At 70.3% G+C, this 57453-nt stretch carries 47 protein-coding genes and 4 pseudogenes (2 of these 51 only partly in view); 31 read left to right on the top strand and 20 right to left on the bottom strand.

Annotated elements, in window-relative coordinates:
- The 3 genes from hemH to G4Q83_RS16565 form a co-directional block, all read left to right on the top strand.
- Positions 1-333, top strand: partial view of a ferrochelatase gene (hemH, locus tag G4Q83_RS16575; protein ID WP_128421130.1) — the final stretch only. It extends 627 nt beyond the left edge of the window; only the last 333 of its 960 coding nucleotides appear in the window; the start codon falls outside the window, past its left edge; it ends in the stop codon at positions 331-333.
- Complete coding sequence (locus G4Q83_RS16570) at positions 330-1172, top strand: alpha/beta fold hydrolase (protein ID WP_128421131.1); 843 nt, start codon at positions 330-332, stop codon at positions 1170-1172. Before hemH ends, G4Q83_RS16570 begins: the two co-directional genes overlap by 4 nt.
- A gap of 279 nt (positions 1173-1451) precedes the next feature.
- Positions 1452-3632 (top strand): methyl-accepting chemotaxis protein, encoded by a 2181-nt coding sequence (locus G4Q83_RS16565; RefSeq protein ID WP_128421132.1) that lies wholly within the window; start codon positions 1452-1454, stop codon positions 3630-3632.
- Between the two features lie 470 nt (positions 3633-4102).
- On the opposite strand, the gene G4Q83_RS16560 is transcribed toward G4Q83_RS16565, so the two are convergent.
- The gene (locus tag G4Q83_RS16560) at positions 4103-4882 is read right to left on the bottom strand and encodes a YgjP family zinc-dependent metalloprotease (protein WP_128421133.1); all 780 of its coding nucleotides are present in this window, start codon (positions 4880-4882) and stop codon (positions 4103-4105) included.
- Between the two features lie 321 nt (positions 4883-5203).
- The gene (locus tag G4Q83_RS16555) at positions 5204-6112 is read right to left on the bottom strand and encodes a recombination-associated protein RdgC (protein WP_128421134.1); all 909 of its coding nucleotides are present in this window, start codon (positions 6110-6112) and stop codon (positions 5204-5206) included.
- Here G4Q83_RS16555 and G4Q83_RS16550 point away from each other — a divergent pair.
- Both G4Q83_RS16550 and G4Q83_RS23590 read left to right on the top strand, forming a co-directional pair.
- Positions 6099-6449, top strand: coding sequence for a hypothetical protein (locus tag G4Q83_RS16550; protein WP_185817239.1), 351 nt, complete (start codon positions 6099-6101; stop codon positions 6447-6449). The genes G4Q83_RS16555 and G4Q83_RS16550 overlap by 14 nt on opposite strands.
- A 196-nt stretch (positions 6450-6645) precedes the next feature.
- Positions 6646-7461, top strand: coding sequence for a VOC family protein (locus tag G4Q83_RS23590; protein WP_246432132.1), 816 nt, complete (start codon positions 6646-6648; stop codon positions 7459-7461).
- 49 nt (positions 7462-7510) lie between these two features.
- Here the strand turns inward: G4Q83_RS23590 and G4Q83_RS24765 are convergent.
- A pseudogene (locus G4Q83_RS24765) lies at positions 7511-8251 on the bottom strand (SDR family oxidoreductase).
- Between the two features lie 100 nt (positions 8252-8351).
- On the opposite strand from G4Q83_RS24765, the pseudogene G4Q83_RS16535 reads away from it, so the two are divergent.
- A pseudogene (locus tag G4Q83_RS16535) lies at positions 8352-9251 on the top strand (AraC family transcriptional regulator).
- Here G4Q83_RS16535 and G4Q83_RS24760 read toward each other — a convergent pair.
- Entirely contained in the window at positions 9178-9732 is a 555-nt protein-coding gene (locus tag G4Q83_RS24760; protein ID WP_386272980.1) for an MFS transporter, read from the bottom strand. The pseudogene G4Q83_RS16535 and the gene G4Q83_RS24760 sit on opposite strands and share 74 nt — an antisense overlap.
- Before the next feature lie 142 nt (positions 9733-9874).
- On the opposite strand from G4Q83_RS24760, the gene G4Q83_RS16525 reads away from it, so the two are divergent.
- The 3 genes from G4Q83_RS16525 to pyrF all read left to right on the top strand — a co-directional run bounded on the left by G4Q83_RS16525 (position 9875) and on the right by pyrF (position 12217).
- Positions 9875-10438, top strand: coding sequence for a gluconokinase (locus tag G4Q83_RS16525; RefSeq protein WP_185817238.1), 564 nt, complete (start codon positions 9875-9877; stop codon positions 10436-10438).
- Positions 10439-10577: 139 nt separating this feature from the next.
- A complete protein-coding gene (locus G4Q83_RS16520) occupies positions 10578-11477 on the top strand; it encodes a 5'-nucleotidase, lipoprotein e(P4) family (protein WP_128421135.1) in 900 nt (299 codons plus the stop codon).
- Positions 11474-12217, top strand: a complete 744-nt coding sequence (gene pyrF, locus G4Q83_RS16515) for an orotidine-5'-phosphate decarboxylase (RefSeq protein WP_128421136.1) — start codon at positions 11474-11476, stop codon at positions 12215-12217. Before G4Q83_RS16520 ends, pyrF begins: the two co-directional genes overlap by 4 nt.
- A 190-nt stretch (positions 12218-12407) precedes the next feature.
- On the opposite strand, the gene G4Q83_RS16510 is transcribed toward pyrF, so the two are convergent.
- The 6 genes and pseudogenes from G4Q83_RS16510 to G4Q83_RS24105 form a co-directional block, all read right to left on the bottom strand.
- Positions 12408-13925, bottom strand: coding sequence for a tryptophan halogenase family protein (locus G4Q83_RS16510; RefSeq protein WP_128421137.1), 1518 nt, complete (start codon positions 13923-13925; stop codon positions 12408-12410).
- Positions 13926-14040: 115 nt separating this feature from the next.
- Complete coding sequence (locus tag G4Q83_RS16505; RefSeq protein ID WP_128421916.1) at positions 14041-17082, bottom strand: TonB-dependent receptor; 3042 nt, start codon at positions 17080-17082, stop codon at positions 14041-14043.
- An 87-nt stretch (positions 17083-17169) separates the two neighbouring features.
- Positions 17170-18164 (bottom strand): annotated as a pseudogene (locus G4Q83_RS16500) (LacI family DNA-binding transcriptional regulator).
- 8 nt (positions 18165-18172) lie between these two features.
- Positions 18173-21238 (bottom strand): galactose-binding domain-containing protein, encoded by a 3066-nt coding sequence (locus tag G4Q83_RS16495; RefSeq protein ID WP_128419688.1) that lies wholly within the window; start codon positions 21236-21238, stop codon positions 18173-18175.
- Positions 21239-21800: 562 nt separating this feature from the next.
- Positions 21801-22970, bottom strand: a complete 1170-nt coding sequence (locus G4Q83_RS16490; protein ID WP_185817237.1) for a hypothetical protein — start codon at positions 22968-22970, stop codon at positions 21801-21803.
- Between the two features lie 508 nt (positions 22971-23478).
- Positions 23479-23604: a hypothetical protein gene (locus G4Q83_RS24105; RefSeq protein ID WP_281401976.1), complete on the bottom strand. Its 126-nt coding sequence runs from the start codon at positions 23602-23604 to the stop codon at positions 23479-23481.
- Between the two features lie 111 nt (positions 23605-23715).
- Between G4Q83_RS24105 and G4Q83_RS16485 the strand changes: the two genes are divergently transcribed.
- Genes G4Q83_RS16485 through G4Q83_RS16475 form a run of 3 tightly spaced genes read left to right on the top strand, consistent with a single transcriptional unit; the run spans position 23716 to position 27525 of the window.
- Positions 23716-24666: a hypothetical protein gene (locus G4Q83_RS16485; protein ID WP_128419685.1), complete on the top strand. Its 951-nt coding sequence runs from the start codon at positions 23716-23718 to the stop codon at positions 24664-24666.
- Positions 24666-27323 (top strand): glycerol-3-phosphate 1-O-acyltransferase PlsB, encoded by a 2658-nt coding sequence (gene plsB / locus G4Q83_RS16480; RefSeq protein WP_128419684.1) that lies wholly within the window; start codon positions 24666-24668, stop codon positions 27321-27323. Before G4Q83_RS16485 ends, plsB begins: the two co-directional genes overlap by 1 nt.
- A gap of 49 nt (positions 27324-27372) precedes the next feature.
- Positions 27373-27525 (top strand): hypothetical protein, encoded by a 153-nt coding sequence (locus tag G4Q83_RS16475; protein ID WP_158254990.1) that lies wholly within the window; start codon positions 27373-27375, stop codon positions 27523-27525.
- Between the two features lie 125 nt (positions 27526-27650).
- Here G4Q83_RS16475 and G4Q83_RS16470 read toward each other — a convergent pair whose 3' ends face one another.
- The 3 genes from G4Q83_RS16470 to G4Q83_RS16460 are packed head-to-tail and all read right to left on the bottom strand — an operon-like array spanning position 27651 to position 28811.
- A complete protein-coding gene (locus G4Q83_RS16470; RefSeq protein ID WP_128419683.1) occupies positions 27651-28229 on the bottom strand; it encodes a DUF488 domain-containing protein in 579 nt (192 codons plus the stop codon).
- The gene (locus tag G4Q83_RS16465; protein ID WP_128419682.1) at positions 28226-28420 is read right to left on the bottom strand and encodes a YdcH family protein; all 195 of its coding nucleotides are present in this window, start codon (positions 28418-28420) and stop codon (positions 28226-28228) included. The genes G4Q83_RS16470 and G4Q83_RS16465 overlap by 4 nt, the downstream gene beginning before the upstream one ends.
- A 43-nt stretch (positions 28421-28463) precedes the next feature.
- On the bottom strand, positions 28464-28811 hold the full coding sequence (locus G4Q83_RS16460) for a glycoside hydrolase family protein (protein WP_246432131.1): 348 nt from the start codon (positions 28809-28811) through the stop codon (positions 28464-28466).
- Here G4Q83_RS16460 and G4Q83_RS16455 point away from each other — a divergent pair.
- Complete coding sequence (locus G4Q83_RS16455) at positions 28801-29262, top strand: SMP-30/gluconolactonase/LRE family protein (protein WP_128419681.1); 462 nt, start codon at positions 28801-28803, stop codon at positions 29260-29262. The two genes, G4Q83_RS16460 and G4Q83_RS16455, sit on opposite strands and share 11 nt — an antisense overlap.
- A gap of 146 nt (positions 29263-29408) precedes the next feature.
- Here G4Q83_RS16455 and G4Q83_RS16450 read toward each other — a convergent pair whose 3' ends face one another.
- Positions 29409-31835, bottom strand: a complete 2427-nt coding sequence (locus tag G4Q83_RS16450) for an AAA family ATPase (RefSeq protein ID WP_128419680.1) — start codon at positions 31833-31835, stop codon at positions 29409-29411.
- A 185-nt stretch (positions 31836-32020) separates the two neighbouring features.
- Here G4Q83_RS16450 and G4Q83_RS16445 point away from each other — a divergent pair, with 185 nt between their 5' ends.
- Entirely contained in the window at positions 32021-35464 is a 3444-nt protein-coding gene (locus G4Q83_RS16445; protein ID WP_128419679.1) for a hybrid sensor histidine kinase/response regulator, read from the top strand.
- On the opposite strand, the gene G4Q83_RS23585 is transcribed toward G4Q83_RS16445, so the two are convergent.
- The 4 genes from G4Q83_RS23585 to acs all read right to left on the bottom strand — a co-directional run bounded on the left by G4Q83_RS23585 (position 35461) and on the right by acs (position 40217).
- Positions 35461-36258 carry a hypothetical protein gene (locus tag G4Q83_RS23585; protein ID WP_246432130.1) on the bottom strand — a complete coding sequence of 266 codons (798 nt, stop codon included), beginning with the start codon at positions 36256-36258 and terminating at the stop codon, positions 35461-35463. The genes G4Q83_RS16445 and G4Q83_RS23585 overlap by 4 nt on opposite strands.
- 124 nt (positions 36259-36382) lie before the next feature.
- Complete coding sequence (locus G4Q83_RS16430) at positions 36383-36949, bottom strand: manganese efflux pump MntP (RefSeq protein ID WP_128419677.1); 567 nt, start codon at positions 36947-36949, stop codon at positions 36383-36385.
- A gap of 530 nt (positions 36950-37479) precedes the next feature.
- Entirely contained in the window at positions 37480-38145 is a 666-nt protein-coding gene (locus G4Q83_RS16425) for a response regulator transcription factor (protein ID WP_128419676.1), read from the bottom strand.
- Between the two features lie 128 nt (positions 38146-38273).
- Entirely contained in the window at positions 38274-40217 is a 1944-nt protein-coding gene (acs, locus tag G4Q83_RS16420; RefSeq protein ID WP_128419675.1) for an acetate--CoA ligase, read from the bottom strand.
- A gap of 216 nt (positions 40218-40433) precedes the next feature.
- On the opposite strand from acs, the gene G4Q83_RS16415 reads away from it, so the two are divergent.
- The 9 genes from G4Q83_RS16415 to G4Q83_RS16375 all read left to right on the top strand — a co-directional run bounded on the left by G4Q83_RS16415 (position 40434) and on the right by G4Q83_RS16375 (position 50901).
- A complete protein-coding gene (locus G4Q83_RS16415) occupies positions 40434-41840 on the top strand; it encodes a DcaP family trimeric outer membrane transporter (protein ID WP_128419674.1) in 1407 nt (468 codons plus the stop codon).
- Between the two features lie 125 nt (positions 41841-41965).
- On the top strand, positions 41966-43624 hold the full coding sequence (locus tag G4Q83_RS16410) for an MFS transporter (RefSeq protein WP_128419673.1): 1659 nt from the start codon (positions 41966-41968) through the stop codon (positions 43622-43624).
- 282 nt (positions 43625-43906) lie between these two features.
- Positions 43907-44200 carry an HAD family hydrolase gene (locus tag G4Q83_RS23580; protein WP_246432129.1) on the top strand — a complete coding sequence of 98 codons (294 nt, stop codon included), beginning with the start codon at positions 43907-43909 and terminating at the stop codon, positions 44198-44200.
- 165 nt (positions 44201-44365) lie between these two features.
- A complete protein-coding gene (locus G4Q83_RS16400) occupies positions 44366-45802 on the top strand; it encodes a coniferyl aldehyde dehydrogenase (protein ID WP_128419672.1) in 1437 nt (478 codons plus the stop codon).
- A gap of 1022 nt (positions 45803-46824) precedes the next feature.
- Positions 46825-47838: a glycerophosphodiester phosphodiesterase family protein gene (locus G4Q83_RS16395; RefSeq protein WP_185817445.1), complete on the top strand. Its 1014-nt coding sequence runs from the start codon at positions 46825-46827 to the stop codon at positions 47836-47838.
- Between the two features lie 96 nt (positions 47839-47934).
- A complete protein-coding gene (locus G4Q83_RS16390) occupies positions 47935-48813 on the top strand; it encodes a peptidylprolyl isomerase (protein WP_128419670.1) in 879 nt (292 codons plus the stop codon).
- A gap of 16 nt (positions 48814-48829) precedes the next feature.
- Positions 48830-49696 (top strand): hypothetical protein, encoded by an 867-nt coding sequence (locus tag G4Q83_RS16385; RefSeq protein WP_128419669.1) that lies wholly within the window; start codon positions 48830-48832, stop codon positions 49694-49696.
- An 87-nt stretch (positions 49697-49783) separates the two neighbouring features.
- On the top strand, positions 49784-50563 hold the full coding sequence (gene xth / locus G4Q83_RS16380) for an exodeoxyribonuclease III (protein WP_128419668.1): 780 nt from the start codon (positions 49784-49786) through the stop codon (positions 50561-50563).
- The gene (locus G4Q83_RS16375) at positions 50560-50901 is read left to right on the top strand and encodes a GFA family protein (RefSeq protein ID WP_128419667.1); all 342 of its coding nucleotides are present in this window, start codon (positions 50560-50562) and stop codon (positions 50899-50901) included. Before xth ends, G4Q83_RS16375 begins: the two co-directional genes overlap by 4 nt.
- Positions 50902-50967: 66 nt before the next feature.
- Here G4Q83_RS16375 and G4Q83_RS16370 read toward each other — a convergent pair whose 3' ends face one another.
- Complete coding sequence (locus tag G4Q83_RS16370) at positions 50968-51219, bottom strand: GlsB/YeaQ/YmgE family stress response membrane protein (RefSeq protein ID WP_017908994.1); 252 nt, start codon at positions 51217-51219, stop codon at positions 50968-50970.
- 159 nt (positions 51220-51378) lie between these two features.
- Between G4Q83_RS16370 and G4Q83_RS16365 the strand changes: the two genes are divergently transcribed.
- The 8 genes from G4Q83_RS16365 to G4Q83_RS16330 all read left to right on the top strand — a co-directional run bounded on the left by G4Q83_RS16365 (position 51379) and on the right by G4Q83_RS16330 (position 57229).
- Complete coding sequence (locus tag G4Q83_RS16365; protein WP_128419687.1) at positions 51379-51972, top strand: 4'-phosphopantetheinyl transferase family protein; 594 nt, start codon at positions 51379-51381, stop codon at positions 51970-51972.
- A gap of 179 nt (positions 51973-52151) precedes the next feature.
- On the top strand, positions 52152-52793 hold the full coding sequence (rsmG, locus tag G4Q83_RS16360) for a 16S rRNA (guanine(527)-N(7))-methyltransferase RsmG (RefSeq protein ID WP_128419666.1): 642 nt from the start codon (positions 52152-52154) through the stop codon (positions 52791-52793).
- 100 nt (positions 52794-52893) lie between these two features.
- Positions 52894-53694: a ParA family protein gene (locus G4Q83_RS16355; protein ID WP_128419665.1), complete on the top strand. Its 801-nt coding sequence runs from the start codon at positions 52894-52896 to the stop codon at positions 53692-53694.
- Entirely contained in the window at positions 53691-54614 is a 924-nt protein-coding gene (locus tag G4Q83_RS16350) for a ParB/RepB/Spo0J family partition protein (protein WP_128419664.1), read from the top strand. The genes G4Q83_RS16355 and G4Q83_RS16350 overlap by 4 nt, the downstream gene beginning before the upstream one ends.
- 119 nt (positions 54615-54733) lie before the next feature.
- Positions 54734-55093: a hypothetical protein gene (locus tag G4Q83_RS16345; protein ID WP_128419663.1), complete on the top strand. Its 360-nt coding sequence runs from the start codon at positions 54734-54736 to the stop codon at positions 55091-55093.
- Positions 55090-56055 (top strand): NAD-dependent epimerase/dehydratase family protein, encoded by a 966-nt coding sequence (locus G4Q83_RS16340; protein WP_128419662.1) that lies wholly within the window; start codon positions 55090-55092, stop codon positions 56053-56055. Before G4Q83_RS16345 ends, G4Q83_RS16340 begins: the two co-directional genes overlap by 4 nt.
- 108 nt (positions 56056-56163) lie before the next feature.
- Positions 56164-56886 carry a glycosyltransferase gene (locus G4Q83_RS16335; protein ID WP_128419661.1) on the top strand — a complete coding sequence of 241 codons (723 nt, stop codon included), beginning with the start codon at positions 56164-56166 and terminating at the stop codon, positions 56884-56886.
- 1 nt (position 56887) lies between these two features.
- Positions 56888-57229: a lipid-A-disaccharide synthase N-terminal domain-containing protein gene (locus tag G4Q83_RS16330; protein ID WP_128419660.1), complete on the top strand. Its 342-nt coding sequence runs from the start codon at positions 56888-56890 to the stop codon at positions 57227-57229.
- Between the two features lie 30 nt (positions 57230-57259).
- Here G4Q83_RS16330 and G4Q83_RS16325 read toward each other — a convergent pair.
- Positions 57260-57453: pseudogene (locus G4Q83_RS16325) on the bottom strand (IS630 family transposase); it runs 899 nt beyond the window's last position.

Raw genomic sequence — 57453 nt, 5'->3', positions numbered from 1 at the left:
CGCTGCGAAGCCAGCGCGCGGGCGATCGCCGCCGCGCTGGGCCTGGATGCCGGCGCGTGGCAGCTCGGCTACCAGTCGCGCTTCGGCGCCGAGCGCTGGCTGCAGCCTTACGCCGAACCGCGCCTGTGGGAACTGGCGGCGCAGGGCACGCGGCGGGTGGACGTGATCTGCCCCGGCTTCGCCACCGACTGCCTGGAAACGTTGGAAGAGGTGGCGATGGGTTTCGTCGAGACCTGTGCCGCGCGCGGCATGCAGGTGCGCTACATCCCCTGCCTCAACGCCGCCCCGGCGCACGCGCGCGCGCTGGCGCAGCTGGCCGCACGCGCCGCATGACACTGCGCGCATTCGCCTGCCCGTCGCGGGCCGGCACGCTGGCCGGGTTGCGCAGCGGCGATCCGCATGGCCCCAAGGTGCTGGCGCTGCACGGCTGGCTGGACAACGCCGCCAGCTTCGTGCCGCTGAGCGTGCAGCTGCCGCAGCTGGACCTGGTCATGCTCGACCTGCCCGGGCATGGCCACAGCGACCCGTTGCCGGCCGGCGCCGACTACCTGCTGACCAGTGCGCTGCATCCGCTGCTGGACGCGGCCGATGCGCTGGGCTGGGAGCGCTTCGCGGTGATGGGGCACTCGATGGGCGCGGCGATCGCCAGCACCCTGGCCGCCGCGGCGCCGCAGCAGGTCGAGAAGCTGGTCGCCATCGAGATGCTCGGCGGCCTGGCCGAGACCATCGAGGGCACCCTGGACCGGCTGCGCGACAGCGTCGCTGCGACCCGGCGCCCGAACCCCACGCCGTTGCGCGTGTTCCCCGACCTGGCCGCGCCGGTGCGCGCGCGGATGCAGGCCAGCCTGCTCAGCGAGCGGTCGGCGCGGCTGCTGGTGGAGCGCGGGGTCAGGCCGGTGGAGGGCGGCTACGCGTGGCGCAGCGACCGGCGCCTGACCCTGCCCACCGCGGTGCGGCTGGGCGAAGCGCAGGTGCAGGCGCTGCTGGCCGGCATCGATTGCCCGGCGCGGATCATCTACGCCGATCCGGCGCAGCCGTATTTCCCCGAGCCGTTGCGAAGCCAGCGCGCGGCGCTGCTGCGCCACGGCCGCCTGCACGTGCTGCCGGGCGGCCACCACCTGCACATGGAGCAGCCGACGGCGGTGGCGACGTTGCTGCGTGGATTCTTCTGAGTGCTGCGCGACACGCGCCTGGGCCGCCTGCGCCGCGCCTGGCCAACGCCGCGGCACGGCCAATCCCTGCAGTGAACGCCAGCGCGTGCGCGAAGGCCACGATCGCTTGCTCAAGTTCCCAGCGCCGCCGCCGATACCCCGCCTGGACGCGCAGCACGCCGCGATGGCGGGCGTCCGGGCGTCACGGTGCCGAATCCTGTCGTGGGCCGGTCGCGCTTCAGTAAAACTTGAGAGCCACGGTAGACGTGGGCAATGGCGCCCCCCATCTCCCTGGCCCAGATGATCCGTCTCCTTCGTCGTTATCCCGTCGGTCCCCGACTGACCTTCGCCTTTTCGGCGTTGCTGCTGATCTGCGGCGCGCTGATCGTCGCCAGCCTGGCATCCATGGCCCTGGCGCGCCGCCAGCTCGACGACATCAGTCTGGACAAAAGGGAGAAGATCCGCCTGTCCAATGCGATGGTGGCCGCGCAGGCGCGCCTGGAAATCGGCCTGCTCAACGACGTCATCCTGACCAATCCCGACGAGAAGCTGGCGATCGTGCGCGCGATCGGCCAGGCCGGGCGCGACTACGCGCAGGTGTGCCGCAAGCTGTTCGCGATGCGCCTGGACCCAGCCGACCGCACCGGCGCGCAGCGCCGCGCCGCGATCGACCAGGCCTACGCCCAGGTGCCGCCGTTCCAGACCCAGGTGCTGGCGCTGGCCGCCGACAACAAGAACGTGGATGCGCAGACCCTGCACCTGTACACGCTGCAGCCGCTGTTGGCGAACTGGCAGCAGGCGATCCAGCGCAACGCCACCCACCTGCGCGCGCTCAGCGACCAGGCGTATGCCGACGCGGTGACAACGATGGCCCGCGCGCGCTGGATGCTGCTGATCGGCGGCGGCCTGCTGCTAGCGGTCAGCACCTGGCTGGGCTGGTGCATCACCCAGAGCCTGGTGCGGCCGCTGCGCGAAGGGACGCCGATCGCCGCGGCGATCGCCGCCGGCCGTCTCGACCAACCGCTGCCGGTGCACGGCAACGACGAGGCCGCCGATCTGCTGCGCAGCATGCACACCATGCAAGCGCAACTGCGCGCGGTGCTCGCCGAGCAGCGGCAGATGGCGCAGCGCCACGCCGCCGGAGCGGTCGCGCACCGCAGCGACGCGGCGGCGTTCCCGGGCCAATACGGGCAACTGCTGCACGATGCCAATGCGCTGGTCGATCTGCACGTGGGCACGGTGCAGTCCACGGTCGCGTTGATGCAGCGCTACGCGATCGGCGACCTCGGCGAGGACATGCCGCGCCTGCCCGGCGAGCAGGTGGCGATCTCCGAGACCATGGACGCGATCAAGGCCAACCTCGGCACGCTCAACCGCGACATCTGGCACCTGGCGGCGGCCGCGGCGGCCGGCGACGTCAGCGCGCGCGGCGACGTCAGCCGCCACCAGCACGACTTCCGCACCATGCTCGAAAGCCTGAATCAACTGATGGCGACCGTGGACGGCAACCTCGGTGCGCTGTCGACGCTGCTGCGCGCCGTCGCCTGCGGCGACCTGAGCGTGCGCATGCACGGCCGATTCCATGGCGTGTTCGCGCGCATGCGCGACGACGCCAACGCCAGCGCCGATCGACTGGCGAGGATCGTGGCCGGCATCCAGCAGGCGGCCACGGCGATCGACGCCGAAGCCGGCGCCATCGCCGACGGGCGCCAGGACCTGTCGCGACGCAGCGCCGAACAGGCCAGGGCGCTGGAGCACACCGCGGCCTCGGCGGGGCAACTGACCGACACCGTCAAACAGAATGCGGTGCATGCGCACCAGGCCAAGCAACTGGCCAATGCCGCCGCGTCGGTCGCGCGCCAGGGCGGCGCGGCCATCGACGAAGCGGTGGCGGCGATGCAGGGCGTGCAGGACTCGTCGCGCAAGATCGGCGAGATCATCGCGGTGATCGACAGTCTCGCGTTCCAGACCAACATCCTGGCCTTGAACGCGGCCGTGGAGGCGGCGCGCGCCGGCGAGCAGGGCCGCGGCTTCGCCGTCGTCGCCAGCGAGGTACGTGCGCTGGCGCAGCGCTCGGCCGGGGCGGCGAAGGAGATCAAAACACTGATCGAGGCGTCGTTGTCCCAGGTCGCCGTGGCCTCGGCGCAGGTCCATGGCGCCGGCCGGACCATGGGGCGGGTGCTGGCGTCGGTGGGCGAGGTGAACGGCGTCGTGGCCGCGATCGTCGTGGCCTCGCAGGCGCAGTCGGCCGGCATTGAACAAGTCGGCCAGGCGATGGCGCAGATGGACCGGACCACGCAGCAGAATCTGGCGCTGGTGGAACAGGCCGCGGCGGCCTCGCATGCGCTGGAGCAGCAGGCCGGCACGCTGGCCGCGGCGGTGGCGGTATTCCGGCTGCAGGCGCGCGCCGCGGCGCCGGAACGCCCGTCCACGGCGGCCGCGGCGCCAGCGACCAAGCTCGACCTCGCCATCGGCGGCTAGAGCACGTCGATCCAAACGATGCCACTTGTGGGAGCGATTTCAGTCGCGACGATCTTTACAGGTAGAGCCATTGGCGACTGAAGTCGCTCCCACGACACTGCGCTGGCTGCAAATACCTGAATCGAAAATGCGCCAGCCGGGCGTCCAGGGCTGGCGCGGCAGCGCCGATGGCTGGCGGCTGAATGCACCGTGCAGACCAGGTCCGTGAAGCCTGGGGTAGACAAGATTTCGCTACAGTTGCCGCCACGCCCGCCGACAACAAGCATAGACGCACGACGTCCTGCGTTCGCGGCCCGATCCCGGCGTCCTGACATGCCGGCGTAGCGCCATTCGGGACGCGTGGCTCGCTGGCGCCGGAGACGCGCCGGGTTGCAGGCGGGCAGGGAGAGGGCGCCCGCCGGCGCTGCGCATGGAATTCTTCTAGCGCAGCGCTAAGGCGAAATCCGCCACGCCGTCCGATCCGCCGCGCCTCAACTCAGCAGCCGCCGCAATTGCGCCTTCAGGCGCCGCCCCTGCGCGTGGAAATAGTCGCGCTCGGCACGCCAGGCCGGGAACCGCGCTTCCACTTCGCGCCAGAACGCCGGCGAGTGGTTGGCCTGGAGCAGATGGCACAGCTCGTGGACCAGCACGTACTCGAACGCCGACGGCCGCCCCAGCACCAGCGCCAGGTCCAGTGCCATCGATCCGTCCGGCGCCAGCGAGCCCCATTGCGAGGACATCACCTTCAGCCGGACCCGCGCCGGCGCGCGCGGCAGCGACGGTAGGTACCTGGGCAGCCAGCGGCCGATGTCGGCGCGCGCTTGCGCCTCGTAGAACTCGCGCAGCGCGCGCGCGACCGCCGCGGCGCCGACGCGTGCCGGCAATTGCAGCTGCGCGCCGTCGGCATCGATCCGCAGGCGCGCGTAGCGGCCCTCGCTCCAGCGTAGCGGCAAGCGTTCGCCGCGCAACGGCAGCCAGCCCGGCGTGCCGCGCTGCAGGCCGGGTTCGTTGTCCTCGTCCCGGTAGCGCGCCAGTTGCGCGTCGAGCCAGTGCCGGTGTTCGAGCAGGAAGCGCTGGCCGGACGCCAGGCTGGCGCGCAGCGGCATGGTCAGGCGCGCGCCGCGTTCGTCGACACTGAGCTTGATCCGCCGCGCGCGCGGGTCGCGCACGCGCAGCACCTCGATCTCGCGCTCGTCCAACCGCAGGCGGACGAGGTCACGTTCGACGGCCACGGTGGGCAGCGCGATCAGGCGACGAAGGAAATCGGGCATGCGCGCAGCATACCGCTCATGCGCCGGCGCACGATGACCGGGCGCACTGATCGCGCTGCATGTCGCGGCTGGACTTCTGGCAACGCCCGCGAGCCGCTGCGCTGCACCGGGGCGAGCGCAGCGCGCGGTGCGGCGGCGGCATCGGGCCGGCGAAGCGGGGGGACGAATGTCGCGCTGTCGGGAGTGAAGCCCCTCCTACAGTGTTTCCGGCGAGTGCGCCGGCCATTGTGCAGGGAGCGGCTTCGGCGGTTGCGGGCCTGAGCCTCCTGCAGGTCGGCCAGCCGCCGTGCCGGCGTGCGGGCGTGAGGGCGCGGCGACGGCTCAGGTGTCCGCCTTGCTCAGCTTCAGCGCGTCTTCCAACAGCAGGAACAGGCGCCGCACCTCGGCGCTCATCAGCGCGAAGCGCGCGTCCAGTTCGGCGCGCACGCCGTCCTGGTCGGCGTTCTCCAACTGGTCCAGCGCACCATCGAGGAACTTCAGCTTGCGGATCACCAGGTCGTCGCCGAGCACGAAAGAGACGTGGTCGTCCAGGATCAGCGCCAGCTTGGTGACCTGCTTGCCGGCTTCCAGGTGCTTGTCGATCTCGTCGCAACGCAGTTCCTGGTGCTGGCACTTGACCACCGCGCCGCCTTCGATCGGATCCTTCATCTCGCACTCCTCGCCCAGGCTCAGGCCATCGGGTAGGGGCTCGCCGGCGATCCAGCCGGTCAGGATCGAGCGCGGCGCCACTTCCGCGTTCAGCGGCAATGCCGGAAAACTGCCCAGCACACTGCGGATCTCGGACATCACGTTCTCGCCGCTCTTGCGGCTGGAGGTGTCCGCCGCGACGTAGCCGTGCTGCAGGTCGAGCATCGCGTCGGTGCGCGAGGACTTGACGAAGGCGCGCGGCAGCAATTCGTGGATCAGGTCGTCCTTGAGCCGCTTGCGCGCCTTGCCGCCGGGCCGGCGTCCCTCCTTCTCCTCGATCTCGGCGACCTTGCGTTCGAGCAGGTCGTTGACCACCGAGCCGGGCAGGATCTTGTCCTCGCCGCCGACGGTCAGCCATAGGAACTCGGCGATGCGGTGCGACAACACCTCGCGCTCGTCGCGGCCGAACGGGGAAATGAAGCCGCGCGAGCTCATTTCCAGCGGGCCGACCGGCTTGAGCTGGACCTCCGGCAGGAGCATGTCGATCTGGGAAAAGTCGAGGGTGGTGGGAAAACGGAACAGGGTCAGGTTGCGAAAGAACATCGAGCATCCAGCAGAAGGGAACAAAACGGCCCGGCGCCATGCGCAGGGTAGGGCGGCGATCATTGTCTCATCGCTGCCGCCCCGATACCGCATCGTGCGGTTCAGCGGCGAATGCGGTCCACCGACTGGCGCCTCACGCGTCGTCCGCGTGCAGCGGCCAGGCGGCGGGCTCGGCATCGGCAACGCCCGCCGCATCTTCCTCGACCTGCTCGCCGACGCACCGGTCTGGGCGATCTGCGCCGTGTCCCTGCACAATCCGCAGGGACGCGATGCGCTGCGTGCGCAGGACGGCCTTACGCCCTCGCCGCCCTCGAAGAACGCCCCGCGCTGCGCGTGATCGGCGCGATCTGCGAGGTGCTGCGCGCGCAAGACCAACGGCCCGCTGCGTTCGCGCGCCTGGCCGACCCGGCGGTGCGCCTGCTTACCCGCGTCGTCGCCGAGAAGGGCGACTGCCCGGCCGGGGCGCATCTGGACTTCGCGCATCCGCACATCGCCCACGCCCACGCCGCTGCCTGGGCCTGGCGCCGGACACCGTGCTCAGCGGCGACAACCCGCCCGACATCGGTGGCAAGCCGCGCCGTGCTGCAGTTGGCGCACACCCTCGCCCCGGTCCTGGCCGCCTGGATCGAAACCGAGGGCGCGTTCCCGCGCTCGATGACCTGTGCCTGCCGGTGGCGGCGGCATGGCTGCAGTGCATGCGGCGGCAGGCGCACAATGGCGGGGCGCTGGTGGATCCGCCGGGCGCGGCGCTGGGCGGGATCGGTCGCGGCGCGACCGGCGATGCCGGCCATGCCGTGGGCGCGTTCCTCGCGCTGGATGCGGTGTTCGCGCCGCTGGCTGCGGATGCGCGGTTGGCCAAGGCGTCGCGAAGCGACTATGCTGCGCTCGGCGATGGAGGTCCGGCAGGTGCCACAAAAAGCCCTCGTGCGAACCTGGCTTCCGCCGCGCGCCTTCCCCCGGCCTCTCCGCCAGCGCAGGGAATCCCCTTGTTCAAGAACCTCATCCCGAAGATCTTCTACGAACGCCTGCAGGACGGACTCGATTTCTTCGTCGATGGCCTGGGCTTTGCCGTCTTGTACCGGGACGCGACCATGGCGGTCGTCGCGCGCGACGGCGCCAAGGCCTATCTGGTCGAGAATCCCGAGTGGGCGGCGAAGGATCGTCCGGAGCTCGGCATCGATACCGACGATGTCGATGCGATCTTCGAGGAACTGTCCACGCGCGCGCCGCAGTTGCTGCACCCCAACGCCAACCGGGTCGCGCTCAAGCCGTGGGGTTCGCGCGAGTTCGCGATGCTGGACAAGTCCACGGTGTGCGTGAACTTTCGCCAGTGGCCGGCCGAACGCTGAACCACGCCCGCCTCCGCCCGGACGAGGTTCCGGGCGCGATGCGCCTGCGTCATCCCAGTTCGGCCGCCCAGCCCTCGGCATCCGCACCGGCTGGGATGCGTATCGGGTTGGCCGGATCGGTGACGGCGCGCCACACGGCCTCGGCCACGTCCTGCGGGCGGGTGATCGGCCCGGCCTTGCCGGCACTGGCGACGAAGCCTTTCACCAGCGCGGCGTAGGCGGCGTGGTCGAGCCCGGTCATGTAGGGCCGGGCGTTGTCGCCGAAGCGGGTATCCGGCGCGCGGCCGGGCAGCGCCAGGTGCATGCGCACGCCGAACTGCGCGACTTCGGCGGCCAGCGATTCGGTGAAGGCGTTCACCGCCGCCTTGCTCGCCCGGTATGCGGCCAGCAGGGGCAGCGGCTTCAGCGTCGCGCTGGAGCTCACGTTGACGACGACCCCGGCCGCGCAATTGGCGGAACTGCGGCAGCACAGCCTGGGTCAGCGCCATCGTGCCCAGCGCATTGGTCTCCAACAGCTGGCGCGCGGTGGCCATGGGCGTGCACTCGAACGGCGCGGCCGCGCCGAAGCCGGCGTTGTTGACTAGCGCGTCGATCGGCCTGGCGGCCTCCAGGGCCTGTTGGATGCTCTGCGCATCGGTGACGTCGAGCGCGAGCACGCGCAGGCGCTCGGCAGGATGCCGTCGCGCGGCGTGCGCAGGGTGGCCACGACGCGCCAATCGCGGTCCAGGAAGTAGCGGGCGATCTCGAGGCCGAAGCCGGACAAGCAGCCGGTGATCAGGACGGTCTTCATGGGGAACTCCTTGCGGGGTGATGGCGGTGTCGCCGCGATGGGCGGCGCCAGCCGTACTCGCTACAAGCCGTGGTGCATATTTCTTTTGCAGGAGTCCGGCATGGTCGATCCGCTCGCTGAGGTGGTCACCCTGCTGCAGCCCGCCGCCCGGTTCTCGAAGGTCGTGCTCGGCGCCGGCGCGTGGGCCGTCCGCCGCTCGGACGCCGGGCAACCGTTCTATTGCGCGATCCTGGTAAGGTGTCTGCCGCCTGGCGATCGACGGGCAGGCGGCGATCGAGCTGCAGCCGGGCGATTTCGTCCTGGTGCCAGCGGCCCATGGCGTGGCCATGTCGAGCCTGCCGCCGCCTGTGACGGACGCCGGCACGCCGCCGCACGCAGTGGGTGCGGGCCAGTTCCGGATCGGCCGCCAGGACGGCCCCGCCGACCTGCGCATGCTGGTGGGCCATTGCAGCTTCGGCTCGCCCGACGCGGCCCTGCTGGTCGCGTTGCTGCCGCAGCTGGTGCACGTGCGCGGCGAGCCGCGGCTGGCCACGCTGGTGCATATGGTGGGCGAAGAGGCGCGCGCGCAGCGGCCCGCGCGCGAGGTGGCGCTGGCGTGGCTGCTGGAAGTGCTGCTGATCGAAGCGCTGCGTTCGAGCGCGGGAACCGGCGCGTCGCCGGGCTTGTTGCGCGGACTGGCCGATCCTCGCCTGGCGTCGGCGATCCGCGCGCTGCACGCGCGCCCGACTCGCCCATGGACCGTCGCCGAACTGGCCAAGGAAGCGGCGCTGTCGCGCTCTGCCTTCTTAGAACGGTTCGATCGCACCGTGGGCGCGGCACCGATGGAATACCTGCGCGCATGGCGATTGCGAAGGAGCTGTTGCGCCGCGACGGGGAGGGCGTCGCCGTGATCGCCGAGCGCGTCGGCTACAACTCCGCCAGTACCTTCAGTGCGGCGTTCTCGCGGCACGTGGGGATGACGCCGACCCAGTACGCGAGGGCGCAACGCGCCGCGGCGTGAGGATCGCCGCGGTGCGGGCGGCGCTCCATCGCACCCCGCCCCGGGCGCGCGGGCAGGCGCAACAGACGTGGCAAAAGCGGCAGTGTCGAAGTGCTGGGGAGCACGGCGGCCACCTCCGGTCACCCCGGCCATTCGTCGCCGCCGCCTCGATCGAGGCCGGCCGCCCTGCCCCGGTCCGGCGGCATGCCGCTGGTCGCCATCGGCAGCGCGGCGAACAGCAGATCGGGCCGGCACTTGCCCCAGTGCGTGCGGGTGCGGTCGGCGATCGCCGCATCAGCGGATCGGTGACCGCATCGACCAGCTTGGTCGGCAGGAGCATCGCGCCCGCCGCCGCCGACAGGCCCATCGTATCGGTGCAGAAGATCGGCAGGAACGCGAAGATGTTGGCCCAGTAGAAATTGAAGCCCATGTCGCCGATGCCGTCGCCGACCTTCTCGGTCCGGCGCAGCGGTGCATCGGCGCGTTGCGGTGGCATGGACATGGGCGATCCCGTGCGGGCGGGCATGCGATGATGGAGCGGCAGCGCGCGTTCCGCCGGTCGTGGCGTGCCGATGCGACACCACGCAGCGCCAACGCCGGCGCGCGCATCATGCCGAACCCACCGCCAGGCCTAGCCGCACGTGATGCACGCAACAGCGCATTCCTCCTCGCCACGCCACAGCCAAGCCATCGTCGTGATGGGCGTTTCCGGCAGCGGCAAGACCAGCGTCGCGCAGGCCCTGGCCGCGCACTACGGCCACGCGTTCCTGGATGCCGACGCTGTCCACAGCGCCGAGGCCAGGGCGCAGATGGCCCGCGGCGTCCCGCTCAGCGACGCGCAACGCGGACCCTGGGTGGCGGCATTGGCATTGCGCCTGCGGCAATCGCTCGACGCCGGCCGCGGCATGGTGCTGGCCTTTTCCGGATTGCGCCGTGCGCACCGGCAGCAACTGCGCGCCAGCGGCGTGCCGATGCGCTTGGTGTTCCTGCACGCCGCCGCGCACGTGATCGCTGCGCGCCTGGCGCGGCGCAGCGGTCACTTCATGCCGCCGCGCCTGTTGCAGAGCCAGATCGACACGCTGGAACTGCCGCTGGACGAACCCGACGTGATCCCGGTGGACGTGGACGCACCGTTAGACGCGGTCGTGGCGGATGCGATCGCACGATTGGACGCCGCGCATGGCGATGCAGGCGCCGGCGCTGCTTAACGAGCACCGCCGCGGCAACCGCGCATGCTATCGGGCCATCTACTTTCCCGGTCGTTTGCGCCGTCGCCCCGGCCGCGCCGCCGCGTGCGCTGCAACCGGCTAAAATCGGCGGATTCACTCGCCTAGGTTTCCCGCGCCGATGACCCCGATCGCCCGCACCGCACTGGCCTGCGCCTTGCTCGCCCTGTCCGCCTGCAAGCCGCAGGCGCCGGCCACCGATGCGGCGCCGCCGCCTGCCGCCACCGCTGCCGCAAACGCCCCGGTGGCCGGCGACGACAACCTCAACGCGGTGCTGTGGATGCAGCGCTCGGCCGAATACCAGGCCGTGGCCGAGCAGACCTATCGCGGCGCCGCCGACCGCCTGGATGCGGCGTTGAAGGCGCCGAACTGGGACGCGCTGGTGCCGGAGGAGCGCGGCAACGCGGCGACCGGGCTGAAGCCGGCGGTGGTGATGGACGTGGACGAGACGGTGCTGGACAACTCGCCGTACCAGGCGCGGCTGATCCGCAACGGCAAGGAGTACGACGAGCTCAGCTGGGACCAGTGGGTGGCCGAGAAGAAGGCCAAGCCGATCCCGGGCGTGGTCGATTTCGCCAAGGCGGCCACCGCCAAGGGCGTCACCGTGCTGTACGTGTCCAACCGCGCCGCGCACCTGACCGACGCGACCCCGGCCAACCTGCGCAGCGCCGGCCTGCCGGTGGCCGACAACAGCGTGCTGCTGGGCCTGGGCACGGTGGTCGAGGGCTGCGAGCAGAACGGCTCGGAGAAGAACTGCCGGCGCAAGCTGGTCGGTCGGCAGTACCGCGTGCTGATGCAGTTCGGCGACCAGCTCGGCGATTTCGTGCAAGTCCTGGCCAACACGCCGGACGGCCGCGCGCAGCTGCTGCAGCAGTACCACGACTGGTTCGGCGAGCGCTGGTGGATGCTGCCCAACCCCAGCTACGGGTCCTGGGAGCCGGTGCTGTTCGACAACGACTTCGCGCAGCCGCGCGCCGCGCGCCGCCAGGCCAAGCGCGACGCGCTGGAGCTGGCGCAGTGAGCCGTGCGCCGCTGCGGCTGCACGCGCGCGAACGGCTGATCTTCGCGCTCGACGTGCCCGACCGCGCCGAGGCGCTGGCGTGGATCGAGCGGCTCGACGACGCGGTGGCGTTCTACAAGATCGGCATGGAACTGCTGGCCTCCGGCGAGTACTTCGACGTGCTGGAGACGCTGGCCGCGCGCGGCAAGCGCGTGTTCGTGGACTTGAAGTTCTTCGACATCCCGGCCACCGTCGGCGGGGTGATCCGGCGCCTGTCGCAGTGGCCGGTGGACTACTGCACGATCCACGGCTGGCACCCGGCGATGATGCAGGCCGCGGCCGCGGCCAACGGCGGCGACATGCGCCTGCTGGCGGTGACCGTGCTGACTTCGATGGGCCGCGCCGACTTGGCGTCGATGGGCATCGATCGCGCACCGGAAGAGGTGGTGGTGGAGCGTGCCTTGGCCGCGCAGGCGGCCGGCATCGATGGGGTGATCGCCTCCGGCCAGGAAGCGGCGCCGATCCGCCGCGCCACCGGCGCCGGCTTCTCGATCGTGTGCCCGGGCATCCGCCCCGGCGGCCCGGTCGGCGACGACCAGCAGCGCACCGTCGGCGTGGCCCGGGCGTTCGCCGCCGGCGCCGATGCGATCGTGGTCGGCCGCCCGATCCGCCAGGCCACAGACCCGTGCGCCGCCGCCGGCGCGATCCAAGACGAGATCGCGGCGACGCTCGCGGCGTTGAAGGACAGTCGATCTATCTAGTAATATCAATGACTTATATTGATTAACTTAAGCCATTGCATTAGCTGCGCAGTGCCGGTAGCATGCGCAGCGTCCGGCGATGCCGGAGATGCGCCACAACCGTTCTCCGGCTTCGGTCGGATTTGAGAAGGCCCCCGCCTGGTGCGGGTGGCCTCTTTTTTTGCCGCGGCCAGCGATCGCGACGGCGCGCTCAGGCCGGCGCCGCCGCGCAGTAGCGGTCGATGAAGGCCTGGTGCGGCGGCATCGCGTCCACGCAATGGCCGATGGTCTGCTCGACGCTGGCGACGAAACGTTCGATGTCCGCGGCCGGCACCTGGTCCACCAGCGGGTGGTAGGCGCGCGGCAGGATGCCCTGCCCGACCATCACCTGCACCCAGCTGATCTCGGCGAACATCTCCTCGCCGTTGCGGTAGAAGCGGCCGCTGTCGCGGAACAGGTCCAGCGTCGCTTGCAGCTCCGGGGTGATCGCCATGTTGCGGCACTGCCGCCAGAAGTCGCTGTCCTCGCGCTCGGTGGCGTTGTAGTGCAGCACCAGGAAATCGCGGATGCGGTCGAACTCGAAGGCGATGCGCTCGTTGTAGCGCTGCACCAGCACCGGGCTGATGCCCTCGCGCGGGAACAGCTCCAGCAGCTTGGAGATGCCGGACTGGATCAGGTGGATGCTGGTGGATTCCAGCGGCTCCATGAAGCCGCTGGCCAGGCCCAGCGCGACCACGTTGCGGTTCCACGCCTGCTTGCGGCGCCCGGTGAGGAAGCGCAGCGGGCGCGGATCGGCCAGCGCCGGGCCGTCCAGGTTGGCCAGCAGCGTGGCTGCGGCTTCGTCGTCGCTGAGGTGCGCGCTGGAATACACATAGCCGTTGCCGGTGCGGTGCTGCAGCGGGATGCGCCATTGCCAGCCGGCCGCGCGCGCGGTGGCGCGGGTGTACGGCGTCGGCGGCCCGACCTTGGCGCACGGCACCGCCAGCGCGCGGTCGCACGGCAGCCAGTGGCTGAAATCGTGGTAGCCGGTGTGCAGCGCCTGCTCGATCAGCAGGCCGCGGAAGCCGGAGCAGTCGATGAACAGGTCGCCGGCGATCACCTCGCCCGAAGCCAGCCGCACCGAGACGACGTCGCCCGATTCCGGATGCAGCTGCGCCTCCTCGACGATGCCCTCGCGCCGTGCCACCCCGCGCTGCTCGGCGAAGCGGCGCAGGAACGCCGCGTACAGCGAGGCGTCGAAATGGTAGGCGTAGGCGATGTTGGCCAGCGGCGAATTGGGCGGCGCATCGCTGGCGGAGGTCATGAACTTGCCGCGCTTGGCCGCAACTGTATTGAGCGTGTAGGCGCCCAGCGGCTTGGCCTTGCCGAGCAGCGCCTGCTTGATCCAGTACTGCTGGAACGGCAGCAGCCCGAGCGGATGCCCGATCTCGGTGCCGAAGCCGTGGACGTAGGACGCGCCCGGGCGATGCCAGTCGACGAACTCGATGCCGAGCTTGAAGCTGCCCTGGGTCTGGCGCACGAACTGCGCCTCGTCGATGCCCAGCAGGTTGTTGAAGGCCTTGATGTGCGGCACCGTGGCCTCGCCGACGCCGACGATGCCGATCTGTTCCGACTCGATCAGGGTGATGCGGTAGGCCGGGCCCAGCACGCGCGCCAGCGCGGCGGCGGCCATCCAGCCGGCGGTGCCGCCGCCGACGATGACCAGGTGGCGGAGAGGGGCGGCGAGCATGCGAGCGCGGTCCTGTGAGAAGAAGGAGCGACCGAGACGCGGACGGGGCCAAGCGGGCCCGTCCGCAATGCCCCACGCGCGCCGGCCCGGACACGCGCGCGGGCATGGCGCTGGATCAAAACTTGGCGCCGATCTCGAACGTCACGGTGCGCGGCACGTAACTGATATCGCCGGTCTTGTTGATGGTGATGTTTGGATCCAGGCGACCGTTGCTCCCAAAGCCGTTGTAGACGTACGAGGCATAGTTCTTGAAGTTGAAGGCGTTGAGCAGGTTGATGCGTGCCGACAGCTTGAAGTCGTTGTACACGGTGAAGTCCTTGCTGGCCTGGAAATCGACCGTGCGATAGCGCCAGATCTTGCCGCCGAGCAGGAACTTGCCGCTGCCCGGCGGCACCACGCCGATCTGCTGGCAGGTGCCGCCATCCGCGTCGACCTTGCCGTAGCAGGCGATGGTGTTGATCGGCTCGGGCGTGGCCAGCACCACCTTGGCGCCGAAGGTGACGCCCCACGGGCCGTCGATCGAGCCGGAGGCGACGAAGCGGTGCGCCGCCACGGCATTGGACTTCACGAACGGATAGTCGTGGATCGTCGCCTTGTCGAGCGCGTACGGTTCGTCGATCTGGCGGTTCTGGCGCGCGCTGGTGTGAGTGTAGGCCAGGGTCAGGCCCCAGCCCGATTCCTTGGTGTACGGCTTCTCCGCCGACAGCAGCACCTGGCTGCTGCGCTGTTCCAGCCCGTTGTCGCCGATGATGGTGTTCTGGTAACCCGGCACCGGCTCGCCCCAGGGGATGCTGCCGTTCTGGAAGTAGGACCCGTCTGGATAGCGGTTGATCAGCGACATGACGAAGCCGTCATAGCTGAGCACACGCTGGAAGGTCATATCGGTGAACCAATCGCCGACCTGGTTGCTGATGCCGATGCTGTATTGATCGCTGTACGGGGTCTTGAGCTTGTTGTTGAACATGAACATCTCGCCGTTGCCGCTGACGCCGGGGATCGAGGTCAGCTGACCCACCCCGTTGAGATAGCGCGGGTCCCACGCGGTGCAGATCCGGTCCGCCTTGTAGCAGGTGCCGGTCGCCGGGTTCTGGAAGTACACCGCCACCGGCGCCAGGGCGCCCTTGCTGGTTTCCAGCGCCAACTGCTCGAACAGGTTGCGGTCGTAGGAACGGCCGGCGCCGCCGTGCAGCACCGCGCGCTCGTCGCCGAAGAGGTCGTAGGAGAAGCCCAGGCGCGGCGCCCAGGCATCCTTGAAGTTCTTGCGGTTGTGGCCGGTGCTGATGTAGTCGGCCACGTCGATGCCGCTGGGCAGCAGGCGGTTGGCCCAGGGCTGCTGGCCGGGAAGGTCGGGGTCGTCGCCATACAGCGCGTCGACGAAAGCCTGTGGGTGACGGAATCGGGTATAGGCCGGGGTGTCCTCGTAGTCATAGCGCACACCGGCGTTGATCATCAGCTTGTCGGTGGCGGCCCAGTCGTCCTGGATGTAGATGCCGTACTGCCTGGACGGCGACTCCACCGTGGCCTTTTGCCCGGGGACGTTGTACGGGCCGACGAAATCCACCCGGTAGGGCGTGGCGGCCACGCCATTGGCATCGACGGCATAGGCGAACTGCGGATTCACCGCTGCCGCGTCTTGCGCGATCAGTTTGACGTCCTTGTAGCTCACACCCATCTTGATGGTGTGCTCGCCATGCCACTCGAAGCTGGTGAAGGTCAGGTCGTTCTGCAGGAACCAGCCCTTCTGGCTCTTGCGCTGCACACTGAGACCACCGGCCGGGCCAGTGAGCAGGAACGGGTATTCATCGATATCGTTGGAGTTGGCGCGCGGCGACAGATAGATGTAGCGGATGCCATTGCCGAAGTTTCTGGCCGTCGGATTGTTCTTCGAGTCCTCGGTGCCCACGATCAATTCGTTGAACCAGTTGTCGCCGCTGTGCTGCCAGCGCAGGTTGGAGCGCTTGTCCTTGTTGATCTTGTCGACGGCCTGCTCGGGCGTGCTGAAGCCGCCGATGTTGGCAATCTGCGTCTCGTCCCGATACAGGGCGCTCAGCTCGATGCGGTCGCGATCGGTCGGCTCGAAGTCGATCTTGCCGAAGAACAGATCTTCGGTGAACGGCAGGTTCGCCGCGCCGTACTGGCTGGACAGGTTGGACGGCAGGAAGCCAACGTAGGGCAGCGCATTGGCCTGGGCCTGCACGCTCTTGGGCACCACGTTCTCCTTGCCCTCGTAGGCCACGAAGAAGTGCATGCGGTCCTGGATGATCGGGCCGCCCAGGGCGAAGCCGTACTCCTTGGTCTGCGAATCGATCTTGCCGTTCTTCTCCTCGTCCGGACGCTTGTCGCGCAGGTCCTGGTCGGTATAGCGGTAGAACGCCTCGCCGTGGAACTGGTTGCTGCCGGACTTGGTCGCCGCGGTGATCGCCGCGCCGCTGATCTGGCCGTACTCGGCCTTGTAGTTGGACGTGATGACCTTGTATTCGCCGATCGCCAGCTGCGGGAACGGATTGCCCTGGGTGTCGCTCTGGCCGGCGATGCCGCCGCTGCGCACGTAGCTCTTCTGGCCGACACCGTCGATGTACAGGTTGCCGGCGCTGGCGTTGGAGGCGCCGCCGCGCAGCTTGGTGTTGCCGCTGCCGTCGACGGTGAACACCATGCCCGGCACGGTGTCGGCGAACTCGAGGAAGTTGCGCGTGGCCTGCGGCAGCTGCTGGATCTGGTGCAGCGACACCACGTTGCCCACTTCCGAGGTCTTCACGTCCTTGAGCGTCGGCGGCGCGGTGACGGTGACCGTGTCCAGCGTGGTCGCGGCGCCACCCGGCGCGGCCGTCGTGCCGGCATCGAGGTCGACCGTGGACGAGGAGGCGACCTGCAGCGTCACCGTGCGGCTGACGCCGTTGGCCTCGACCGTATAGGTCCCCGGCGGCAGGCCGACAATGGTGTAGTTGCCGTTGGCGGCCACCTGCGCGCGCCGCACCGAGCCGGTGGCGGTGTTGGTGACGGTGACTTCGGTGCCGGCCTGGGCGGCGGCCACCTGGCCGCGCAGGGTCGCGCTGCTGGACTGCGCCAGCGCCGGCATCGCTGTGAACAGGCAGCTCGCCAGGGCGCAGCACAGCAGGCTGCGCGCGGGCAGATTGGAACCGCAACGCGTTCTCTTCATGACAGTACCCCTCCCAGGGCGGTAAACGGGATCGTTACGCTTTGTACTAGCTTAGGTGCCGGTGGCGGCCGAACGCGGCGGGCGGTGTCAGTCCATGGCGGTTCCTCGCTGCGCGCTGGACGCACGGACGATCAATTGCCGGGCGATATCGGCGGGCGGCGGCGCGGTGACGGCGGCCGATGGCAGGTCCAACGCGACGATCGGCAGTGGCATGGCCCACGCGCCGAAGCCGGCGATGTCCACGCGCAGGGGAGGCAGCGCCGGGGGCACGTTGCGCGCCATCATCACGTCGTCGAAGCCGGCCAGGGCGATGTCGTCGTGCACGCGCAGGCCGGCATGGACGAAGGCGAACAGGCAGCCCAGCGCCATCATGTCGTTGGCCGCGAACACCACGTCCGGGCGCTGTCCCGGCAGCAGCACCTGTCCGGCGCGGTAGCCGGAGGCTTCGTCGAAATCGCCCGGCAGCACCCGCGCCGGTACCTGCGGGCAGCGCTCGCGCAGCGCGTCGCGGTAGCCGCGCAGGCGTTCGCGCGCATCGAAGTTGTCGTCCGGCCCGGCGATGAAGGCGATGCGGCGGTGGCCGCTGTCGAGCAGGTGGCGGGTCATCGCGCGCGTGCAGCGGTAGTTGTCGACGTTGAGCGCCTGCGCCTCGGCGATGCGCTCGGCGCAGTTCATCAGCACCGCCGGCAGTGCGTCGGGAAGCATGCCGATGGCGCCGTCGGCGCCGCTGCCCAGACAGGGCGACATGATCAGCAGCCCCGGGCAGGCGCCGTACCGCCAGCCGCTGCGCCTCCGGCTCGCCGTGCTGGCTGGACACCAGCAGGTGCAGGCCGCGCTCGCGCGCAACCGTGTCGATGCCGCGCATCAGTTCGGAGAAGAACTCGCCGTGCAGGTCGGGCAGGACGGCGTGGTGCGGCACGTAGTGCTGCAGGGCGCGCGCGGCTTCCCGCGCGCGCGCGCGCCGGCTCGGCCACGTGCTGGTGGCCGTTCATGCTGCGCGAGGCGGTCGCCACCGACACGTTGGCCAGGCGCGCCACGTCCTTGATGGTGATGCTCGCCTGCTGTTCCGACGAGGGGGCGATGTGCGGATTCACCAGCGTGCCTCCAGGGTGCGGAACGGCCTGCCCAGCACCACGCCGCCGGCGTCGTAGCTCTCGATGCGGCGGCCGTCCACGCGCAGTTGGGTCGGCCGCGTGCGCGACGGCCACGCGACGCGCACGGCGGTGCCCGCACGCAGCCCGCTCCCGAGCTCGATCCGCAGCACCCCGTCGCGCGCACGCGCACGCATGCTCAGCTGGCCGTAAGCGGTGGGCAGGCGCTGCAGGGACAGGCCTTCGCCTTCCAGCCAGGCCGGCGGCGCGCCCGGCAGCAGCACCAGCGCGTCGTCGCCTTCGTGCATCAGCATGCCGAACAGGGCGCGCGCGTACTCGGCGCCGATCCAGGTATGCGGCATGTCGCCGAGATAGCGCGGGAAGCGCAGCCGCGACTGCACAACCTCGGCCAGCACCTGCCATTCGAACGGGCGGCGGTCGCGCATCATGTCCTGCAGCAGTTCGTCGGCGACCTGCGGCTGGTCCAGATGCACGTAGGTCAGCACGTTGCGCATCTCGTACGGCGAGTATGCCCACAGCGCATTGGGCTGTTTGCGCTTGCGCACGTCGTCCAGGTAGCGCGCGAAGGTGGTGCGCAGCGCCTGTTCCGGCAGCAGGTCCTGCTGCCTGGTGGGATCCAGCGCGATCGACACGCTGCTCGGATCGCCATCGCCCAGGTCGGCCGCGGCGGGGATGAAGTCGGCGCCCTTCCAGGCCATGGTGGCGAGGATCGAGGCGGCCAGCGAGGTACGCAGCGCGGCGTACTGCTCGCGCGCCCATGCGGCGATGGCCGTGTCGCCGAGCGACTCGGCCAGCCATGCGCCGTCGTGCCAGCCCTTCAGCGCCCAGTAGTCGTCCCAGTAGCTGTGGGTGGGGCTGGAATAGCCTTCGTGGCTGATCGACGGGGCCAGGATGCCGCGGAAGCGCTCCGGCGCCGGCTGTTCGGCCATGTAGCCGGGCACCAGGGTGCGCTCGCGCAGTTCCTGCATGAACTGCATCGCCAGCTTCACCTTCGGCATGAACGCGCGGACACTGTCCGGGCCGCCGTCCAGCCGCGCCACATCGGCCACCAGGGTGATGTACTGGCCCTGGCTGTCGTACTCCAGGTCCGAGCCGAAGCCGTCGTTCACGCTGCCGTCGTCGTTGAGGATCGGCGACACCAGTCCGTTGGGATGCACCGCGTGGTCGCTATACCACCGCAGGTAGTCGCGGGCGACCTTGGCCTGGCCCATGCGCAACAGGATCGCCGAGGTGGCCATGCCGTCGCGGATGAAGGAGCGGTTGTAGTTGCGCGGGCCGGGCTGCATCGCCGGCCCGGTCTGGTTGATCAGCATGTAGGCGGCCTGCGCGCGCAGCATGTCGACCAGGCTGGCGTCGGGCAGGGTCAGGCCGACATTGCCCAGCCGCCGCTGCCAGTCCGCGGAGACGCGGTCGGCTAGCGCATCGAAGCTGCGGCCAGGGTCGCGGGGAGCGGCGGCGAGCAGCGCGGCGCGGTCCAGCGCCGGCGCCGGCGGCAGGCGGCCCTGCGCGTCGGCGCTGGCAGTGCCGAGCGGGAACGCCAGTACCACGTCCTGCTGTGCGCCCGGGGCCAGCGCGACCGCGTAGTTCAGCATGCCCGCGGCCAGCCCGTCGGCGTCGCGTGCCTGGCGCTGCGCAGGCAGGGTGCCGGCGGCGACATGCCTGGTGATCTCGGTCTCGCCATGCGCGCCGAACGCCTCGGCGCCGGCGCCGCTCGGCGGGCTCAGCGACTCCAGCAGCAGGCGACCGTTGACGCGCACCGCCGACGCGTCGATGGCCAGCGCGTGGATCGGCGACAGGCCGCCGTTCTGCCACGGCGGGTTGATCTGCATCGGCCGCACCAGCAGCGACAGCGTGCCGTCGATCGGGGTATTGCCGGTGTTGCGCAGGCGGTGGCGCAGCAGCGTCGCCGGCTGGCCGTTGTGCTCGATCGCGAAGGTCTCGCTGCGCAGTTCCAGCCCCGGCTGCGGCGACCAGCGCACCGACGGTATCGGCTTCCAGCCGTCGCGCAGCGCGTGCGTCAGCGCGTGGCTGTCGGCGCCGGCGGCCGTGCCGGACGCATCGCGCCACAGCGGCTGTACCAGCGGCGCGCCCTTCCACGCCTCCAGATTGCCGTACTCGTCGAAGATTGATTTCTGCCGGCCGGCGTGGATGCCGACCGCGGTCCAGTAGATTTGCTGCATGTGCAGCGACGCCGGGAACAGCGCGCGCTGGCCGCGCTGCGCGGCCATCTGGTAGCGCTTCATCGGCGTCATCACCGCCTTCGGCCCGAGCAGGCGCAGGCGCCGCAGTGCCGGCACGGTGCCGCCGGGCGCGGCATCCACGCTCAGACGCAGCACGCGCGCCTGGACCGGCGTGGTGCCGGCCAGGTAGGCGCTGTCGCTCTGCGCGGCCTGCGGGTCCTCGGCCAGCGTGGTCCAGCGGCCAGCGGCATCCTGCGCCTGCAGCCGCGTTGCGCCGTGCGCGCCGGCGAACTCGACGATCAGGCCGGTGCTGGAAAACGCACGCGGAAACGCGATGTCCAGCTGCCGCGCCTGCGTGCCCTTGCCCGGCATGGTCACTGCCGTGCCGCCTTGCCACAATGCGGCCGCCTCGGCCACCGGGATGCCGCGCAGCCGCGCGCTGGTCGCCTCGCCCAGTGGCTCCATCTCGTAGATCGACACGCCCCAGTCGGCGCTGCGCTCGGGGCTGGCCAGGCGCAGGTAGCGCGCGCGGCGCGGAGTGAAGAACAGCGTCTCGGTGCCGCCCATCGAGTCGACCATGGTGTAGACCGTTTCCCAGCGCTGGGCATCGTGCGAGGCCTGCAGCAGGAAGCCTTCCGGATTGGCGGTGTCCCACTGCAGGCGCACGCCGCCGACCCGCGCCTCGCGGCCCAGGTCGACCTGGAACCAATGGCCCGGACTGAAGGCGCCGCCGGTGCGGGTGGTCGCATCGCCATCGATCAGGTAGGCGATCGCCTGCGCCTTGACCTGGCTGGAGGAACTGGACGCGCGCCACGCGTCGCGCGGCGGCAATGTGCCGTCCTGGGCCCATACCGGCTGGATCATCGCCAGCGCGCACAGAACGCCGGCCAGCACCAGACCGCGGCGGCCACGGCCGCCGTGACAGACGATTGGGAAGATTGCAGACGTGTATCTCACTGTGCCCCTGTCCAGTGAAACCTCTAAGCGAGGTGGGCGGACGGTAACAGCAACTGCAAGCGGTTACATGATGCGTCGCAACATGGCGCAATGTGCCGACGCGCCTGGCGCTGCGCCGCCCTCCTGGTCCCGACCGCGACAGGCTGGCCAGGGAATGTTCCGGCGCACCACCGGTGCCGCGGTCGCGCAGCGACAGCGTGCGATCCGACCGCAGATGTCACCGTCAGCGAAGCGGCGTAGTTTGGCGTCTCCCAGATCCAGTCTCATGGTGCACTCCATCTGAAAACCCAAAAGCCATCGTCGCAAACGATGGTTTCATGTCGCGCGGGTGTGCTTGCGCGTCCGATGCGATTTTCGCTTCGATGACGCCGCCTGCGTGCGCGCCGCCAGCGAACAGTCGAGCGCTCGTGCCGAACGACTCGACTCATTCTGCATTGCGCTCCGACGCAATCGCTCGCAGGCTGCGAAACTATGTGCTGGCGGGGTTCGTCGGCATTCGAAGTGCGTCAAGATGCTTCAGAATAGCCATCGATGAGAGCGGGATTTTCGTCTGCGCCACGCCGATGTGCTCCTCGCTGCGCTGCGACGACTGCAGCGTGGACTCCTGGTTCATTCCGGAATCATTCTCCGCAAACGGACGCGCCGCCGCATCACCCTCTGGATAATTCTCCAGATCTCTCGGATAAATCCTCAGATACTCCCTCAGATCACGCGTCTGAAAACTCTTCGGATCGCTCTCAGGATCGCTTTCCGAGTCACTCATCAGAGAACTCTCCAGATTACTCTCCAGACTATGCGTCAGATCATCAGCCGACACATCGCTCAATTCATCGTCCCATTCCGAGTCACTCATCAGAGAACTCTCCAGATCACTCTCCGGACTATGCGTCAGATCATCAGCCGGCACATCACCAAATTCATCGTCCCAGCAATCGTCGAACTGATGGCTATCGATGCAACGCGCAGCCACTGTGTCGCCGGTGCCCTCGTGTACGCTCGAATGCGTGCCATGAGAAGCGTCGCCTTCCGCTTGGCCGGCTTGGCCGCCATGCCGTGCACCGCTGGCGTGCGCCAGGCCATCGGCAATCCCTCCCTTGAGCTGGCCAGCGATGCTTACCGCCGGGGCGCTGTTCGCCTCAGGAAGGGCGAGTGGTGCCAGCCACCATTCCGCGGCGCCGACGCTCGACGCTGGACGCGAACCCCAATTGATCGGCGGCAGTTCTTCCTGGGCAGGCGATGTGTTCAGATCTTGCAACGGCATTTTGCTCGTCTCTTGCGACAGCATACTTTGCAGGAAATCTCTGCGCGCCGCATTTATCTTCGCCGAAATATCGGAACCAGTATTGAGCGAGAAGACGCGACTGATGCAGCTGGCGCTAGCCGCCTGTGTTGCGGCTGCCTTCGCGACCAAGGATGCACTTGGCGGGGATGAGGAACGGTTTGACAGCCCTTGGAACGTGCCGCCCGAACGGTTCAATTTACGGGCATTGACGGGTGGCGGCGCCTTTGGGGCCGCGCTGACATTGGCGACGCTCGTGGCCATTGCCGTCTTCTGCGTCAGCGCGTTTTTCAGATCGGGTCCCCACGCCTTCACTATGCTGCACGAGTATACCCTGCCAATCGCCATATGTAATTCCATCCAAATGTGCATCGAGTTTGCGCGGCGGTTCGTCTGCAATCCCGCGGATTGCCGATAAACCATCGGCGCTGAACAAGATCGGGCTCGTGAATTCGCCGGCGGTCTCGCCGACACTCACGCAATCCCGCCGTACCACTTATGCGTACATCCACTTCATGTTGCGCAGAATGGTGGGACAAACACGGGCGAAAGAAAATAAGACTGCAATGAAATTTCGAATATCGGCATCGGACATGGTGTGCCGTCGCTACGACGCGGTGCGCTACGGATTGCAAAGCGCCGCGATCGGTGTGCCGAGCGTGCCGGGCTGGCCGAAGGTCGCGCCGGATCCTGGCCGGCACGGTCGGCCGGGGAGAGGGGGATGGACATGGTTTGCCGGCGCGCGCTCTGGCCGTGCGGTTCGGCGCGGCCACTGCCACGACCTTTACCCACAAGAGGCCTTGGCGGTTTGCGCGTCGATCGGCCCGATTGCGGTGGCGCTAACAGCCGGACGCATCGTCTCCAGCGGTCACGGCGTATGTTGGCGGCGGGCGTGCAGCTCACCGGCCGCCGAGCCGATAGCGCGGTCGGCGAGATCACCCTGAACGCCGATGCCGGGAAGGACGAGGATGCCAATGGCCAGCGCGCTCGGCAATGTCTGATCGCCGCGTCGACGACCCGACCTGCGGTGGTCGCGCCGGCCGGCGGCTTGCCGGAAACGCGCGCGGCCAGCAAGATGCGGAACGTTTTGGGAAACGAGTCCCACATGCCGCCACGCCCGATTTCGGTGAAGTCCTTGTGCGCCGCGCCTGCGGCGGCGCTGCTGGCGCTGGCCCTGATCGGCTGTAAGCGCGCGCCCGCCGACCTGCCCGGCGCTAGCGCCGAACCGGCCGCGGCGGTGCGCGACCTGGCGCGCACGCTGCAGCGCGACGATCTCGTCGGCTACGCCCGCGCAGCGGTCACGCCCGCGCAGTACCAGCGCCTGCAGCAGGCCTGGCGCGAGGACCGCAGCCGTTGGCCGCTGACCGAGTTGCCGCTGGCCGAACGCTTGCCGCAGGTGCTCGACACGCTGTCCGCGGCCGATGCCGAGCGGCAGCTGCAGCGGGCCTTCGACGCGCAGTTCGGCGGGCAGACCGCGAGCTTGCGTCAGGCCGCGCACTCGCTGGGCCTGTTCGGCGTGCAGTACCTGCGCAACCAGGGCGACTACACACCGCAACAGCGCGGCCACTACATGCAACTGGTGCAGGCGCTGAGCGGCTGGGCCGCACACGCGCCGCTGGCAGAGCGCAAGCGCGCGCAGGCGGCGATCGCCCGGCTCAGCGCCGCCGCGCGCCGCACCGGCCTGCGCCGCGACGCCGACCTGCGCCGCCTGGGCATGGAACCGAGCCTGCAGCGGCTCGGGCTGTTCCTGGGCGCGCTGAAGGCGGTGCTGGCCGGCTACGGCCTGGACCTGGACGCCAGCGTGCGCGAACTGCGCACCGGGCTGGTCAGCCAGCAGGGCGACCAGGCGGTGGTCCGCATCCAGTATCCACTGGGCAGCGCGCGGATCGACACCACCGCGGTGCTGGTGCGCCGCCAGGGCCGCTGGTACCTGCGCGAGACCTTGCACGAGGTGGACACGCTGCTGGCCGCGGCCGCGGCCGCGGCGCCGCTCGCGGCCCCTGCCGCCGCTCCGGCGGCGCCCGCCGCCGACCCCGCACCGCCGGCTAAGCGATAATGACGCCGATGCCAGAACAAAACCCCCTCCTCTTCCCCGCCGCCGCCGCGGCTGCGGGCGCCTCGGATCCGGCGCCCGCGCCCGCTCCCCCGGCCAGCGGCGACGCCGCCGGCAACGTGCAAGGCGCCGCGCCGCTGCCGTCGGTCGCCGCGCGCAACGCCAAGCGGCCGCTGTGGGCGCGCCTGCTCGGGCGCGTGGCCGATCCGTGGCTGGGCCTGAACATCGAGCCGGCCGAACCCGGCCAGTACGACGACGGCCGCCCGGTGGTCTACGTGCTGGAAGACTACGGCCTATCCAACGCGCTGATCCTGGACAAGGCCTGCCGCGAGGCCGGCCTGCCGTCGCCGCTGGTGCCGCTGCCCGGCGACCCGCTGGGGCGCAAGCGCGCCTACCTGGCGCTGTCGCGGCGCAGCAGCAACAACGCGCTGATCCCCGAACAGCGCGGCGCCAAGACCCATTCCGATTCGCTGGCCAGGTTGCTGCAGGCGCATCGCGAGCGCCCGGACCTGGACATCCACCTGGTGCCGGTGTCGATCTTCGTCGGCCGCGCCCCGGACAAACAGAGCGGCTGGTTCGCGGTGCTGTTCTCGGAAAACTGGGCGCTGGTCGGCAGCTTCCGCCGCCTGCTCGGCGTGCTGCTCAACGGCCGCAGCACCATCGTGCGCTTCGCCCCGCCGGTGTCGATGCGGCAGACGGTCGACGAAGGGCTGCCGGCGGAACGCACCGTGCGCAAGCTGCAGCGCGTGCTGCGCACCCATTTCCGGCGCATCCGCGAGGCGGTGATCGGGCCGGACCTGTCGACCCGGCGCCTGCTGGTGGACCAGGTGCTGGCCGCCGAGCCGGTGCGCGAGGCCATCGCCGCGCAGGCCAAGCGCGACAACAGCAAGCCGATGGACGCCTGGCGCAAGGCCCACGCCTATGCCTGGGAGATCGCCGCCGACTACTCCAGCCCGGTGGTGCGTTCGGCCAGCTTCCTGCTCACCCACGTGTGGAACCGCATCTACGCCGGCGTGCTGGTGCACCACCTGGACAAGCTGAAAGAGGCCGCGCCCGGGCACGAGGTGATCTACGTGCCCAGCCACCGCAGCCACATGGACTACCTGCTGCTGTCCTACCTGCTGTACGAACGCGGCATCGTGCCGCCGCACATCGTGGCCGGCATCAACCTCAACCTGCCGGTGGTCGGCACCCTGCTGCGCAAGGGCGGCGCGTTCTTCATCCGCCGCTCGATCCGCGGCAACGCGCTGTACTCGGCGGTGCTCAGCGAGTACGTGGCGCAGCTGGTGGCCGGCGGTTACTCGATCGAGTACTTCGTCGAGGGCGGCCGCTCGCGCACCGGCCGGCTGCTGCAGCCCAAGGGCGGCATGATCGCGATGACCCTGCGCGCGTTCCTGCGCCAGCCGCGCAAGCCGGTGCTGTTCCAGCCGATCTACGTCGGCTACGAGAAGCTGATGGAAGGCAACAGCTATCTCGACGAACTCAGCGGCCGGCCCAAGGAGAAGGAATCGATCTGGGGCCTGCTGTGGAGCATCCCCAAGGTGCTCAAGCAGAACTACGGCCAGGTGGTGGTGAACTTCGGCGAGCCGATCGCGCTGCGCCAGGTGCTGGCGCAGCGCGCGCCGGACTGGGACGGCCAGCCGCTGGGCGAGGACGAGAAGCCGACCTGGTTGAACGGCACCGTCGATGCGCTGGCGCAGCAGATCCAGGTGCACATCAACGCCGCCGCCGACGTCAATCCGGTCAACCTGCTGGCGCTGGCGCTGCTGTCCACGCCCAAGCACGCGATGGGCGAGGCCGACCTGGTCGCGCAAATCGAACTGTGCAAGAAGCTGCTGGCCGAACTGCCGTACTCGGACCGGGTCACCGTCACCCCCCATTCGCCCGAGCGCATCATCGCCCACGCCGAGGAGATCAACGTGCTGACCCGCACGCCGCATCCGCTCGGCGACGTGCTCAGCGTCAACGGCGACAACGCGGTGCTGCTGAGCTACTTCCGCAACAACGTGCTGCACCTGTTCACCGCCTCTTCCTGGGTGGCGTGCTGTTTTCAGAACAACCGCCGCATGAGCCGCTCCGGACTGCTGCGGCTGGGCCGCACCGTGTACCCGTTCCTGCAGGCCGAACTGTTCCTGCCGTGGAGCGAGGACCAGTTCGCCGAACGCATCGAGCGCACCATCGCGGTGTTCGTGCGCGAAGGCCTGCTGCTGCAGGTCAACGACGACGACGGCGGCGTGCTGGCGCGCAACACCGGGCAGACCGACGAGGTGTTCCGGCTGCGCGCGATCGGGCATTCGCTGCAGCAGGCGTTCGAGCGCTACTACATCGCCATTTCGGTGCTGGTCAAGAACGGCCCCGGCAAGCTCGGCGCCGGCGAACTGGAAAGCCTGTGCCAGCAGGCCGCGCAGCGGCTGAGCCTGCTGTACGCGCCGGCCGCGCCGGAGTTCTTCGACAAGACCCTGTTCCGCGGCTTCATCCAGAAGCTGCGCGAGCTGAAACTGGTGTGGCCGGACGAGAGCAGCAAGCTGGTGTTCGACGAACGCCTGGATGCGTGGGCCAAGGACGCCAAGTTCATCCTCGGCCGCGAATTGCGCCACACCATCGAGCGGGTCAGCCCGGAGGCGGCCAAGCCGGAAGAGCCGATGGCGCCGCAGGATTGAGCCTGAGTCGGCCTGTATCTAGCGACGCGATGCGGCAGCATCCGGGCGCGTGGCGACGCGCCTAACAAGGCGGCGCCACCAGGTCATCGCGGCGCGGGCCAAGGACGCCAAGTTCATCCTCGGCCGCGAATTGCGCTACACCATCGAGCGGGTCAGCCCGGAGGCGGCCAAGCCGGAAGAGCCGGTGGCGCCGCAGGATTGAATCGGCGGCGGTAACGAGCGGCCTGCCGCACTCCGCCCTCATCTCAACGATAGACCCGAATAAGACACAAGCCACTTCAGTCGCTCCCACACGTGGCATCGTCGGCATCGCCGGGATCCAACGGCTCAGCCGCCGAACAGATCGCCAGTGACCGGGCCGGCAGGCGCGCTGTGCGCCGGATACACCAGCCGACCCTGCGCATCGCTGCGCGCGGCGGGGTTGAGGGTGGCCGGCTCGCGGCGCACCGCGTCGATCAGGTGGATCGCCGGGTGGCCGTGGTGCAGCAGATGATCGCAGACGATCTGGCGATGGCACTGGCGCCAGTCGGCTTCGGCGCACATCAGCGCGCACGCGCCGCGGCTGCCGAAGGCGCGCAGCTGTGCGAACGCCTCGCCGAATTCGCCACCCAGCGCGTAGTCGGCGTAGTTGTGGAAACCGACGCTGCGCCAATGGCCGTTGCGCTGCGGGTCGATGCCGGGCTGTTGGCCGCGGCGTCCGCCCAGCGCGCGGAAGTGTCGGTAGCCGATGCCGGCGGCGGCCAGCGCGCGCGCCAATGCGCGGCCGTCGAACTGCGGGAAGCGCCGCGACGACGGGAACGCGCGCACGTCGGCCAGCTGCGCGACCTGCGCGACGTGCAGGATCTCCAGGAACCCGTCCAGGGGACGCGTGGAATGGCCGACGCTGAAGAACGTCGCCGCGCTCACGCCGGTTCGTCGGGAATCAGCAGGTGCTCCAGGCGCATGATGCAGTCCTTGAGCTGCAGCTTGCGCTTCTTCAGCCGCTTGGCCTGCAGTTCGTCGTCGAGGTTGGCCGGGATGCGCTGGATCTGTTCGTCGAGCGCACGGTGCTCGCGACGCAGAGCGTCGATGCGCTGGGATATCTCGGCGGGCGTCATGTCTTCCACGAGACCCGAGCATACACAGCCGATGGGACCGCCGTCATCGTGCACCACGCCGGCCGGCATTCACGATGCCGGCGCGTGGCGGACCGGCCGCCGCCGCCCGCGGCTCGCCGCGGGGATGGAGCAGGGCGATGCGTCCCTGCGCGCCGTGCCGCCGTTCGGTGCGCGTGATCGAGCGCAGGTGGTTGACGCCGCCGCACAGCATCGCGTCGTGGTGGAACAGGTACCAGGTGCCCTGGAACCGGCAGGTCGAGTGGCGCGTGGTCCCGCCGGCCACCGGGCTCGGCAGCGGGCCCTGGTAGGTGAACGCACCGTACGGCGAATCGCCGATCACGTAGCGCAGCAGATGGGTGTCGCCGGTGGAGGACGACAGAATGCGCTTCAACGGCGTCTATCGCCTGGATACCGACGGCAGCGTGCACCTGCCGGACGATGGCCTGTGCTTCCCCAACGGCATCGCCCTGTCACCCGACGAACGCACCCTGCTACGTGGCCAACTCCGACCCGGCACAGCCGGTGTGGACCGTGTATGCGCTCCACGCGCGCGGCGCGGTCGCCGGCAGGCGCGTCTTCGCCGATGCCTCCGACCTCGTCGGCGCCGCCGATCCCGCCTGCCGGACGGCATGGCGGTGGCGCCCGACGGCCGCGTGTTGGCCACCGGTCCCGGCGGCGCACGCGTGTCCGCGCCAGACGGCCGCCGCCTGGGCCGCATCGAGACCGACGACGCCGTCTTCAACTGCGCCTTCGGCGACGATGGCCGCACGCTGTGCATGACCTCGCACACGCTCCTTGCGCGGATGCGGGTGTGGGCGAGGGGGTTGGGGTTTGCGCCGTAGCGATACCAGCACTTCCTGCAGGAGGGGTTTCAACCCCGACCGGGATGTTTGCGCGCCGCGTCGAACGCTCCTTTCCCGACAGGCATCTGCGGTGGACGCACTGGTTTCGCAGAGCGGGATGGCCAGGGGCCGCCTTGCGCTCCTTCCTACACGGGCGGCGCATCCGTGGTGTCGATCAGATCGTTCCATTGCAGCCGGGTGTTCGCCGCATCGTCGCTTTCCAGCAGCGCGCGGCGGGCGGCGCGGCGCATGGCGCGGCCGACCCAGGTCTGCAGGTCGCGGCCGGAGCGGCCGTCGCTGTGCGCGGCCAACCAGGCGGCCGCGTCCGCCGCGTCGAACGCCAGCGGCTTGCCGTGCAGCAGGCGTGCGACGATCGCGCGGCGCGCGGCGTGGTCGGGCAGGCCGATCTCGATCTGGCGGTCCAGCCGCGACCGCAGTGCCGGGTCGATTGCGGCGGCATGGTTGCTGGCGGCCAGCAGGAACACCTGCCCGGCCTGGCTGGCCACCCCGTCCAGTTCCTGCAGCAACTGGCCGACGATCTCGCGGGTCAGCGCGTCGTCGCCGTCGGCCCCGCGGGCCGGCGCGACGATGTCGATCTCGTCGACGAACACGATGCACGGCGCCTGCGCGCGGGCGCGCTCGAACGCGGCCTGCACGCGCTGGCCCGATTGGCCCAGGTAAGCGGCCTTGAGGTCGGCGCCGGCCAGGGCGATGAAGGCCAGGCCCGACTGGCTGGCCAGGATCCGCGCGAGCTGGGTCTTGCCGGTGCCGGGCGGGCCGTCCAGCAGGATCCCGCGCGGCACCGGCACGCCCAGCGTGGCCAGGGTCTCGGCATTGCGCAGTTCCTTGCCCAAGCCGACGAATTCCTCGATCACCGCCGCCGGCAGCACGACGTCGTTCCAGTCCAAGGGCGCCACCCGGGTCGAGCCCTTGCCGCGCAGCAAGCGCAACTGCGCCAGCAGCGCATCGCCGTCGAGTTCGCCGTCCAGGCACTCGGCCGCCGCCCGCGCCACCAGGGTGTGCAGGTCGCGGCCGGACAGGCCGCTGCTGTCGGCGACCACGCGCGGATCCAGCGCCAGCGCGAAGCCGGCGCGCTCCAGTTCGCCGCCGAGGATGCGCGCGCGTGCCGCCGCGTCGGGCAGGCCGATGCCGATGCTGGCGGTGAAGCGCGACAGCACCGCGTCGTCGAGCAATTCGGGACGATTGGTGGCGCCGATCACCAGCACCTGGCCGCAGGCTTCGTGGAAGCCGTCCCATTCGGCCAGGAAGGTCTGTACCAGCTCGGCGCCGAAGCTGTCGCTGTCCACGCCGCCGCGGCGCGCGAACACGCTCTCGCATTCGTCGATGAACAGGATCGCCGGCGCCTTGGCGCGGCAGCGCTGCCAGATCGCCTGCACCTTGGGGCCGGTGTGGCCGACGTGCGCGGCCTTCAGGTCGGCCACCCCCAGCGCCTCGAAATGGCAGCCGGCATGGCGCGCCAGCTTGCGCGCGATCAGGGTCTTGCCGGTGCCCGGCGGACCTTGCAACAGCATGCCCTTCGGCGCCGGCGTGCGTCCGGACACGAACAGGTCCACCAGCTTCAGGATCTGGTCCAGGGTGCCGTCGGGCAGCGCCACGTCGGCCCAGTGGCGGTGGATGTCGTCCATGCTCTGCAGCCGCTGCTGCAGCATGCGCTGCTGGCTGCGCGCATCCATCCAGGCGTCCACGTGCCGGTGCAGCTCGGCGATCGGCGGCGCTTGGGCGGCGGCGTCCGCGGCCACCGCCAGCGCCAGCTCGCGCAGCTGTGCCTGTGCGTCGCCGCCGAGTTCGGCGGCGATCGGGATCAGCGCGGCGGCATGGCGATCGTCGGGCAGCAGCAGCAGCGCCTGCACGCGCGGTTCCGGTTCGGCGCCGTCGTGCAGCGCCAGCATGCGCGCGCCGGCCAGGTCGCCGTGCGCCGCGTCGATTTGCCAGCGGCCCTGCAGTTCGCGCAGCGGCCATGGCGCGCGGGTGACGCGGTACGGATAGGCGCTGCCGTGGCGGTCGTCGCGGGCGAACTGCATCAGCGCCAGCGGCCGCTGCGCGAAACCGGTCAGCAGCGCGCGTTCATCCTGGCTGACATGCCGGGCCAGCAGTTGCGCGCCGCCGATCGCCAGCAGCGCATAGACCAGCAGCGACGGCAGCGCCCGCTGCAGCAGCACCAGGGTGTCGCGCTGCATGCCCAGATGGCGCCACCCGTCCAGATAGCCGCGCCCGTCGCCGAGCCAGTGCGCGCTCATCCACGGTAGCGCCAGCAGCAGGAACGCGAGCAGCGCCAGCCGCCAGCGCCAGTCCGGCAGCAGCGGACGCAGCAGCAGCGCCGGCCACCAGGCGCGGCGGCGTTCGCGGCGCAGCACGGCGGCGGCGGCCTGGGCGGCCTGCGCGATGAAGCCGCGGCCGATCGCGGCCACGGCCTGTTCCACCGCCGGCAGGTGCCGCTCCACCTCGGCCTCGGCCGCGGCCCGCCGCGCCTGCGCCTGTTGCAACTGCGCCTGCAGCCGTAGCCGTTGCTGCTGCAGGTAGCTCGCCCGCGACGCGGCCGGTACGGAGGACATCAGCGCGGGCGGGCACGGGTGGTCACGACGCGAATCTTAGCCTGTGCCCATGCTGCGGTGTCGCCGCGCGGCGCGGCGACGGGCCTTCGGCGCCAGCGCTGGTCTGGCGTGGCATCGGTGGCGCGGCCTACCCCGATCCCGCCAACAGGTCCTAGACTGCCGCGATCGTCTTGGGGACCTCGACCTTGGTTTCTAGCTGGATCCTGTTGCTGGTATCGGTCGGTTACGCGGCGCTGCTGTTCGCGGTGGCATGGTGGGGCGACCGGCGGCCGCTGTACCCGCAGCGGCCATGGCTGCGCCCGGCGGTGTACGGCCTGGCGCTGGCGGTGTACTGCTCGTCGTGGACGTTCTACGGCGCGGTCGGCAGCGCGGTGCGCAACGGCGCCGGCTACCTGCCGATCTACCTGGGCCCGCTGCTGCTGCTGTTGTTCGGCTGGCGCATCGTCGAGCGGCTGGCGCTGATCGCGCGCAGCGAGAACACGGTCTCCATCGCCGACTTCATCTCCTCGCGCTACGGCCGCTCGCGGCGGCTGGCGGCGCTGGTGGCGGCGATCGCGCTGGTCGGCGTGGTGCCGTACCTGGCGCTGCAGTACAAGGCGGTGGCGATGAGCCTGCAGGTGCTCAGCGGCCAGTCCAGAGCGGGCGCGCCGTTCTACGCCGATCCGGCGCTGTACGTGGCGCTGCTGATGGCCTTGTTCGCGACCCTGTTCGGCACCCGCCAGGTCGATGCCACCGAACACCACCACGGCATGATGCTGGCGATCGCGCTGGAATCGGTGGTCAAGCTGCTGGCGATGGTCGCGGTGGGCGTGTTCGCCTACGTGTGGCTGAGTGGGCGCGACGGGCAAGTGCTGCAGTCGGCGCGCACGCTGTTCCAGAACACGCCGCCGGTCGGCTTCATCTCGCAGACGCTGCTCAGCTTCCTGGCCATCGTCTGCCTGCCGCGGCAGTTCCATGTGGCGGTGGTGGAGTGCAGCGACATCGGCGACATCCGCAAGGCGCGCTGGCTGTTCGGGCTGTATCTGGTGGTGATCTCGGCGATGGTGGTGCCGGTCGCCGCGGCCGGCGTCGCCCTGTTCGGCCATTCCGGCGAGGTGGCCGGCGACAGCATCGTGCTGGCGCTGCCGCTGGCCGAGGGTCGCAGCGCGCTGGCGCTGGTCGCCTACGTCGGCGGGTTCTCCGCCGCCACCGGCATGGTCATCGTCTCCAGCATCGCGCTGGCGACGATGGTCAGCAACGACCTGGTGATGCCGGTGCTGCTGCGCCGCCGTGGGCACCAGCAGGCGGCCGGCGCCGACGTCGCCTCGCGGGTGCTGTGGATCCGGCGCCTGGCGATCCTGCTGCTGGCGCTGATCGCCTACGGCTACTACCGCAGCAGCAGCAACGACAGCACCCTGGCCTCGTACGGGCTGATGGCCTTCGCCGCGGTGGCGCAGTTCGCGCCGGGCCTGATCGGCGGGCTGTACTGGCGCGGCGCCAGCCGCAAGGGCGTGGAGACCGGCATGCTGCTGGGCTTCGGCACCTGGATCTATACCTTGCTGCTGCCGGCGCTGACCCAGGCCGGCTGGTTGGCGCCGCAGTGGCTGCACGACGGGCCGTTCGGCATTTCCTGGCTGCGTCCGCAGCAGCTATTCGGTATGCGCGGCTGGGATCCGCTGGCGCACGGCACGTTCTGGTCGCTGCTGGTCAACGTCGGCGCGATGATGCTGGTGGCGGCGCGTTGGCGTCCGGGCCTGGACGAGCGCATGCGCGCGGCGCCGTTCCTGGAACCGTACTCGCAGCGCCCGGCGGTGGCCGGCGACTGGCTCGGGCAGGTGCAGGTGATCGACCTGCAGACCCTGGCCGAGCGCATGGTCGGCGAGCGCCACGCGCGCCGCGCCTTCGCCGAACAGGCGCAGCTGCTCGGCCGCGAGCCGCAGCCCAATGCGGTGGCCGACCGCGCCTGGGTGCAGTTCACCGAACGCCTGCTCGCCGCCTCGATCGGCGCGGCCTCGGCGCGGCTGGTGCTGACCAGCCTGCTGCGCGGCTCGGGCATGGACCTGGGCGAAGTGGTGGCGGTGCTGGACGAGGCCGGGCAGGAGCTGCGCTTCAACCGCGAGATCCTGTCCACCACGCTGGAGAACATCAGCGCCGGGGTCAGCGTGGTCGATCCGGCGATGCGCCTGACCGCGTGGAACCGGCGCTACCAGCAGATGTTTGGCTACCCCGACGGCATGCTCTACGTCGGCCGCCCGGTCGCCGACCTGATCCGCTACAACGCCGAGCGCGGCGAGCTGGGCGGCGGCCTGATCGAGGAGCAGATCGAGCGCCGCATCGCGCACATGCGCGCCGGCACGCCGCACGTGTTCGAGCGCACCCGCAGCGACGGCAAGGTGATCGAGATGCGCGGCCAGCCGCTGCCCGGCGGCGGCTATGTGACCAGCTACAACGACATCACCGACTACAAGCGCGCCGAGCAGGCGCTGCTGGAGGCCAACGAGACGCTGGAGCAGCGCGTGGCGGCGCGCTCGCGCGAGGCCGAACTGGCGCAGCAGTCCAAGACCCGCTTCCTGGCCGCCATCAGCCACGACGTGCTGCAGCCGCTCAACGCGGCGCGGCTGTTCGCCTCGGCGCTGCGCGAGGCGCACCAGAACGAGGAACAGCGGCACCTGGCCGAGCGCGTGGACGCCTCGCTGCGTGCGGCCGAGGAATTGCTCGACGGCCTGCTCGACGTGTCGCGGCTGGATGCCGGCGGCCTGCGCCCGGCGATCGAGGACTTCGATGCCAGCGTGCTGCTGCGCGAGCTGGCCGCGCAGTACACCCCGGTCGCCGCCGGCCGCGGTCTGCGCCTGCACGCCTACGCGCGGCCGATCTGGGTGCGCAGCGACCGCCGCCTGCTGCGCCGCGTGCTGCAGAACTTCCTCGCCAACGCGCTGCGCTACACCCGCCAGGGCCGCATCGTGCTGGGCATGCGCGGGCGCGGCGAGGAACTGGAACTGCAGGTGTGGGACACCGGCCCCGGCATACCCGAGCGCCACATGCAGCAGATCTTCGAGGAATTTCAGCGCTACCAGCAGCCGTTCGACTGGGGCGAGCAGGGCCTGGGCCTGGGCTTGTCGATCTGCCAGCGCATCTCGCGCCTGCTCGGCCACGAGCTGGATGCGCGCAGCACGGTCGGCCGCGGCAGCATGTTCGCGATCACCCTGCCGCGGGTGGCGCCGGTGCCGCAGAAGCAGCAGCGCCAGCAGCGCAGCGTCGCCGCCAGCGACTCGCTGACCGGGTTGCGCGTGCTGTGCGTGGACAACGACCAGGAGATCCTCGATGGCATGCGCGCGCTGCTCGGCCGCTGGCAGGTGCAGGTGATCTGCGCCAGCACCGTGGACGCAGCGCTGCCGCTGGCGGCGTGCGCACCCAACGTGATGCTGGTGGACTACCACCTGCACGACCGCCTGGACGGACTGGACACGTTGGACGCGCTGCGCAAGGCGATGGTCGGCCCGGTCGCCGGCGCGCTGCTCACCGCCGACGGCCGCGACGAACTGAAGCTGCAGGCGCGCGAACGCGGCTACCGGGTGCTGACCAAGCCGGTCAAGCCCGCTTCGCTGCGCGCGTTCCTCAGCGCACACCACGATCCGATCAAGAACGGTTAGGCGCGGTCGGCGCGCGCGGCGGCCCGGCCGCGTATCAGCAGTGTGTGCGCCTTTTGCCGGCTGCCGGCACGGCGCGCGTTGCGACCCGCGCTTCGGCCCGGCCATGGTGGCGGCCCTTTCCGCTCGCCGCTCCGGACCGCCAGCGCATGACCGCACCGCACGGCACCGCGATCCCGTCGCTCCCCGAGTGGCCGCCGCCAGCGCCAGTTCGCGCCGCTGTGCCTGCGCGGCGGCGACCGGGATCGGCGCGGCGGCGCGGGACGCGTCGGGCAGCAGCAGCGCTTGCACCCGCGGTTCCGGTTCGGCGCCGTCGTGCAGCGCCAGCATGTGCGTGCCGGACAGGTTGCCGTGCGCGGCGGCGAGTTGCCAGTGGCCCTGCAGTTCGCGCCGCGGCCACGGCGTGCGGGTGACGCGGTACGCCGAGCCGGCGTCGTGGCGGCTGCCGCTGGCGAACTGCAGCAGCGCCAGCGGCCATCGCGCGCAACCGGCCGCAGCGCGCGCTCGTCGTGGCTGACATACCGGGCCAGCAGCTGCGCGCCGCCGATCACCAGCAGCGCATAGACCAGCAGCGACGGCAGCGCGCGCCGCAGCGCCAGCACGGTGTCGCGCTGCATGCCGAGCTGGCGCCGTGCGTCCAGGCGACCGGGCCCGTCGCCGAGCCAGTGCGCGCTCATCGACAAGCGCAAGCAGAGCGCCCCGTTCTTCGCGCTGGCGCGCGTCTGCGATCGCTTGCGTCGCCACGACGAAATGTCCCTGCATGCCGCGTTGCCGCCACGCAGCGGCGACAAGTACATCCTGTCCACCTACCTGGAATTCACCGCCAGACCGTCCCCGACGCAGCGCCGAAGCCGAACGAACACGCGCGATCCGGGATAGCGCGGCGAAGCGCCCCGCCATCCCCAATCCCGAATCCGCGCCTCAGTGCAGATGCTCGTACAGGATGGTGCAGCCGATCGCGATCAGCAGTACGCCGCCGCCGATTTCCGCGCGCTTGCCGGCCAGCGTGCCGAGTACGCGGCCGAGCATGATGCCCAGGGTCACCATGGTCAGCGTGCACAGGCCGATGACTACCGCGACCTCGACGATGTTCACGTCCAGGAAGGCCAGGCCGACGCCGACCGCCATCGCGTCGATGCTGGTGGCCAGGCCGGTCGCGGCCAGGTTCCAGAAGCCTTGACGCTTGGACGTCTCGGCGGCCTGCTCGACCTGCTCCGGCTTGAGCCCGGCGGCGATCATGTGCACGCCCAGCGCGGACAGCAGGCCGAACGCGATCCAGTGGTCGAACGACACCACGTACCGGGAGGCGGCCTGACCCAGCAGCCAGCCCAGTGCAGGCGTCAGCGCCTCGATGCAGCCGAAGATCAGGCCGGCGCGCAGCGCGTCGCGCCACAGCGGCTTGCGCATCGCCGCGCCCTTGCCGACCGCGGCGGCGAAGGCATCGGTGGACATGGCGATGCCGAGCAACAGAATCGAAAGAAACGACATGTGGGGGACCGCGCCGGGGCAGGAGACGACGACGAGCGCGCGCGCCCGGCTTTCGCCACGCAAGCTCGCCGCTGGTCTCGCCAACCGAGATGGCTGCCCGCACCACGGCGCTGCGGCCGAGTGTGTTGATGCGGGCGCTGTCCGGGTACGCCGGACAGCAGGCTACTCCCCAAGGGGCGCGCAGTGTAACAGCAGCGAATGCCGGCGAATACGCCTCGAACGCGCTCGAACCTGCTGCTTTTTTTCTTAGCAGCCTCTATATGCGCTGCGTGGCGCAGCGGTCGCGGCATCGGTGCGAAGGAACGGATGGCTGCGAGATGGACCGGCGATCGCTGGGTGTGCGGGCGATGGCTCGGGTTGCGCGGAAAGCGGTCGGGGTTGGAACCGGTCCTACAGTGACGCTGCGCCAGCCTTGCGCACGACCGCATGTCCTTGCGAGACGATCGAGCCGCAGCCGCATTCCAGCGAACGAAACACAGCGCACGCATCCGGCAAAGCGATGCGCTTGCGCTTCCAGGCGTGGCGTGGGTTCACTCCTCTTCCAGCGGCAGTACGATGCCGTCGCGGTCGATCGCCAGCTTGCCGGCCATCAGCACCGCCTGGGTGCGGTTGGTGACGCCGAGCTTGCGCAGGATCGCGGTGACGTGCGCCTTGATCGTGGCCTCGGACACGCCCAGGTCGTAGGCGATCTGCTTGTTGAGGCGGCCGGCGCCGAGCATCTGCAGCACGCGGAACTGCTGCGGGGTCAGTTCGCGCAGGCGCTGGCCGACCTCGCGTTCGGCGCGGTCGGTGGGCGGCACGTTGTGCGCTTCCGGCGGCGCCCAGCGCTCTCCGTCCAGCACCGTGCCCAGGGCCAGGCCGATGGTGTCCGAATCGGCCGACTTGGGAATGAAGCCGAACGCGCCGTGATCCAACGCGCGCCGCATCACCGTCGGCTCCTCGCGCGCGGACACCACCACCACCGGCAACTGCGGATGCAGCGCGCGCATGTGCACCAGCGCGCTGAAGCCCTGCGCGCCGGGCATGTTGAGATCCATCAGCAGCAGATCGGCGTCGGCGTGGCGGTCGACCAGGGCATACAGCGCTTCCACGCTGTCGGCCTCGTACAGCTGCACCCCCGGCATCACCCGCTGCACCGCGCCGCGCAGCGCCTCGCGGAACAGGGGATGGTCGTCGGCGATCAGCAGGGTGGGCATTTGCGGAGCCGGGAGTGGGGATTGGGGATTGGCAACGGCGACAGCGGGAGTCGGCCTCGTCAGCGATGTGGAAGTGGGGCGGGGACCGCTTCGGCGAATCCCCAATCCCAACCCCCGAAATCCCGGCTCTAGCGCGCCAGCCGCTCGTTGACCAGCGACTCCACCACCGACGGATCGGCCAGGGTCGAGGTGTCGCCGAGCTGGTCGGGCGCGTTCTCGGCGATCTTGCGCAGGATGCGACGCATGATCTTGCCCGAGCGCGTCTTCGGCAGGCCCGGCGCCCATTGCAGGTGGTCGGGCGCGGCGATCGGGCCGATCTCCTTGCGCACCCAGGCCACCAGTTCCCGGTGCAGTTCCTCGCCCGGGGTCTCTTCGGCCACCAGGGTCACATAGGCGTAAATGCCCTGACCCTTGATGTCGTGCGGGAAGCCGACCACTGCGGCCTCGGCCACCTTCGGATGCGAGACCAGCGCGCTCTCCACCTCGGCGGTGCCGATGCGGTGGCCGGAGACGTTGATGACGTCGTCCACGCGGCCGGTGATCCAGTAGTAGCCGTCGGCGTCGCGGCGGCAGCCGTCGCCGGTGAAGTAGCTGCCCGGGTAGGTGCGGAAGTAGGTGTCGATGAAGCGCTGGTGGTCGCCGTAGACGGTGCGCATCTGCCCCGGCCACGAGTCGCGCAGCACCAGGTTGCCTTCGGTGGCGCCTTCCAGGACTTCGCCGTCGGCGCTGACCAGGGCCGGCTGCACGCCGAAGAACGGCAGCGTCGCCGAGCCGGGCTTGAGGTCGATCGCGCCGGCCAGCGGGGTGATCAGGATGCCGCCGGTCTCGGTCTGCCACCAGGTGTCCACGATCGGGCAGCGGCCGTCGCCGACCACATCGAAGTACCAGCGCCAGGCCTCGGGGTTGATCGGCTCGCCGACGCTGCCGAGCAGGCGCAGCGACGCGCGCGAGGTGCGCATGACCGGCGCCTCGCCCTCGCGCATCAGCGCGCGGATCGCGGTGGGGGCGGTGTAGAAGATCGTCACCCGGTGCTTGTCGATGACCTCCCACAAGCGCGACACGTTGGGGTAGTTGGGCACGCCCTCGAACATCAGCGCGGTGGCGCCGTTGGCCAGCGGCCCGTAGACGATGTAGCTGTGGCCGGTGACCCAACCGACGTCGGCGGTGCACCAGTAGACGTCGTCCTCGCGCAGGTCGAACACCGCCTCGTGGGTGTAGGCCGCGTACAGCAGGTAGCCGGCGGTGGTGTGCAGCACGCCCTTGGGTTTGCCGGTGGAGCCGGAGGTGTAGAGGATGAACAGCGGATCCTCGGCGTTCATGCGCTCGGGCTCGCACTGCGCCGGTTGCGGGTCGACCACGTCGTGGAACCAGCGGTCGCGCGGGGCCTGCATGGCCACCACGCCGCCGGTGTGGCGCACCACCAGCACGGTCTCCACGGTGGTGGTGCCGGGCAGCTTCAGCGCCGCATCGACGTTGGCCTTGAGCGGGATCTTCTTGCCGCCGCGCAGGCCCTCGTCGGCGGTGATGATCAGCTTGCTGCCGCAGTCGATCACCCGGTCGGCGATCGAATTGGGCGCGAAGCCGCCGAACACCACCGAATGGATCGCGCCGATGCGCGCGCAGGCCAGCATCGCCACCGCCGCGTCGGGGATCATCGGCAGGTAGATGGTGACGCGGTCGCCCTTCTGTACGCCGAGGCAGCGCAGCGCGTTGCCGAGCCGGCACACGCGTTCGTACAGCGCGCGGTAGCTGACCGTGTAGGACGGCGCGTCCGGGCTGTCCGGTTCGAACAGCAGCGCGGTCTTGTCGCCGCGCGTGGCCAGCTGCCGGTCCAGGCAGTTGACGCTGGCGTTGAGTTCGCCGTCCTCGAACCAGCGGATATGGACGTCGTCCAGGGCGAAGTTCACGTCCTTGATCCGGGTCGGCTTCTTGAACCAGTCCAGGCGCTCGGCGGCCTGGCCCCAGAACGCCTCCGGCTGCTCCACCGATTGCCGGTACAGGCGCTGGTACTGGGTCTTGTCGATCCGCGCCCGGGCGGCGAACTGCGGATCGACGGGGTAGATAGCGGCCATGGTGCCCTCTGCAATGAACGGTGCGCCGCATGCGGCGGCGCGTCATGGCGCAGTTTGCCGCATCCACCGTTAAGCGCGCACGCGACGGGCTTTAGACGATGGTCGTAAACGCCGGGCCCGTTCGACTAATGGCCAATAGGCGCGGCCTGCCGCGGCGCGCACCCTGCATCCAGCCGTGCCTGCGCGCGGCGGATATCCATTATTCGGGAGGGAGTAATGCGCAACCGCATCGCATCGTTGGCACGGCGCCCGTTGGCCGCCGCGCTGTGCATGGCGCTGGTCGCGCCCGGCGCGGCCTTCGCGCAGAGCGGCAAGCCCCCGTCGGCGCGCGAGCAGGCGCTGGAGGCCCGCGTGGCCGAGCTGGAGCGGCAGGTGCAGTTGCTGTTGTCCTCGCAGCAACAGCAGCAGGGCCAGATCGCGCAGGCCCGGACCGAGGTGGCTGCAATGAAGTCCAGCCAGGCGGCGCAACCGGCGCTGCCGGCCGGCAAGGCGCCGATCCAGGCGACTACCATCACCCCCGGCGCCGCACCCGGCACCACGTTCAAGGTCGGCGGCTTCATCAAGGCCGATTTCCTGGCCACCCGCACCGGCGACGGCCAACTCGCCGACGACGCCACCGGCCGCGCGCTGTACCTGCCGGGGCAGACCCCGGTCGGCGGCGGCAGGTCCGGCACCGACTACAACGCGCACGCCAAGTTCTCGCGCATCAACGTCGGCGTGGACAGCGTCACCGATACCGGCGACAAGGCCGGCGCGCTTGTGGAACTGGACTTCTTCGGCAACGCGCTGGGCAACCAGACCGCCACCAACACCTACGGCGCCACCCTGCGCCACGCCTACATGTACTGGAACCACTGGCTGGCCGGCCAGACCTGGTCCAACTTCATGGACCCGGCGGCGCTGCCGGAAGCGGCCGATTTCATCGGCCCCACCGACGGCGTGATCTTCGTGCGCCAGGCGCAGCTGCGCTACACCCACGGCGGCTTCAGCATCACCCTGGAGAACCCGGAAACCACCCTGTACAACCGCAGTGCGACCGGCGTGATCACCAGCGCCAGTTCCGATCGCGGCGCGCTGCCGGACCTGACCGTGCGCTACGGCTGGAAGGGCGACTGGGGCAGCTTCGGCATCGCCGGCCTGCTCGGCCAGCTGAAGGTGGACAACCGCGCCACCGGCGCCGACGCCAGCAAGGCCGCCGGCGGCCTGACCCTGGGCGGCAAGTGGGTGGCCAGCGACAGCGACAGCCTGTTCTACCAGCTCAGCGGCGGCGAGGGCATCGGCCGCTACGTCGGCCTGGGCATCGCCCAGGACGCGGTCTACGACGCGGCCGACCGCGACCTGTACACGGTCGGCGTGGTCGCCGGCTACATCGGCTGGCGCCATGCGTTCTCGCCCAAGCTGCGCACCAACCTGATCTACGCGCGCAGCGACTACGCCAACGACGCCGCGCTGACCGGGCTGGGCGTGACCAAGAACGTGCAGAGCCTCCGCGGCAACGTCTTCTACACGCCGATGCCCAAGGTCGACGTCGGCGCCGAGCTGATGGTGGGCAAGCGCGAGATCGAAAGCGGCGCCAAGGGCGATATTGCCCGCCTGCAGTTCACCGCCAAGTACAGCTTCTGAGTCCGCGGCGGCGCGGCGTCTGGGAGGGGCTGCCGCGCCGCCACGGACTCGCCACGCACGCGCGACGGGCCGCCTCGCCCCACCACCGCACCGCCACACCACCCGCTTCGGAGGGGAAGCTTCCTATGTCCAGCACCGCCATCAACCCGTCGGGACAGATCCTGACCAAGGGCCACAAGAAGGTAATCTTCGCCTCCAGCCTGGGCACGGTCTTCGAGTGGTACGACTTCTACCTGTACGGCTCGCTCGCCGCGCTCATCGCCAAGCAGTTCTTCAGCGGGGTCAACGAGACCACCGGCATGATCTTCGCGTTGCTGGCGTTCGCCGCTGGCTTCTTCGTGCGTCCGTTCGGCGCCGCGTTCTTCGGCAGCCTGGGCGACCGCATCGGCCGCAAGTACACCTTCCTGGTCACGATCCTGATCATGGGCATCTCCACCTTCCTGGTCGGTGTGCTGCCCAACTACGCCAGTATCGGCGTGGCCGCGCCGGTGATCCTGATCGTGCTGCGCCTGGCCCAGGGCCTGGCGATGGGCGGCGAATACGGTGGCGCGGCGACCTATGTCGCCGAGCACGCACCGCCGGGCAAGCGTGGCCTGTACACCAGCTTCATCCAGACCACGGCCACGCTGGGCCTGTTCCTGTCGTTGCTGGTGATCCTGGTCTGCCGCCTGACCCTGGGCACCGAGGCCTTCGAGGCCTGGGGCTGGCGCATCCCGTTCCTGGGCTCGATCGTCCTGCTCGGCGTGTCGGTGTGGATCCGCCTGCAGCTGAGCGAATCGCCGCTGTTCCAGCAGATGAAGGCCGAGGGCAAGGGCTCCAAGCAGCCGTTCCGCGACAGCCTCAAGGACGGCAACTTCAAGCTGATGCTGATCGTGCTGCTCGGCGCCACCGCCGGCCAGGCCGTGGTCTGGTACGGCGGCCAGTTCTACGCGCTGTTCTTCCTGCAGAGCACGCTGAAGGTCGACTCGACCGTGTCCTACCTGTTGATCGCCGCGGCGCTGGCGCTGGCGACCCCGTTCTTCCTGTTCTTCGGCTGGCTGTCGGACAAGATCGGCCGCAAGAAGATCATCATGCTCGGCTGCCTGCTGGCGGCGGCGACCTACATGCCGCTGTTCAAGGGCATCACCCACTTCGCCAACCCGGCGGTGGAGGAAGCGCGCATCACGTCGCCGGCGCAGGTGCTCGCCGATCCGGCCACGTGCAGCTTCCAGTTCGATCCGGTGGGTGTGCGCAAGTTCACCAGTTCCTGCGACGTGGCCACCGCCGCGCTGACCAAGGCCGGCGTGCCGTACGAAGTGCAGCCGGCCGCGCCGGGTTCGCGGGCGCAGGTCCGCATCGGCGCCAGCCAGGTTGCCTCCTACGAGGCCGCCGGACTGACCAAGGAGACCGCCAAGCCCAAGGCCGACGCCTTCGGCAAGGAGCTCAAGCGTGCGCTGACCGCGGCCGGCTATCCGGAGAAGGCGGATACGGCCCGCATCAACATCCCGATGACGATCCTGCTGCTGTGGGTGCTGGTGCTGTACGTGACCATGGTCTACGGCCCGATCGCCGCCTTCCTGGTCGAGCTGTTCCCGACCCGCATCCGCTACACCTCGATGTCGCTGCCGTACCACATCGGCAACGGCTGGTTCGGCGGCTTCCTGCCGGCGATCTCCTTCGCCCTGGTGGCCGGTACCGGCAACATCTACTACGGCCTGTGGTATCCGATCGGCATCGCGCTGATGACCCTGGTACTGGGCACGCTGTTCCTGCGCGAAACCCGCAACGTGGACATCACCCGGTAGAGGGAACGGTCTGCGCGCCTGCTGCGTGCGGCGCCGCGACGCCGGCCGTGCGTCGGCGGCGGCGATGCGCGGTGATGCGCGGCGAGCCGGCCGTGGCGAGATCCGATCGCCATGCGTGGTCGCTCCCCATCGGGTGCGCCGCATGCGCTGCTGCTGGATCCTGTTCGACGCCGACGACAGCTTGTTCCGCCTCGATGCCTATGCCGGCCCGCAGCGCAGGTTCACCGGCTACGGCGTGGCTTTGGAGCACGCCAACTACACCGCACCGAACCGGCCGTTGTGGTGGAGTACCAGAACGGCGCGATCACCGCGCTGCAGCTGCAGCAGCGCCGCTTCGACCGGTGGGCGCAGCGGCTGCGGACCGCGCCGGAGACCTCGAACGCCGCGTTCCTGGCGGCGATGGCCGAACTGTGCGAACCGCTGGACGGTGCGGTGGCGCTGCTGCTCGGGGAACACGACCGCCCATGGCACCGTTGCGTGCCATGGCTGCAGCGCAGCCTGCAGGCAGCGGCTGCGGGCGGCCTCGGGCCATCGGCCGCGACCCACCGGGTCGGCGCACGCGATGCTTGCGGGTAACCATCGAAACTTTTGCGGGATTGTCGGCGGCACGCATCCCGATGCCGGACGGCGTCGGGGCTGAAGCTCCTGCTGGAGTGCAGCAGGCGCGAGATTCTTCACCTGGGCAACGCGCGTCGTGCGGGACTGGCGTGGCCAGGGATGCCGGCATCGTATAGTGCGCGCATGGGCATTTCCGCTGCTGTTGCCGCTTCCGACGCCACGCCGCCCACCGCGCTGCTGGCCACCCTGGACCGGCTGCGCGCCGCCTGGCAGGCGGCCAAGCCGGAGCGCGCGCAGCGCCGCGGCGACCTGCTGCGCCTGCGCGCGGCGCTGAAGCGGCGCCTGCCGCAGATGGCCGATGCCATCGCCGCCGATTTCGGCCATCGCTCGCGGCACGAATCGCTGCTCGCCGACGGCATGACCGTGCTCGGCGAGATCGATCATCTTTTGCGCCATCTCGAGCGCTGGATGCGGCCGCAGCGGGTTGGCACCGGCTGGCGGCTGTGGCCGGCGCGCGCGGAAGTGCGGCCGGTGCCGGTCGGCGTGGTCGGGGTGATCGCGCCATGGAACTATCCGGTCAACCTGGCGCTGATCCCGCTGGCCACCGCGATCGCCGCCGGCAACCATGTCTATCTGAAGCCGTCCGAGCACACCCCGCGCACCGCGCAGTTCCTGCAGTCGCTGCTGGCCGAGGTGTTCCCGCCGCAGCGCGTGGCGGTGGCGCTGGGCGGCGCCGAGGTCGGCGGCGCCTTCGCCGCGCTGCCACTGGACCATCTGGTGTTCACCGGTTCCACGGCGGTCGGGCGCAAGGTGATGGCCGCCGCCGCGCCGAACCTGACCCCGCTGACCCTGGAACTGGGCGGCAAGTCGCCGGCCATCGTCTGCGCCGACTATCCGCTGCGGCAGGCGGCCGCGCGCCTGGCCGCCGGCAAGTGGTTCAATGCCGGCCAGACCTGCATCGCGCCGGACTACGTGCTGATCGACGCCGGCCGCAGCGCCGCGCTGGTGCAGGCGTTGCGCGCGCAGGTGCTGGCGCGCTACGGCGACTTCGCCGCGGCCGAGGACTACACCCGCATCGTCAACGAAGGCCAGTACCGGCGCCTGCGCGGCTACCTGGACGACGCGCGCGCGCGCGGCCTGGAGGTGGTCGAACTGGCCAGTGTCGCGCCCGACCGCGCCGAGCGCGAACGCCTGATCGTGCCGACCGTGGTGCTGCAGCCCGGCGACGACGCATTGCTGATGCAGGAGGAGATCTTCGGCCCGATCCTACCGTTGCGCAGCTATCACACGCTGGACGAGGCGATCGCGATGGTCAACGGCCGCGACCGGCCGCTGGCGCTGTATCCCTTCAGCCACGACCGCGCCCAGGTGCAGGCGATCCTGCACGCCACCGTCGCCGGCGGCGTCACCGTCAACGACAGCCTGCTGCATTTCGCCGCCAACGCACTGCCGTTTGGCGGCATCGGCCCCAGTGGCATGGGCGCCTACCACGGCCGCGCCGGCTTCGACGCCTTCAGCAAGGCGCTGCCGATCCTGTGGCAGTCGCGCTGGGCCGTCAGCGACTGGCTCAAGCCGCCGTACCGACGTATCCAGTGCATGATCGACTTCCTGCTGCGCTAGAGCTTTTCGACTCGGGTATTTGCAGCCAGCGGAGTCGCTCGCACTAGTGGCATCACTTGGATCGAAAGTGCGCTAGCCGACGATCCGCGGCTTTTCCGCAGGAGCCTGCGCAAAAGATTTCCTGAACGACCGAATGGCTGCCTCTGGCGTTGGACGATGTGCGCCCAGATCACGCGACCGGCTGCCGAGTGGCGCTTGCCGCTTCTACCGCTGCGCGGTCGGTGAAGCGATAGCGAGCGAAGGACTGCGGGAGGCGCCGCGCCAACGCAAGGCCGCACCGGCCGGGATCGCCCGATTCGCCGAACGGGCACGAATCCGGAAAGTCGTGCAGCCCTATCCCACATCGCTTCCGTTGCGACCGATGACGGCCTCGAGTACGACGCCGCTGCACTGAAGGCGGCGTCGATACGGGAGGATCGGGACGACGGCGGCGTCCGGCTGCGCACAGCAGCGATGCTTGCCGGGGCACGCATTCCCATCGCGATCGAAATCGGGTTCGGGGCGCGACCGCACCCAGCCTGGAGGAAATCGACCTGCCAGTTCCGCTCGCCATGCCTGCACCGCACTTGCTCGCCGATCCGCCCGAGACAGTCATCGCCATCGTTCGCCTGGTCTCCAGCCAGCGGGGTTGCTCCTGACGGCACTGCCACCGCATCACCCCACGCGCGATCCGTGCGCGAAACGCGTGCGCAAAGGGCGCCGGCCGCATCGACGCAGCGGGCTGCCGCGGCCAGGTCTTGCGTCGGAAATAATTAATTCATAGTGAGCAATTAGATTCTGCACCTGACGCCACCGCCGATCATGGTCGGCGTCGGCCTCTGCGTGGCCCGTCGCCGCGGCTTGGAGCGCGCACCCAGCGCGTCCGCCGCAGCGTCGACCTGCAGGCGCTCGTACACCCTTGGCGCCACTTTTTCGAACTGGGACAGAGACTAATGAAAACCAACCTGGCGCAACATCCACTGGCTCGCGCCTGCCGCGTGCTGCCGGCACTGGCCGCCCTGGCCACCATGCCGCAACTGGCGCTGGCCTCCTGTGGCGACAACGTCGACACCAAGATGAGCCACATCATGTTCAAGAGCAGCAGCGGCAACACCGTCGTGCTGGCGCATCGCGGCCTGTGGGGCAAGTATTCGGGCATCGGCGACATGCCGGAGAATTCACGCGGCGCGCTGCAGGCGGCCAACGACCAGTGCATGGACGGCGTCGAACTGGACATCAAGATGACCAGCGACGGCGTGCCGGTGGTCCTGCACGACTTTAACCTGGGCCGCACCACCAATGCGTGGACCGCGTTCCGCGGCGGCACCAAGTACAACCCGGCCGACAACACCGGCACCAATCCGGCGGTGAGCACGGTGCCGTGGTCCACGGTGCGGAACCTGTTTCTGCTCACGCCGGACCGCCGCACCACCACCGGCTACCACGTGCCGCGCGTGGACGAGCTGTTCGCGTACTACAAGCAGCACAACCTGAGGACGCCGATGGTGTTCGACATCAAGGACGCCGCGTCGGTGCGCGCGGTGAACCGGGCCGCCGCCGCCGCGTTCTCGGTCGCCGAAGGCAACTACGTCGCGGCCAAGGTCAACGTCACCCTGTATCCGACGCGGGCCGCGTACCGCGCCGATGGCAACGGCATGATCGGTATCCCGGTGTTCACCACCAACATGCTGACCAAGGTCAACGTCGCCAATTCGATCCTGGCCTGGAGTACGGAGCGCAAGTCGATGGAGGTCAACGTCAAGCAGCTCGGCGGTCTGTTGCAGAAAGATGCCGACGCCTTGCACGAAGCCGGGATCCGGGTCGGCGTGTTCCAGGCGATCCCCGACGGCCCCGGCGGCGGACAGTTCTACAACAAGAACGGCTCTTGCTGCTATCGCCTGCCGGATCTGTACTTGTCCTATTCCGGCGGCCGCGACACCGCGGACAACCGTGGCAATCTCGACTACATCGTCAGACAGGAAGCCTTCGATCTGATCACCACCGACGATCCGAAGACGGCGATCGCCTACCTGCACGCGCGCGGCAAGCACGACTGAGCCGCTGCGTTCGACCGGCCTGCCCGTCCGCGCCGGCCGTTTCCGCCGCCGGCGCGCGCTCGCGCCGTCCGCGACACCCATTTCCAGGAGTCGAGCATGTCCCTGTCCATCGCCAAGCGCGGCGCGGTCGTCGCGTGCCTGCTTGCGGCGTGCCATATCGCGGCCGCGTCCGTCGCCGCTGCCGCCGAGCGCACCGGTGCCGATCCGGTGGTGCTGCGTGTCGGCGCCTCGCGCTTCACCGCCAGCGAGTATCGCGCATTGGCCGGCAACGACGCGCCGGCCGCCGTTGGCATCGACGACCCGCAGGCCGTGCGTCGCTTCGCCGACCGCGTGATCCTGCTCGAGCAGGCCAAACTGCAACGGCTGGAGCACGATCCGGCAGTGGCCGCGCGCCTGCGCCAGGCCGCCGACGCGATCCTGGTCGAAGCGGCGATGGCATCGCTGGCCAGCAACGTGGGTATCGACGCGGCGCAGTTGCAACAGCAGTTCAAGGCCCATCCCGGCGACTACGATGAGTACCAGTTGAGTCACATCTTCGTGGCCCTGCATCCGCAGGCCGACGCGCGCCGCGGCCACGACCTGTCCGAGGCGCAGGCGCTGCAGCGCGCCCAAGCGCTGAAGCAGCAACTCGATGCGGGCGCCGATTTCGCGGCGCTGGCGATGCGCGAGTCCGACGACGGCGCCACTGCCGCGGACGGCGGACGGCTTTCTGCCGCGTTCGGTCGCTACCTGGCCGACCCGTTCGTTGCACCGGTGCAGCAGCTGGCGGTGAACCAGGTGTCCGCGCCGGTGCGCGGCGCGGACGGCTACCACCTGATCCGGCTGGACGCCAAGACCCAGGCCCGCTTCGATGCCGTGCGCGGGCAGATCGAGGTGCAGCTGCGCGAACAGGCCGCGGCGCAGGCGCTGCAGCAGTTGCGCCAGACCCATCCGCTGGCCTTCGACCGTGCGGCGTATGCCGCCGCGGCGCACTGAGCGGGGCGGGCGCACGATGGCGCCCGTCCGTCTGCCGACGCGTACGTTGCGCGGCCGCCTGGTCGTGGCCGCCGCGGTGTCGCCGTGCGTGGCGCTGGCCATCGCGCTGCTGCGGCCGCCGGTGCCGGCCGCGGCCGCCGGCGGCATGCCCCCGCGCGCGGAAACCGCGGTCGTGCGAGCGCCGCCACCGCCGCCGCCCGCCGCCGGCGCGTCGCCGCAAACGCGTCCGCCTTCGGCCTGGACGGCGGGCGTGGACGCGCAGCACATGTACGTCATCGCCATGCAGTACGACGCTTGCCGCCAGCGCGCGCAGGCGCCGCCGCCCAGCGCCGTGCTGCCGCCCGGGATCGATGAGATGGACCGGGCGGCGGCCGCGGCGCAACGCGGCGCCGAGCGGCAGCGCCGCGCCGCCTGCGCCGGCATCGGCCGTGCGCAGTACGCGCAGATCGACACGATCCTGCGCAGCGCCGCCGCGCAGGGCGATGCGGATGCGCAGCGCCGCCTGCTGGAGCAGCACGTGCGCAGCGTACTCGACCGCGCCACCGCCGGCCTGCGCCCCGGCGAACGGATCCTGCTGTCGGCAGCCGACGAGCGCGAGGCCGAGACCGTCGTCGCCGATCTGGAAACGTTGGCGCTGCGCGGCGACCGGCCATCGATCGAGGTGTTGGCGCAATTGCTGGAGTCGCCGATCCTGACCATTGCCGATCCGGCCTATGCGGCGGCCTGGCGCCTGGCGGCGCGACAAGCGCCGGGGCAGCCGTTCCCGCCGCTGGAGCGGCTGGCCGGCGGCGACGAACTGCTCGACGGGCTGGACCCCACGCAGCGGCGGCAGGCGCTGGGCCTGGCCCCGGACCTGTACGCGCAATGCTGCGCGCGCCGCTGAGAGGACGATGGCGCGGCCGGGCCGGATTGGCCGTCGTGGCGAGCAGCGGTCAGAATACCGGCCGGCCGCCCCGTCACGGAATTTCCCTTGAAGATCGCCTCCTGGAACGTCAACTCGCTCAACGTGCGCCTGCCGCACCTGCAACAGTGGCTGGCGGCATTCGCGCCGGACGTGGTTGGCATCCAGGAAACCAAGCTGGAAGACCACAAGTTTCCCGATGCCGCGCTGGCCGCGGCCGGCTACCGCAGCGTGTTCGCCGGGCAGAAGACCTACAACGGCGTGGCGATCCTGTCGCGGATGCCGGCCAGCGAGGTGCAGATCGGCGTTCCCGGCCTGGACGACGAACAGAAGCGGGTCATCGCCGCGACCATCGGCGAACTGCGCATCGTCAACCTGTACGTGGTCAACGGCCAGGACGTGGGCACCGACAAGTACGCCTACAAGCTGCGCTGGCTGGAGGCGGTGCACGACTGGCTCGGCGCCGAGCTGCAGCGCCACCCGCGCATGGTGGTGCTGGGCGACTTCAACATCGCCCCGGACGCACGCGACGTGCACGATCCGCTGGTGTGGAGCGACAACCACATCCTGACCTCCAGCGCCGAGCGCGGCGCGCTGCGCCGGCTGCAGACGCTGGGCCTGCACGACGGTTTCCGCTTGCACCACGAGGCCGGCGGCGTCTTCAGCTGGTGGGACTACCGCCAGGCCGGATTCCGCCGCGACCTCGGCCTGCGCATCGACCTGACCCTGGTCTCCGACGCGCTGCAGGCGCGCACGCGCGCCGCGGGCATCGACCGCGCCCCGCGTGGCTGGGATCGCCCCAGCGACCATGCGCCGGCCTGGATCGAGCTGGACCGGGCCGGCGCGTGAGCGAGCGCCATCTGCGCCGCTGCGTCGGCAAGGTCGGCGCCACCGCGATCGCGCCGCTGCAATGGCGCGCCGTGCCGCCCCGGCGCGATCGTCGCCGGGCCGCGCCGCATCCGCGCCAGGGCGCGGACGCGCTGCGCCCTGACGCGTTCAGCACGCACGCCGCGCCGCCCTGTTGCTGCGGCCTATGCGGGGTCCGCACGCACCATCGGCGCCGCGCCGATCCCGGCGAGTACGGCTGCAACGTCGGCTGCCTGGAGGGCATGGACCCGTATGTGCGGGCCATCGCGGCGCCGGTCGACGACGGCGTGCAGCATCCGCCCGACCGTGCCGCGCGGTGAGCGGCGGCGCAAAAGCAAACGCCCGGCGGGCCGGGCGTTTGCGCAAGCGGCGACTGGCGTGTGCGCTCAGCGCGCGCGGCCGCGGGTGAACAGGTTGACGATGGCCAGCAGGATGATGGCGCCGATCAACGAGTACAGGAACGTCCACAGCGTGATCGCCTGGTTGATGCCGCCACCAAACAACCAGCCGGCGATCAACGCGCCGACGATGCCGACGACGATGTTCAGGATGATGCCCTGCTGTGCGTCACGGCGCATGATGATGCTGGCCAGCCAGCCCACGATGCCGCCGACGATCAACCAGATGATGATGCCCATCGCTAAGATTCCTCGCTTCTGCCCGCACCGGGAGCGGTGGGGTGCGGGCCATTTAAGGAGCGCTGCCGTGAAGCGGCCGTGTATCCAGGCGCGCACGGCGCGGCGCGCGGCGCGCTTGGTGGACGCAGCGTGAGCGCGTGCGGCGGGGAAACCCCGCGCATGCAGCGGCCGGATTGGCGCTTCGGCCCGGTCGCGTTGTGGCTGCGCCGGCACCCGCCGCGCACGCCGGGCGAAGCGCAGGCGCGGCGCCTGCTCGCCGCCGAACTGGCCACGCCGGAGGCGCAATTGCCGCTGCGCCGCGACGAACGCGGCCGGCCGTGGCTGCACGCACCGCTGGCGCACGTCGGCACCGGCTGGAGCCACAGCGGCGACTATCTGCTGGTGGCGCTCGGCGCGCACGCGCGGCTGGGCGTGGACATCGAGCGCCAGCGCGCGCGGCCGCGACTGCTGGAACTGGCGCAGCGCTTCTTCCATCCCGACGAGGTCGCCGCGCTGCAGGCGCTGGCGGCGCCGGCACGCGAGGCGCTGTTCTTCCGCCTGTGGTGCGCCAAGGAAGCACTGCTGAAGGCGCACGGCCATGGACTGGCGTTCGGGCTGCACCGGCTGCGCTTCGCCGAGGACGCCGCCGGCGCCCTGCAGCTGGCCTGGTGCGACCCGGCCCTGGGGGCGGCGGCGCGCTGGCGCCTGCACGAATGGCCGGCCGCGCCCGGCTACCGCGCCGCGCTGGCCTGGCATCCACTGGCGCCGGCGTAGCGCGGCCGGGCCGCCACCAATACCGTGCCTTGCAAGAGCGGCTTCGGCAGCGGCCGACATGCCATCCGGACTGCGGGCCTGCCGATGCGCCACGATCGCGAGCGACCGCGCCGGATCGCCGGCCGCGATGATCTCCGTTGCATGGCGGAGACCTTGGCGGCACCTGCGATAATCGGGCGATGAACGACGCCTCTCTTCCCGACTCGGTCCGCGCCAACCTCGACCAGGGCCTGCGCGCGCAGGCCCTGGACGCCGCCGCCCTGGCGCCGCCGCTGCTGGCCTACCTGGCGCTGCTGGCGCGCTGGAACCGCACCTACAACCTCACCGCGGTCCGCGATCCGCATGAGATGGTGACCCGCCACCTGCTCGACTCGCTGGCGATGCAGCCGTTCGTGGCCGAAGGCACGCTCGCCGACCTGGGCACCGGCCCCGGGCTGCCCGGCATCCCGTTGGCGATCGCGCGGCCGCGGCTGCGCGTGACCCTGGTCGAGAGCAACGGCAAGAAGGCGCGCTTCCTCCGCGAGGCGGTGCGCCAGTTGCGCCTGGACAACGCGCGCGTGGCCCAATCGCGCGCCGAGGCGCTGGACGAGCCCGGCGCCTACGACGTGGTGACTGCGCGCGCGCTGGACACGCTGGCCGGCATCGTCGCCGTCGGCGGCCATCTGCTGCGCCCGGGCGGGCGCCTGCTGGCACTGAAGGGGGTGCGGCCGGTCGAGGAGATCGCCGCGCTGCCGCCGGGCTGGGCGGCGCAGGCGGTGCACCGGCTGCAGGTGCCGGGCCTGGGCGCCGACCGCCACCTGGTGGTGGTCGAACGCGGCTGAGCGGGCCGGCACCAACGGCCCGGCGCCGGCGCCGATTTCCGCCGCGGGGGGGTGTGACCGCATAATGCCCCGTCCCACCTATCGCCGACGAGGCTCCCGCATGGCCCGCATCATCGCCATCGCCAACCAGAAGGGCGGCGTCGGCAAGACCACCACGGCGGTCAACCTGGCGGCGGCGCTCGCGCGCCAGCGGCAGCGCGTGCTGCTGGTGGACCTGGATTCGCAGGGCAACGCGACGATGGGCAGCGGCATCGACAAGCGCGAGGTGGCCGCGTCCACCTGCGAGGTGCTGCTGGGCGAAAGCAGCGCCGCGCAGATCCGGGTGACCGCGCCGGAGGGCTTCGACCTGCTGCCCGGCAACATCGACCTGACTGCCGCGGAGATCCAACTGATGGACCAGCCGGCGCGCGAGCAGCGGCTGAAGACCGCGCTGGCGCCGTTGCGCGCGGAGTACGACTTCATCCTGATCGATTGCCCGCCGGCGCTGTCGCTGCTGACCCTGAACGCGCTGACCGCAGCGGATTCGATCATCGTGCCGATGCAGTGCGAGTACTACGCGCTGGAAGGGCTGACCGCGCTGCTGGAGACCATCGACGCGCTGCGCGCCGACCTCAATCCAGCGCTGGAGATCGAGGGCGTGCTGCGCACCATGTTCGACGTGCGCAACAACCTGGCCAACGCGGTGTCGGCGGAACTGACCAACCATTTCGGCGACAAGGTGTTCCGCACCATCGTGCCGCGCAACGTGCGCCTGGCCGAGGCGCCCAGCCACGGCCAGAGCATCGTCGGTTACGACCGCGCCTCGCGCGGCGGCGTCGCCTACCTCGGGCTGGCCGGCGAGATCGTGCGCCGCCGCAACGAGCGCAACAAGGCCGCCCCTGCCGTGGAGACCATCGCATGACCGCCAAGCCGCCCGCTCTCGGAGCGAAGAAGCGCGGCCTGGGCCGCGGCCTGGAAGCCCTGCTGGGCCCCAAGGGCGGTGCGGCGGCGCCGCTGCCGAGCGACGCCGCGCAGCCCAGCGAGCGCCTGCGCCAGTTGCCGATCGGGCAGCTGCAGCCCGGCAAGTACCAGCCGCGCCAGGAAATGGACGAGAGCAAGCTGCAGGAGCTGGCCGAGTCGATCAAGGCGCAGGGCGTGATCCAGCCGATCGTCGCGCGCGAGCTGGAGCCGGGCAGGTTCGAGATCGTCGCCGGCGAACGCCGCTGGCGCGCCTCGCAGCTGGCCGGGCTGGGCGAAGTGCCGGTGGTGGTGCGCGAGCTCGACGACCGCACCGTCATCGCCATGGCGCTGATCGAGAACATCCAGCGCGAGGACCTCAATCCGCTGGAGGAAGCGCAGGCGCTGCAGCGGCTGATCGACGAATTCGCGCTGACCCACGCCGAGGCCGCCGCAGCGGTGGGCCGCTCGCGCGCCTCGGTGTCCAATCTGCTGCGCCTGCTGGAGCTGCCGCCGGCGATCCGCGCGCTGCTCGAGGCCGGACGCCTGGAGATGGGCCATGCGCGCGCACTGCTGACGCTGTCGCCGGAACTGGCCAGCCGCCTGGCTTCCGATGCTGCCGACCAGGGTTGGTCGGTGCGCGAGGTCGAGCACCGCGCGCAACAGTTCGCCGCCGGCAAGGTGCCCAGCAACCGCAGGGCCAAGCCCGGCCGCGTCGTCCCGCAGGCCGACATCGCCTCGCTGGAGACCGAGTTGTCCGAAGCGCTCGGCACCAAGGTTGCCATCGCCCACGGCCGCGGCGGCAAGGGCAAGCTGGTGATCCACTACACCGACCTGGACACGCTCGACGGCGTGCTCGAGCGGCTGCGCGCGCGGCAGGGCTGAGGCCCTGCCTGAGCATCGAGGACCGTCCCGAGGAACCACGGTGCAGACCATGGGAAGCCCGCCCGCTCCGGAACGGAGCGATGCCAGCGGCGATCCGTGGCCGCGAACCGGAGCAATGCATGAGCAACCCGCACGACGCCATCCGCCGCCCCGGCGGGGGCGCGCTCCCGCCGCGCACGCGGAGCAAGGATGTCGCGCCGGCATGCGGCGAGGCCGGCGCCGAACGCATCGGCGCGCGGGTCGCGCAGCGCCTGCGGCCGATATCGGGCCTCTTCCACGCATTCATCGCCGCCACCGCGCCCGCCGAGGTGCCGGCGCTGCCGAGGACCGCGCGCGTCCCCGACCTGCCGCGGCCGCGGCCGCGGCCGCGCATCGCACCCCGCCGTGCCGAGGCGGCGAAGCACGCCGTCGGTCCGTCTCGGAGATTGCGCCTTCTCCGCCACTCTGTTCCCTCGGACGATCCAGGATCGCTGCCATGACCATCCTCGTTACCGGCGCCGCCGGCTTCGTCGGCGCCTACACCTGCCGTGCGCTGGCCGCGCGCGGCGAAGCCGTGGTCGGGCTGGACAACTACAACGACTACTACAACCCGCAGCTCAAGCGCGACCGCGTCGCCGCGCTGTGCCCGCAGCTGGACATCCGCCGGCTCGACCTCACCGACCGCGACGGCCTGACCGCGCTGTTCGACGAGGTCCGGCCCGCGCGCGTGGTGCATCTGGCCGCGCAGGCCGGCGTGCGCCATTCGCTGCAGAACCCCTACGCCTACGTCGACAGCAACCTGGCCGGCTTCGTCAACGTGCTGGAACTGTGCCGGCACCGCGGCGTGCAGCACCTGGCCTATGCGTCCAGCAGCTCGGTGTACGGCGATTCGGCGACTGCGCCGTTCTCCGAGGACCAGCGCATCGACCAGCCGCGCTCGCTGTACGCGGCGACCAAGGCGGCCAACGAGCTGATGGCCTACACCTACGCGCAGTTGTATGGCCTGCGCGCCACCGGCCTGCGCTTCTTCACCGTGTACGGCCCGTGGGGCCGGCCGGACATGGCGCCGCTGCTGTTCAGCCGCGCGGTGCTGGCCGGGCGCCCGATCGAGGTATTCAACCACGGCCGCATGCGCCGCGACTTCACCTTCGTCGCCGACATCGTCGCCGGCCTGCTCGGCGCGCTCGACCACCCCTCGACGGACGCCGTGCCGCACCGCGTGTTCAACCTGGGCAACCACACGCCGGTCGAGCTGGAGCGCTTCATCGGCGTGATCGAGGCCGCCGCCGGCCGCGCCGCCGAGAAGGTATACAAGCCGATGCAGCCAGGCGACATGATCGAGACGATGGCCGATACTGCGCGCGCCCGCGCGGCGTTCGGTTTCGATCCGAGCACGCCGATCGAGGCCGGATTGCCGCAGGTGGTGCAGTGGTGCCGCGCGTACTTCGGTGCCGCGGCCTGACGCTTCAGCCCCGGGTCACCGGCCCAGGGCACAATGCGCGGTCTTTTTGCGCCGTTGCCGGTGTTCCCGCGTCTTCCCCATTGCGTTGCCGTCGAGCCTAGTCGAGCCATGAGCCAGCCCTCCCTTTCCGTCGTCGTCCCGGTGTTCAACGAGCGCGACAACGTGCCGCCGCTGGTGGCCGAGATCGTCGCCGCGCTGCGCGGGGTGATCGACTTCGAGATCGTCTATGTCGACGACCATTCGCGCGACGACACCCTGGCCGTGCTGGAGGGGCTGAAGGCGGGCACCCCGGAGCTGCGGGTGCTGCACCACGTCGCCCAGAGCGGGCAGAGCACCGCGGTGCGCAACGGAGTCAAGGCCGCGCGCGGCGCCTGGATCGCCACCCTCGACGGCGACGGCCAGAACGACCCGGCCGACATCCCCAGGCTGCTCGCCGCGCGTGCGGCCGCCGCCGCGCGGGTCAAGCTGTTCGCCGGCTGGCGCGTGTCGCGGCAGGACTCGGGCAGCAAACGCTGGGCCTCCAAGTGGGCCAACGCGATCCGCATGCGCATGCTGCGCGACGACACCCCCGACACCGGCTGCGGCATCAAGCTGTTCGAGCGCGCCGCGTTCCTGGACCTGCCGTACTTCGACCACATGCACCGCTACCTGCCGGCGCTGATGCAGCGCGCCGGCTGGCAGACCCTGAGCGTCCCGGTGCACCATCGCCATCGCACCGCGGGCGTGTCCAAGTACAACAACCTCAACCGTGCGCTGGTCGGCATCCGCGACCTGCGCGGCGTGGCCTGGCTGATCGCGCGCAGCCGCCGCACCGACGTGCAGGAGCGCTGAGATGGTGGCGCAACTGCTCAACGAACCGATCCAGATGCTCTACTGGACCGGCCTGTACGTCACCGGCTGGAAGCTGATCGGCTATGTCGGCGCACTGATGTTCGGTGGCCGCTGGCTGGTGCAGTTCGTTGCCTCCAAGCGCGCCGGCAAGCCGGTGATCCCGCGCGTGTTTTGGTACATGAGCGTGGTCGGCAGCCTGATGACGCTGAGCTACTTCATGTTCTCGGCCAAGCAGGACTCGGTCGGCGTGCTGCAGAACCTGTTTCCCGCCTTCACCGCCTTCTACAGCCTGTACCTGGACATCAAGCACCGCGGCTGGCACCGCGACCGCGCGTCCCATTGAGAGCGGGCCGGCAGTCGCTAGTGTGGCGTCTCACAAAAAATATTGACTAAGTTTAGCGGCCGCCCGTGCGACGCGGGCGATGCTGGAATCAGCGCTCTTGCGCCAGACAAAAGGCTTCGGATTCTCTTTGTGGCGGCCGATGCAGTCTTTGATGGCCTGCTCCAAATCGTTGACGCTGGTGTGGGCGCCACGCTTGATCCACTGCTCACTGAGCTGACTGAAGA

Source organism: Xanthomonas theicola (assembly GCF_014236795.1).
In the GTDB taxonomy this organism is placed as follows: domain Bacteria; phylum Pseudomonadota; class Gammaproteobacteria; order Xanthomonadales; family Xanthomonadaceae; genus Xanthomonas_A; species Xanthomonas_A theicola.
Note: the sequence above shows the minus strand (reverse complement) of the source record. Positions and strands in the feature narration are given on the sequence as shown.

Coding starts and splice junctions, on each gene's coding strand:
- plsB (WP_128419684.1), top strand. CDS start 24,666: ATGACGCCGATGCCAGAACAAAACCCCCTCCTCTTCCCCGCCGCCGCC.
- G4Q83_RS16415 (WP_128419674.1), top strand. CDS start 40,434: ATGCGCAACCGCATCGCATCGTTGGCACGGCGCCCGTTGGCCGCCGCG.
- G4Q83_RS16410 (WP_128419673.1), top strand. CDS start 41,966: ATGTCCAGCACCGCCATCAACCCGTCGGGACAGATCCTGACCAAGGGC.
- G4Q83_RS16370 (WP_017908994.1), bottom strand. CDS start 51,219: ATGGGCATCATCATCTGGTTGATCGTCGGCGGCATCGTGGGCTGGCTG.
- G4Q83_RS16350 (WP_128419664.1), top strand. CDS start 53,691: ATGACCGCCAAGCCGCCCGCTCTCGGAGCGAAGAAGCGCGGCCTGGGC.
- G4Q83_RS16495 (WP_128419688.1), bottom strand. CDS start 21,238: ATGATCCAGCCGGTATGGGCCCAGGACGGCACATTGCCGCCGCGCGAC.
- G4Q83_RS16520 (WP_128421135.1), top strand. CDS start 10,578: ATGACCCCGATCGCCCGCACCGCACTGGCCTGCGCCTTGCTCGCCCTG.
- rsmG (WP_128419666.1), top strand. CDS start 52,152: ATGAACGACGCCTCTCTTCCCGACTCGGTCCGCGCCAACCTCGACCAG.
- G4Q83_RS16430 (WP_128419677.1), bottom strand. CDS start 36,949: ATGTCGTTTCTTTCGATTCTGTTGCTCGGCATCGCCATGTCCACCGAT.
- G4Q83_RS16335 (WP_128419661.1), top strand. CDS start 56,164: ATGAGCCAGCCCTCCCTTTCCGTCGTCGTCCCGGTGTTCAACGAGCGC.
- G4Q83_RS16345 (WP_128419663.1), top strand. CDS start 54,734: ATGAGCAACCCGCACGACGCCATCCGCCGCCCCGGCGGGGGCGCGCTC.
- G4Q83_RS16490 (WP_185817237.1), bottom strand. CDS start 22,970: ATGGAATTACATATGGCGATTGGCAGGGTATACTCGTGCAGCATAGTG.
- G4Q83_RS16560 (WP_128421133.1), bottom strand. CDS start 4,882: ATGCCCGATTTCCTTCGTCGCCTGATCGCGCTGCCCACCGTGGCCGTC.
- G4Q83_RS16485 (WP_128419685.1), top strand. CDS start 23,716: ATGCCGCCACGCCCGATTTCGGTGAAGTCCTTGTGCGCCGCGCCTGCG.
- G4Q83_RS16455 (WP_128419681.1), top strand. CDS start 28,801: ATGCGCTTCAACGGCGTCTATCGCCTGGATACCGACGGCAGCGTGCAC.
- G4Q83_RS16365 (WP_128419687.1), top strand. CDS start 51,379: ATGCAGCGGCCGGATTGGCGCTTCGGCCCGGTCGCGTTGTGGCTGCGC.
- G4Q83_RS16400 (WP_128419672.1), top strand. CDS start 44,366: ATGGGCATTTCCGCTGCTGTTGCCGCTTCCGACGCCACGCCGCCCACC.
- G4Q83_RS16555 (WP_128421134.1), bottom strand. CDS start 6,112: ATGTTCTTTCGCAACCTGACCCTGTTCCGTTTTCCCACCACCCTCGAC.
- G4Q83_RS16525 (WP_185817238.1), top strand. CDS start 9,875: ATGCACGCAACAGCGCATTCCTCCTCGCCACGCCACAGCCAAGCCATC.
- G4Q83_RS16330 (WP_128419660.1), top strand. CDS start 56,888: ATGGTGGCGCAACTGCTCAACGAACCGATCCAGATGCTCTACTGGACC.
- G4Q83_RS16390 (WP_128419670.1), top strand. CDS start 47,935: ATGTCCCTGTCCATCGCCAAGCGCGGCGCGGTCGTCGCGTGCCTGCTT.
- G4Q83_RS16565 (WP_128421132.1), top strand. CDS start 1,452: ATGATCCGTCTCCTTCGTCGTTATCCCGTCGGTCCCCGACTGACCTTC.
- G4Q83_RS24760 (WP_386272980.1), bottom strand. CDS start 9,732: ATGTCCATGCCACCGCAACGCGCCGATGCACCGCTGCGCCGGACCGAG.
- acs (WP_128419675.1), bottom strand. CDS start 40,217: ATGGCCGCTATCTACCCCGTCGATCCGCAGTTCGCCGCCCGGGCGCGG.
- G4Q83_RS16505 (WP_128421916.1), bottom strand. CDS start 17,082: ATGAAGAGAACGCGTTGCGGTTCCAATCTGCCCGCGCGCAGCCTGCTG.
- G4Q83_RS16385 (WP_128419669.1), top strand. CDS start 48,830: ATGGCGCCCGTCCGTCTGCCGACGCGTACGTTGCGCGGCCGCCTGGTC.
- G4Q83_RS16465 (WP_128419682.1), bottom strand. CDS start 28,420: ATGACGCCCGCCGAGATATCCCAGCGCATCGACGCTCTGCGTCGCGAG.
- G4Q83_RS16510 (WP_128421137.1), bottom strand. CDS start 13,925: ATGCTCGCCGCCCCTCTCCGCCACCTGGTCATCGTCGGCGGCGGCACC.
- G4Q83_RS23585 (WP_246432130.1), bottom strand. CDS start 36,258: ATGTACTTGTCGCCGCTGCGTGGCGGCAACGCGGCATGCAGGGACATT.
- G4Q83_RS16450 (WP_128419680.1), bottom strand. CDS start 31,835: ATGTCCTCCGTACCGGCCGCGTCGCGGGCGAGCTACCTGCAGCAGCAA.
- G4Q83_RS16340 (WP_128419662.1), top strand. CDS start 55,090: ATGACCATCCTCGTTACCGGCGCCGCCGGCTTCGTCGGCGCCTACACC.
- G4Q83_RS16570 (WP_128421131.1), top strand. CDS start 330: ATGACACTGCGCGCATTCGCCTGCCCGTCGCGGGCCGGCACGCTGGCC.
- G4Q83_RS16355 (WP_128419665.1), top strand. CDS start 52,894: ATGGCCCGCATCATCGCCATCGCCAACCAGAAGGGCGGCGTCGGCAAG.
- G4Q83_RS16425 (WP_128419676.1), bottom strand. CDS start 38,145: ATGCCCACCCTGCTGATCGCCGACGACCATCCCCTGTTCCGCGAGGCG.